General features: G+C 66.9%; 48 protein-coding genes (1 of these 48 cut by a window edge). 18 read left to right on the top strand and 30 right to left on the bottom strand.

Annotated features, from left to right (window positions below; translation table 11 throughout):
* A protein-coding gene (locus BLS42_RS16775) for a SulP family inorganic anion transporter (RefSeq protein WP_090583204.1) crosses the window boundary here: on the bottom strand, positions 1–1,130 show its 5' portion. Its footprint begins 604 nt before the window's first position; only the first 1,130 of its 1,734 coding nucleotides appear in the window; it begins with the start codon at positions 1,128–1,130; its stop codon lies beyond the left edge, outside the window.
* Between the two features lie 237 nt (positions 1,131–1,367).
* Between BLS42_RS16775 and BLS42_RS16770 the strand changes: the two genes are divergently transcribed.
* A complete protein-coding gene (locus BLS42_RS16770; protein WP_090583202.1) occupies positions 1,368–2,342 on the top strand; it encodes an aldo/keto reductase in 975 nt (324 codons plus the stop codon).
* Positions 2,343–2,450: 108 nt separating this feature from the next.
* Here BLS42_RS16770 and BLS42_RS16765 read toward each other — a convergent pair whose 3' ends face one another.
* Positions 2,451–3,512 carry an adenosine deaminase gene (locus tag BLS42_RS16765; RefSeq protein ID WP_090583200.1) on the bottom strand — a complete coding sequence of 354 codons (1,062 nt, stop codon included), beginning with the start codon at positions 3,510–3,512 and terminating at the stop codon, positions 2,451–2,453.
* Between the two features lie 48 nt (positions 3,513–3,560).
* On the opposite strand from BLS42_RS16765, the gene BLS42_RS16760 reads away from it, so the two are divergent.
* Positions 3,561–6,146, top strand: coding sequence for an excinuclease ABC subunit UvrA (locus tag BLS42_RS16760; RefSeq protein ID WP_256336523.1), 2,586 nt, complete (start codon positions 3,561–3,563; stop codon positions 6,144–6,146).
* A gap of 276 nt (positions 6,147–6,422) precedes the next feature.
* Positions 6,423–7,076 carry a LysM peptidoglycan-binding domain-containing protein gene (locus tag BLS42_RS16755; protein ID WP_090583198.1) on the top strand — a complete coding sequence of 218 codons (654 nt, stop codon included), beginning with the start codon at positions 6,423–6,425 and terminating at the stop codon, positions 7,074–7,076.
* A gap of 108 nt (positions 7,077–7,184) precedes the next feature.
* Here BLS42_RS16755 and BLS42_RS16750 read toward each other — a convergent pair whose 3' ends face one another.
* Entirely contained in the window at positions 7,185–7,757 is a 573-nt protein-coding gene (locus BLS42_RS16750; RefSeq protein ID WP_090583196.1) for a hypothetical protein, read from the bottom strand.
* Positions 7,758–7,902: 145 nt separating this feature from the next.
* Here BLS42_RS16750 and BLS42_RS16745 point away from each other — a divergent pair, with 145 nt between their 5' ends.
* Positions 7,903–8,799: an MSMEG_6728 family protein gene (locus BLS42_RS16745; RefSeq protein WP_090583194.1), complete on the top strand. Its 897-nt coding sequence runs from the start codon at positions 7,903–7,905 to the stop codon at positions 8,797–8,799.
* 16 nt (positions 8,800–8,815) lie between these two features.
* On the opposite strand, the gene BLS42_RS16740 is transcribed toward BLS42_RS16745, so the two are convergent.
* Positions 8,816–9,286, bottom strand: coding sequence for a hypothetical protein (locus BLS42_RS16740; RefSeq protein ID WP_090583191.1), 471 nt, complete (start codon positions 9,284–9,286; stop codon positions 8,816–8,818).
* 233 nt (positions 9,287–9,519) lie between these two features.
* On the opposite strand from BLS42_RS16740, the gene BLS42_RS16735 reads away from it, so the two are divergent.
* A complete protein-coding gene (locus tag BLS42_RS16735) occupies positions 9,520–10,548 on the top strand; it encodes a response regulator transcription factor (RefSeq protein ID WP_256336522.1) in 1,029 nt (342 codons plus the stop codon).
* Here the strand turns inward: BLS42_RS16735 and BLS42_RS16730 are convergent.
* Both BLS42_RS16730 and BLS42_RS16725 read right to left on the bottom strand, forming a co-directional pair.
* Positions 10,545–11,072, bottom strand: coding sequence for a signal peptidase I (locus tag BLS42_RS16730; RefSeq protein ID WP_256336521.1), 528 nt, complete (start codon positions 11,070–11,072; stop codon positions 10,545–10,547). The two genes, BLS42_RS16735 and BLS42_RS16730, sit on opposite strands and share 4 nt — an antisense overlap.
* 259 nt (positions 11,073–11,331) lie before the next feature.
* Positions 11,332–11,949 carry a TasA family protein gene (locus tag BLS42_RS16725; RefSeq protein ID WP_090583189.1) on the bottom strand — a complete coding sequence of 206 codons (618 nt, stop codon included), beginning with the start codon at positions 11,947–11,949 and terminating at the stop codon, positions 11,332–11,334.
* 188 nt (positions 11,950–12,137) lie between these two features.
* Here BLS42_RS16725 and BLS42_RS16720 point away from each other — a divergent pair, with 188 nt between their 5' ends.
* From BLS42_RS16720 to BLS42_RS16700, 5 genes are all read left to right on the top strand, one after another.
* Positions 12,138–13,010 (top strand): SDR family oxidoreductase, encoded by an 873-nt coding sequence (locus tag BLS42_RS16720; protein ID WP_090583187.1) that lies wholly within the window; start codon positions 12,138–12,140, stop codon positions 13,008–13,010.
* A gap of 35 nt (positions 13,011–13,045) precedes the next feature.
* Positions 13,046–13,435, top strand: coding sequence for a DUF1622 domain-containing protein (locus tag BLS42_RS16715; RefSeq protein WP_090583185.1), 390 nt, complete (start codon positions 13,046–13,048; stop codon positions 13,433–13,435).
* A gap of 39 nt (positions 13,436–13,474) precedes the next feature.
* Entirely contained in the window at positions 13,475–14,263 is a 789-nt protein-coding gene (locus tag BLS42_RS16710) for an isocitrate lyase/PEP mutase family protein (protein WP_090583183.1), read from the top strand.
* Positions 14,264–14,434: 171 nt separating this feature from the next.
* Positions 14,435–15,109, top strand: coding sequence for a YqjF family protein (locus BLS42_RS16705; protein ID WP_256336520.1), 675 nt, complete (start codon positions 14,435–14,437; stop codon positions 15,107–15,109).
* Positions 15,110–15,217: 108 nt separating this feature from the next.
* On the top strand, positions 15,218–16,990 hold the full coding sequence (locus tag BLS42_RS16700; protein ID WP_090583179.1) for an HNH endonuclease signature motif containing protein: 1,773 nt from the start codon (positions 15,218–15,220) through the stop codon (positions 16,988–16,990).
* 135 nt (positions 16,991–17,125) lie between these two features.
* On the opposite strand, the gene BLS42_RS16695 is transcribed toward BLS42_RS16700, so the two are convergent.
* From BLS42_RS16695 to BLS42_RS16680, 5 genes are all read right to left on the bottom strand, one after another.
* Entirely contained in the window at positions 17,126–18,880 is a 1,755-nt protein-coding gene (locus BLS42_RS16695; protein WP_256336532.1) for a gamma-glutamyltransferase family protein, read from the bottom strand.
* A gap of 106 nt (positions 18,881–18,986) precedes the next feature.
* Positions 18,987–19,115 carry an MFS transporter small subunit gene (locus tag BLS42_RS20655; RefSeq protein ID WP_256336518.1) on the bottom strand — a complete coding sequence of 43 codons (129 nt, stop codon included), beginning with the start codon at positions 19,113–19,115 and terminating at the stop codon, positions 18,987–18,989.
* A gap of 1 nt (position 19,116) precedes the next feature.
* Entirely contained in the window at positions 19,117–20,511 is a 1,395-nt protein-coding gene (locus BLS42_RS16690; RefSeq protein ID WP_090583323.1) for an OFA family MFS transporter, read from the bottom strand.
* 223 nt (positions 20,512–20,734) lie between these two features.
* The gene (locus BLS42_RS16685; RefSeq protein WP_090583177.1) at positions 20,735–23,257 is read right to left on the bottom strand and encodes a Tex family protein; all 2,523 of its coding nucleotides are present in this window, start codon (positions 23,255–23,257) and stop codon (positions 20,735–20,737) included.
* Positions 23,258–23,311: 54 nt separating this feature from the next.
* The gene (locus BLS42_RS16680; protein WP_090583175.1) at positions 23,312–24,367 is read right to left on the bottom strand and encodes a DNA polymerase IV; all 1,056 of its coding nucleotides are present in this window, start codon (positions 24,365–24,367) and stop codon (positions 23,312–23,314) included.
* 254 nt (positions 24,368–24,621) lie between these two features.
* Between BLS42_RS16680 and BLS42_RS16675 the strand changes: the two genes are divergently transcribed.
* The gene (locus BLS42_RS16675; RefSeq protein WP_090583174.1) at positions 24,622–28,278 is read left to right on the top strand and encodes a TM0106 family RecB-like putative nuclease; all 3,657 of its coding nucleotides are present in this window, start codon (positions 24,622–24,624) and stop codon (positions 28,276–28,278) included.
* Between the two features lie 250 nt (positions 28,279–28,528).
* Here BLS42_RS16675 and BLS42_RS16670 read toward each other — a convergent pair whose 3' ends face one another.
* The 3 genes from BLS42_RS16670 to BLS42_RS20325 all read right to left on the bottom strand — a co-directional run bounded on the left by BLS42_RS16670 (position 28,529) and on the right by BLS42_RS20325 (position 31,380).
* Entirely contained in the window at positions 28,529–29,599 is a 1,071-nt protein-coding gene (locus BLS42_RS16670) for an alkene reductase (protein WP_090583172.1), read from the bottom strand.
* A gap of 177 nt (positions 29,600–29,776) precedes the next feature.
* Positions 29,777–30,277: a PKD domain-containing protein gene (locus tag BLS42_RS16665; protein ID WP_090583170.1), complete on the bottom strand. Its 501-nt coding sequence runs from the start codon at positions 30,275–30,277 to the stop codon at positions 29,777–29,779.
* 440 nt (positions 30,278–30,717) lie between these two features.
* Positions 30,718–31,380 carry a DUF6318 family protein gene (locus BLS42_RS20325; protein WP_176803493.1) on the bottom strand — a complete coding sequence of 221 codons (663 nt, stop codon included), beginning with the start codon at positions 31,378–31,380 and terminating at the stop codon, positions 30,718–30,720.
* Between the two features lie 189 nt (positions 31,381–31,569).
* Here BLS42_RS20325 and BLS42_RS16655 point away from each other — a divergent pair, with 189 nt between their 5' ends.
* From BLS42_RS16655 to BLS42_RS20650, 3 genes are all read left to right on the top strand, one after another.
* Positions 31,570–32,004: a pyridoxamine 5'-phosphate oxidase family protein gene (locus tag BLS42_RS16655; RefSeq protein WP_090583166.1), complete on the top strand. Its 435-nt coding sequence runs from the start codon at positions 31,570–31,572 to the stop codon at positions 32,002–32,004.
* Positions 32,005–32,123: 119 nt separating this feature from the next.
* The gene (locus tag BLS42_RS16650) at positions 32,124–32,567 is read left to right on the top strand and encodes a very short patch repair endonuclease (protein WP_090583164.1); all 444 of its coding nucleotides are present in this window, start codon (positions 32,124–32,126) and stop codon (positions 32,565–32,567) included.
* A gap of 147 nt (positions 32,568–32,714) precedes the next feature.
* Positions 32,715–33,041 carry a hypothetical protein gene (locus BLS42_RS20650; RefSeq protein ID WP_256336517.1) on the top strand — a complete coding sequence of 109 codons (327 nt, stop codon included), beginning with the start codon at positions 32,715–32,717 and terminating at the stop codon, positions 33,039–33,041.
* Between the two features lie 13 nt (positions 33,042–33,054).
* Here BLS42_RS20650 and BLS42_RS16640 read toward each other — a convergent pair whose 3' ends face one another.
* The 12 genes from BLS42_RS16640 to BLS42_RS16585 form a co-directional block, all read right to left on the bottom strand.
* Positions 33,055–34,407 carry an McrC family protein gene (locus tag BLS42_RS16640; RefSeq protein WP_256336515.1) on the bottom strand — a complete coding sequence of 451 codons (1,353 nt, stop codon included), beginning with the start codon at positions 34,405–34,407 and terminating at the stop codon, positions 33,055–33,057.
* A complete protein-coding gene (locus BLS42_RS16635) occupies positions 34,400–36,631 on the bottom strand; it encodes an McrB family protein (RefSeq protein WP_090583162.1) in 2,232 nt (743 codons plus the stop codon). The genes BLS42_RS16640 and BLS42_RS16635 overlap by 8 nt, the downstream gene beginning before the upstream one ends.
* A 97-nt stretch (positions 36,632–36,728) precedes the next feature.
* The gene (locus BLS42_RS20845) at positions 36,729–37,049 is read right to left on the bottom strand and encodes a hypothetical protein (RefSeq protein WP_371129602.1); all 321 of its coding nucleotides are present in this window, start codon (positions 37,047–37,049) and stop codon (positions 36,729–36,731) included.
* Between the two features lie 59 nt (positions 37,050–37,108).
* Positions 37,109–37,540 carry an acyl-CoA thioesterase gene (locus tag BLS42_RS16625; protein ID WP_090583160.1) on the bottom strand — a complete coding sequence of 144 codons (432 nt, stop codon included), beginning with the start codon at positions 37,538–37,540 and terminating at the stop codon, positions 37,109–37,111.
* 122 nt (positions 37,541–37,662) lie between these two features.
* Entirely contained in the window at positions 37,663–39,729 is a 2,067-nt protein-coding gene (locus tag BLS42_RS16620; protein ID WP_090583158.1) for an ABC transporter ATP-binding protein, read from the bottom strand.
* Positions 39,726–41,459 (bottom strand): ABC transporter ATP-binding protein, encoded by a 1,734-nt coding sequence (locus BLS42_RS16615; RefSeq protein ID WP_090583156.1) that lies wholly within the window; start codon positions 41,457–41,459, stop codon positions 39,726–39,728. Before BLS42_RS16615 ends, BLS42_RS16620 begins: the two co-directional genes overlap by 4 nt.
* 367 nt (positions 41,460–41,826) lie before the next feature.
* The gene (locus BLS42_RS16610) at positions 41,827–44,061 is read right to left on the bottom strand and encodes an MDR family MFS transporter (protein WP_371129601.1); all 2,235 of its coding nucleotides are present in this window, start codon (positions 44,059–44,061) and stop codon (positions 41,827–41,829) included.
* A gap of 4 nt (positions 44,062–44,065) precedes the next feature.
* Positions 44,066–44,551: a MarR family winged helix-turn-helix transcriptional regulator gene (locus BLS42_RS16605; protein ID WP_090583154.1), complete on the bottom strand. Its 486-nt coding sequence runs from the start codon at positions 44,549–44,551 to the stop codon at positions 44,066–44,068.
* Positions 44,552–44,790: 239 nt separating this feature from the next.
* Positions 44,791–46,455, bottom strand: a complete 1,665-nt coding sequence (locus tag BLS42_RS16600; protein ID WP_090583152.1) for a thiamine pyrophosphate-binding protein — start codon at positions 46,453–46,455, stop codon at positions 44,791–44,793.
* Positions 46,452–47,531, bottom strand: coding sequence for an agmatinase (gene speB, locus BLS42_RS16595; RefSeq protein WP_090583150.1), 1,080 nt, complete (start codon positions 47,529–47,531; stop codon positions 46,452–46,454). The genes BLS42_RS16600 and speB overlap by 4 nt, the downstream gene beginning before the upstream one ends.
* 92 nt (positions 47,532–47,623) lie before the next feature.
* Entirely contained in the window at positions 47,624–47,965 is a 342-nt protein-coding gene (locus BLS42_RS16590) for a P-II family nitrogen regulator (protein ID WP_090583148.1), read from the bottom strand.
* A complete protein-coding gene (locus BLS42_RS16585; RefSeq protein WP_090583146.1) occupies positions 47,962–49,383 on the bottom strand; it encodes an ammonium transporter in 1,422 nt (473 codons plus the stop codon). The genes BLS42_RS16590 and BLS42_RS16585 overlap by 4 nt, the downstream gene beginning before the upstream one ends.
* Positions 49,384–49,870: 487 nt before the next feature.
* Between BLS42_RS16585 and BLS42_RS16580 the strand changes: the two genes are divergently transcribed.
* Positions 49,871–50,698 carry a DUF559 domain-containing protein gene (locus BLS42_RS16580; protein WP_090583144.1) on the top strand — a complete coding sequence of 276 codons (828 nt, stop codon included), beginning with the start codon at positions 49,871–49,873 and terminating at the stop codon, positions 50,696–50,698.
* A gap of 156 nt (positions 50,699–50,854) precedes the next feature.
* Here BLS42_RS16580 and BLS42_RS16575 read toward each other — a convergent pair whose 3' ends face one another.
* The gene (locus tag BLS42_RS16575) at positions 50,855–51,430 is read right to left on the bottom strand and encodes a helix-turn-helix domain-containing protein (RefSeq protein ID WP_090583142.1); all 576 of its coding nucleotides are present in this window, start codon (positions 51,428–51,430) and stop codon (positions 50,855–50,857) included.
* 280 nt (positions 51,431–51,710) lie between these two features.
* Here BLS42_RS16575 and BLS42_RS16570 point away from each other — a divergent pair, with 280 nt between their 5' ends.
* Positions 51,711–53,234 (top strand): sodium:solute symporter family protein, encoded by a 1,524-nt coding sequence (locus tag BLS42_RS16570; RefSeq protein ID WP_090583140.1) that lies wholly within the window; start codon positions 51,711–51,713, stop codon positions 53,232–53,234.
* 96 nt (positions 53,235–53,330) lie between these two features.
* On the opposite strand, the gene BLS42_RS16565 is transcribed toward BLS42_RS16570, so the two are convergent.
* Positions 53,331–53,567: a hypothetical protein gene (locus tag BLS42_RS16565; RefSeq protein WP_090583138.1), complete on the bottom strand. Its 237-nt coding sequence runs from the start codon at positions 53,565–53,567 to the stop codon at positions 53,331–53,333.
* Positions 53,568–53,828: 261 nt separating this feature from the next.
* Between BLS42_RS16565 and BLS42_RS16560 the strand changes: the two genes are divergently transcribed.
* Both BLS42_RS16560 and BLS42_RS16555 read left to right on the top strand, forming a co-directional pair.
* Positions 53,829–55,022 carry a VIT1/CCC1 transporter family protein gene (locus BLS42_RS16560; RefSeq protein WP_371129600.1) on the top strand — a complete coding sequence of 398 codons (1,194 nt, stop codon included), beginning with the start codon at positions 53,829–53,831 and terminating at the stop codon, positions 55,020–55,022.
* A complete protein-coding gene (locus tag BLS42_RS16555; RefSeq protein WP_256336514.1) occupies positions 55,022–55,981 on the top strand; it encodes a matrixin family metalloprotease in 960 nt (319 codons plus the stop codon). Before BLS42_RS16560 ends, BLS42_RS16555 begins: the two co-directional genes overlap by 1 nt.
* A gap of 4 nt (positions 55,982–55,985) precedes the next feature.
* Here BLS42_RS16555 and BLS42_RS16550 read toward each other — a convergent pair whose 3' ends face one another.
* Together BLS42_RS16550 and BLS42_RS16545 are read right to left on the bottom strand one after the other, a co-directional pair.
* Positions 55,986–57,119, bottom strand: coding sequence for an LOG family protein (locus tag BLS42_RS16550; protein WP_090583133.1), 1,134 nt, complete (start codon positions 57,117–57,119; stop codon positions 55,986–55,988).
* A gap of 108 nt (positions 57,120–57,227) precedes the next feature.
* The coding region (locus tag BLS42_RS16545; protein ID WP_143019223.1) for an IS30 family transposase at positions 57,228–57,526 on the bottom strand (299 nt) is incomplete at its 5' end.

The following is a 57,526-nucleotide window of genomic DNA, read 5'->3' as shown; positions in this document are numbered from 1 at the left end:
GAGATCGACGCCGTCATCACCACGGCCGCCAGGGCCGGCTGTGGCAGGTTCCGGAACAGCCCGGGCAACAGCACGAGCATGAGCAGGATCAGCACGGCGCCCGTCACGCCCGTGAGTTGCGTCTTCGACCCGGATCGTTCCGCGACGGCGGTCCGTGATCCGCTGGTGCTGACCGGGAAACCCTGGAAGAGGCCCGCGGCCAGGTTCGCGGCGCCGATCCCGATCATCTCTTGGTTCCCGCGGATTTCCTGCCCGGAGCGTGCGGCGAACGCCGTCGACGTCGAGATCGTGTCCGTCAACGACACCAACGCAATACCCAGGGCACCGGCGAACATCAGTCCGAGGTCCGCGAAGTCCACCTGCGGGATGGTGAACGGCGGGAAGCCCTGCGGAAGTTCCCCGACCAGTGAGACGCCCTTGGCTGCCAGGTCGAAGACCACCGCGGCCGCGATCGCGAGAACCACCATGACGAGCACCGCAGGGACCTTGGGCAGCCATCGCTGCAGGGCCAGAATCAGCACGATCCCGGAAATACCGACTGCCGCGGCGGCGACCACCGTCTCGCCGTTGGCCACTCCCTGGACGAAGCCGATGACGTCACCAATGAAGTTTTCGCTGTCCACCTTGAACCCGAAGAGCTTGGGCAACTGACCCACCAGGATGGTGATCGCGAGGCCGTTCATGTAGCCGATCATGGTCGGCTTGGAGATGAGATCGGCGATGAAGCCGAGCTTGGCCACGGATGCGAGGACCATGATGGCGCCGACCATGAGGGCAAGCATCGATGCGAGCGCAACCGCCTTCTTCGGGTCGCCATCGGACGCGACAAGGGGCAGAACCGTCGCGGCGATCATGGGTCCAAGAGCAGAGTCCGGCCCCAGGACAAGGATGCGGGAAGGGCCGAAGACCGCATAGGCGAGCAAGCAGAGGATGCTGGTGTACAGCCCGGTAATCGGGGGCAGCCCTGCCAGCTCGGCATAGGCCATGCCTTGGGGAACAAGCAACGTCGTCAGGACGATCCCGGAGATGATGTCCTTGCCGAACCAGTCCTTCCGGTACGCGGCGACGACGTCCAGCCCAGGCATCGCCTGGCGCAGCCAGCCCTTGCGCCGCTCGCGAGTCTTCGTCATATCTGCACTCTGCCGCGCGGCACCGCCCGGCGCATCCCCCGGCAAGGGTGAGCCGGGCCCGGCCGCCGGCGCGGTGCCGTGGACCCTGGCGCATACAGCAATACGCTCCCGTTGTGCCCCCGGCCCGATGGGCCTAGAGTTGCGGTCTGCCCACTGCGCGCCGTCCCGCCGCCCGAACTTGGGCCGGATCAGGTGCGGGATCGGGTGCCCCACTATTTGTCTTTGAGGAGATCATCCATGGAAACCCGTACACTCGGTTCGCTCACCGTCTCGGCCCTAGGTTTGGGCTGCATGGGCATGAGCGAGTTCTACGGCCAAGGCGAGGAAAACGAGTCCGTCGCCACCATCCAGGCCTTTCTCGACGCCGGCGGAAGCCTGCTCGACACCGCAGATATGTACGGCCCGTTCACGAACGAAGAGCTTGTGGGCCGGGCCATCGCAGGCCGGCGCGACGACGTCGTCCTGGCCACCAAATTCGGCAACGAACGCCGGGCCGACGGCTCCTGGGTGGGCATCAACGGCTCCCCCGACTACGTGCGCGCCGCTTGCGACGCAAGCCTGCAGCGGCTGGGCGTGGACCACATCGACCTGTACTACCAGCACCGGGTGGACAAAACAGTCCCGATCGAGGAAACCGTTGGAGCCATGGCTGAGCTGGTCCAGGCCGGCAAAGTCCGGCACCTTGGCCTGTCCGAGGCCAGCGCCGACACCGTGCGCCGGGCCCACGCCGTGCACCCCATCACCGCTCTGCAGACCGAATACTCGCTGTGGGAACGCGAGCCGGAAACCAAGGTCTTCCCGGTCCTCGCGGAACTGGGCATCGGTTTTGTCCCCTACAGCCCGCTGGGCCGCGGCTTCCTGACCGGCCAGTTCCGCAGCCCCGAGGACTTTGCCGCGGACGATTTCCGCCGGCACTCCCCACGCTTCCAGGGCGAGAACTTTTACCGAAACCTGCAACTCGTGGATCGGGTCAAGGATTTGTCGGACGCGAAGGGCTGCACGCCGGGGCAACTGGCTCTGGCCTGGCTGCTGGCCCAGGGCGAGCACATCGTTCCCATCCCTGGCACCAAGAAGCGCGACCGCCTGCGGGAGAACGTGGGCGCCACCGACGTCGAACTCTCCGCCGAAGACCTGACCCGCCTGGACGAACTGGCTCCGGCCGGGGCTGCCGCCGGAGCGCGGTACCCGCACATGGACTCGATCGACGACTAAGCCGGCCGTTCGACATCCAACGCGGGGTCACTTACGGCCCATCCGGGGCCTCCGGATGGGCCGTAAGTGACCCCGCGTTGCTTGGTGAGACCCCGCAATGCTTGGTGCCTAGTGTCCGGACGCGGCCAGTTCGGCCAGCAGCTCGGCCTTGCGTTCCTCGCTCGCGAAGGACGAACGGATCGAGTTCGCCGCCATCCGGACGCAGTCGAACTCGGACAGGCCGATCACCGATTTCAGCTGGGCGAAGTTGTCGTCCACGTAGCCGCCGAAATACGCCGGGTCGTCCGAGTTCACGCACACGTTCAGGCCCGCCGCGAGCATGGCCGGCAGCGGGTGCTCAGCCAGGGTGTCCACCGCCCGGAGCCGGACGTTGGACAGCGGGCACACGGTCAGCGGCATGAGCTCGTCCACGAGCCGTTCCAAAAGTTCCGGATCTTCCATGCACCGGATGCCGTGGTCAATCCGCTCCACCTCGAGGATGTCCAGCGCGTCGATGATGTACGACGGCGGGCCCTCCTCGCCGGCGTGCGCGATCCGGTGCAGCCCGGCGTCCTTGGCCCGGGCGAAGAGCCGCTCGAACTTGGCCGGCGGGTTGCCCACTTCGGCGGAATCGAGCCCGATTCCGGCGATCGGGGCGTCCATGGCAAGCAGCTTCTCCAGCACCTCGAGGGCGGATTCCTCGGTGAGGTCGCGCAGGAAGGCCGCAATCAAGAGGGTGGAGATGCCGAACTCCTCCCGGGATCCGGCCAGTACCGAGGCCACGCCGTTGACGCACGTCTCCAGCGATATCCCCCGGGACAGGTGGGCCTGCGGGTCCAGCATGATCTCGGCATGCCTGACACCGGCGAGCGCCGCCCGGGTCAGGTAGGCCCGGGTCATGTCAGCGAAGTCCTGCTCCGTCTGCAGCACGGCCATGTTGGCGTAGTAAAGGTCCAGGAAGGACTGCAGGTCCGTGAACTCGTAACGCGAGCGCAGCTCCTCGAGGTCCGCGTAGGGCAGTTTGATCCCGTTGCGTTCCGCCAGCGCGAAAATCAGCTCTGGTTCCAGCGTGCCTTCAATATGCAGGTGCAGTTCCGCGACCGGGAGCGCGAGGGGTTCGCCGGCCTCCGGTTCTTCCGGTTCTTCCGGCTCTTTCTCCGTAAACCGAGCCCCGTCGTCATTCGTTTCCATCCGGTAAGGATATGCCCGGCGCTCCCCGGAGCGGATAGAGTCGAATGAATGCACAATGATCAGCATGCTTTCGATCTGTCCGGCCCGACAATCCCTGGGCTGGACGCCAGCCACCCGACGGACGGTTTTGTCCGGGTGCGCGGCGCCCGCGAGAACAACTTGCGCAACGTGGACGTGGACGTGCCCCGCGACGCGATCGTCGCCTTCACCGGCGTCTCCGGCTCCGGCAAGTCCTCCCTCGCCTTCGGCACAATCTATGCCGAGGCGCAGCGCCGCTACTTCGAATCCGTGGCCCCCTACGCCCGCCGGCTCATCCAGCAGGGGCACAACCCCAAGGTGGAAATGATCACCGGGCTGCCGCCCGCCGTCGCGCTCCAGCAGCGCCGCGGGACGCCGAGCTCGCGGTCCACGGTGGGCACCCTCACCACGCTGTCCAACTCGCTGCGCATGCTCTTCTCCCGCGCCGGCAGCTACCCGGACGGCGCCAGCCCGCTGGACTCGGACGCGTTTTCCCCGAACACGGCCGCCGGCGCCTGCCCGGAGTGCCACGGCCTGGGGATCGCGCACACCGTCACCGAGTCCTCCCTGGTCCCGGACACCTCGCTGAGCATCCGCGACGGCGCCATCGCCGCCTGGCCCGGGGCCTGGCAGGGCAAGAACCTGCGCGACATCCTGACCCACCTTGGCCACGACGTCGACACCCCCTGGCGGAAGCTGCCCAAAAAGGACCGCGACTGGATCCTGTTCACGGAGGAACAGCCCGTGGTGGAAGTGACGCCCCAGCGCGACCGCGTCGCCAAGCCGTACAAGGGCCGGTTCTGGAGCGCCAAGAGCTACGTGCTGCATACGCTGGCCGATTCCAAGAGCACCACCATGCGCGACCGGGTGCTGCGCTTCATGGAAACCGGCCCGTGCCCGGTCTGTGGTGGCAGCGGCCTGACCCCTGCCGCGCTCGCCGTCACCTTCGCCGGGCGCACCATCGCCGAACTCAACGCCGTCCCCATGACCGAACTGGCGGGCATCATCCGGCCCACCACCGAACTCACGGAGGCCGGGACCGCCTCCCGCAAGCAGTCCTCCGGCGAGAGCAACGAGGTGGCCGTCGCCATCACCCGCGACCTCCTGCAGCGCGTCACCGTGCTGCTGGACCTCGGCCTGGGCTACCTCGCGCTCGGCCGGTCCACCCCCACGCTCTCCCCCGGCGAAATGCAACGGCTCCGGATCGCCACCCAGCTGCGCTCCGGACTGTTCGGCGTGATCTACGTGCTGGACGAGCCCTCCGCCGGCCTGCACCCCGCCGACGCCGAGCCGCTCCTCGCGGTCCTGGACCAGCTCAAGTCCTCCGGCAACTCGGTGTTCGTGGTGGAGCACAACATGGACATTGTCCGCCGCGCGGACTGGCTGGTGGATGTGGGTCCCCGCGCCGGTGAAGGCGGCGGCGAAGTGCTCTACAGCGGACCCGTGGCCGGCCTTGCCGAGGTGGATGCGTCCGTGACCCGGCCGTTCCTGTTCCCGAATGGTTCAGCCGGCTCTGCCGGACAGTCTGCCGGCAGGACGGACGACGACGGTGCTCGCCGGGAAGCTGCCGGCTGGCTGAACCTGCGGGACATCAGCCGCCACAACCTGCGCGAACTCGACGCCGACTTCCCCCTCGGCGTGCTGACCGCGGTCACCGGCGTCTCCGGCTCGGGCAAGTCGACCTTGGTCAGCCAGGTGCTGGCCGAGGTGGTCGGCGCCCGGTTGCACCCGGAGCCAGACGCCGCCGCGAAGGCCCCCGAGGACCTGGAGTCCCAGGCCGGTGAGTCCACCGGCCCGCTCAGTGTTGGACCCGTGTCCGGGTTGGACCAGCTGGACCGGCTCGTCAAGGTGGACCAGAAGCCGATCGGCCGCACGCCGCGCTCCAACCTCGCCACGTACACCGGCCTCTTCGACGCGGTCCGCAAGGAATTCGCGGCCACGGACCAGGCCAAGGCCCGGGGCTTCGGCGCCGGCCGCTTCTCCTTCAACGTTGCCGGCGGCCGCTGCGAGACCTGCCAGGGCGAGGGCTTCGTCGCCGTCGAACTGCTGTTCCTGCCCGGCAGCTACGGCCCCTGCCCCGAGTGCCATGGCTCGCGCTACAACCCGGAAACCCTGGAGGTGACATACCGCGGAAAGAACGTGGCAGAGGTGCTCGGCCTGACGGTCAATGCCGCCGCAGAGTTCCTTGAAGGGGTGCCGGCAGCAGCGCGCAGCCTGCAAACGCTGCGCGAGGTGGGCCTGGGCTATCTCCGCCTCGGCCAGCCGGCCACCGAGCTCTCCGGCGGCGAGGCCCAGCGCATCAAGCTCGCCACCGAACTGCAGCGTGCCCAGCGAGGCCATTCCCTCTACCTGCTGGACGAGCCCACCACCGGGCTGCATCCGGCCGACGTCCAGCTCCTCATGGCCCAACTGCACCGGCTCGTGGACGCGGGCAACACCGTCGTTGTGGTGGAACATGAGATGGATGTGGTGGCTGCCGCGGACTGGGTGATCGACCTCGGCCCGGCCGGGGGCGACGCCGGCGGCAAGATCGTCGCCGTCGGAACGCCCGACGCCGTCGCGCGTTCCAAGAACAGCCGGACAGCTCCGTACCTGGCGGCGATGCTCGGAAGCTGATTCAAGCGAACATGTTCGCGAGCGTCGGGGACGAGGCGAACTGCGGCGAGATGATAACGGCAAAAGCATCCAAAGTAACGTCTTGATAACGGGCCGGGCCTGGCTTAGCCTAGTTTGCATGCCCGACAGCCGGGCTTTGCATGCCCGGTGCTGCCACCACCAGATACTGCCCGACCGGTAGACACCGCAACGACCTCTAATGTCAGGGGCGGGCAGTAGTGCGACAACGTCCGGGGACGGACCGAGCACCGGTGGCCCTCAGGAGCATCTGAAATCATGAAGAAATCAACCTACAGCACTGTCGCGCGCCGCGGCGTCACTCTTGCGGCCGTCTCTATCGCAGGCGTCGCATTGTCCGCCTCGGCCGCTAATGCGGCTGTCCCGACCACAGCCCCCGCCTCCACCTGGGACTCGCTGGCCCAATGCGAAAGTGGCGGCAACTGGGGCATCAACACCGGAAACGGCTATTCGGGCGGGCTGCAATTCAGCGCCAGCACGTGGGCGGCCCACGGCGGCACGGGGTCCGCGGCGACCGCCAGCCGTGAGCAGCAGATCGCCGTCGCCGAGAGAGTGCAGGCCAGTCAGGGTTGGAGCGCGTGGCCAGCCTGCGCCGCGAAGCTGGGCCTACGCGGCGGCGCCGTGGCTCCGCAGAGCGCAACCACATCACGACAGCCAGCCGCGGTTTACACCCCGGCCAGGGTGTCTGCCCGGCAAGCCGCCCCCACGGCAGTCGTCCAGGCACCCCGCCACGTTGCACAGGTATCAGTGAGTGGCCAGACCTACACCATCCGGAGCGGCGAAACCCTGAGCAAGATCGCCGAGAAGCTCAACATTGCCGGAGGCTGGCACTCGCTGGCCGACGCCAACACGGCGACCATCAGCAACCCGAACCTGGTGTTCCCGGGCCAGGTGTTGCAGCTTCCCAGATAGGGCTACCCCGTTAAATCACGACCAAATCACGACGCCGGAGCGTTCCCCCGAGGGGTCGCTCCGGCGTCGTGCGGTAATCGGTGAGGCGTGCGGGCTCAGACGTGCGGCTCAGGCGGCCAGCGGTATCTCGCGAACAATCTGGAGTTTCCACGCGGCGTCGTCGCTCGTGTCCAGCAGGGCCACGGTGCCCATGGCCAAGTGCAGCGCCACCCGCTTCGCAGCGAGAAGCTCAAGGTAGAGGTTTTCATTGACCCGGGCAGGGGCGTCAATGACGTACTTCACGGCGTCGCGGACCTTGCGGTAATTGTCGCTCCGCTCACGGCGCAGATGCAGTTCCAGCATGCGGCGCTGCCGGATCTTCGGCTCGTGACGGTTCAGCAAGGACACCGCGGTGTGGACTGCAACCACCAGGATCAGTGAGACCGCGTAAATCCACCAGCCCGTGTTGAGCAGAAAGAGCGGCAGGTTGGCGATCGCCACAATGGCGATGCAGAGGCGCAGCGCCAGTATCCGCCGCATGGTCAGCGCGAACGATGCCATGGCTGAGCGGAACCCGTGCTGTTCCTTGAGGGCTGCCACTGGGTCAAGAATGACCTCCTCGAGCACCAAAATGCCGTTCGCTTCCGGGCCGAGCAGTTGTCCGTATTTGGGCACAAACGGCAAAACAGGGTCTGGGTTCATGGCGTGTCCTCCGGACGGCATTGTTGGGGTCCTGCTATATTACGCCCCACCGCAAGGAGCCGTCTGCTTCATTCCACAATGTGAAGATGCGCACGCGCGGTCCTGTGCAATTGGTGGTTTCGTCGTGTGGCCTCAAACTGGAGAGATGCAGACTTTCCTCCCCTTCCCCGATTTCCAGCAGAGCGCCGCGGTTTTGGACCGCGAGCGGCTCGGCAAGCAGCGCGTTGAGGCGCTGCAGATCCTGCGTGCGCTGGTGATCCCGGAGTACGGCTGGCAGTCGCACCCGGCGATCAGGATGTGGATGGGGTACGTTCCCGCGCTGACAATGTACGGCTTGGCCATGGTGGATGAATGGACTGCCCGCGGCGGTGAGGACACTACGCGCGAGAAGATCATGGAGTTCGCCCCGCAGGCCGCCCACCCCGACTACGCCGCCAAGATCCCGATGCCGCCGTGGCTGGGAAATCCGGATTTCCACCTCAGCCACCGGTCCCGGCTGATCGCCAAGGACCCGCGTTTCTACACGCAGGTCTTCCCGGGCACGGACCCGGACCTGGAGTACGTCTGGCCCGAACCGAAGCACGAGCTTGTGCCCGAGGATCCTGCCGGGGAGCGCATGTGGGTACTGCGCCTGCCGCTCGGCGACACCGAGCCCGAGCAGCTGAAGACTGTCAGCCTGCCGCCGGTTGGCCGCGGCAAGGCCCCCGCGGACGACGATTACCAGTTCGTCTACGCCGAATCAGGCTCCCGCCGTCCGGGCAAGGTGCGCAAGCTGCCCCCGAAGCAGCTCGTCAAGAAGCCCACCCGCAAGCGCCAGCAGCAGGAAGAGGCGTTCACCACGCTTCCCGGCAACTCCGTGGTCGCCATCCCGGTCAACGGCGGCAAGTCCTTCGCCGTCGGCAAGGTCCTGGGCCGTCCGATCACCGTTGACGGCCACTTCGCCCGCAACTTCCAGGTCGACGAGATCGTGGACCGCTCCGCCTTCGATTACCCCGCCCTGATGCAGGACCCGCGGGCGTTCTTCCCGATTCCGGCGAGGTAGCCGGACGGCACGCGGTTCAGCAGGTGACAGTCTGTTGCAGATCCGGCCCGATCCATGAGCCTACGCGGGCGGAGAAAGTGAACGTGTAGGTTCCCTTGCCGTTGCCCTTGCTGAGAATCTTGACCTCATGCGTGGTGTCCTCGGCTGCAATCGCGGTCACTTCTTGGGGCCCGGTGGGAGAGGTCAACGTCGCCGTGTACCCCGTGGCCCGGACCACAGGGGCAAAACCCGTGAAGCTGATGGCCGCCCCCTTTTTCCCCTGGACGGTGGTGCATACCAGTGTGCCGTTGATGGATGCCGGCGCAGGGACCTTATAGGTGCCAACGCTCAGGGCAGTTGCGGTCCGCGCCGTGAAGGTCGCGTATGCCAGCCCGGGCGCCCCCAGCAACAATGCCACCGCTACGGGCACAGCCAGCAACCCGCGGCGATGGGCCAGCCGTGCGGACGAGACCCGCGGGGCGGCCGCAGAGGGCTTGGCGAGGTTCACTGACAGCACTTTCTGTCTGAGCGGTGGATCGGGCACCTCCCACTCTGGCAGTCCAGTTTCAAACCAGGGCGGGGTAAAACTTCAATATTTGCTCAAGAAAACCGTGTTAGCCTGATCACCATTGTGACGCATGGGGTTTACGTCACATTCTGTGGCACAGGATGCCGCTGGGACGCAGATTCCTTTGAGAAGCTGGGGTTAATAGGTTGGATTCACCGAGTCAGCTCCGTGCTGTGGTTGTAGATCACGACGGTGATGTCCGCCTGCTCCTCCGCCGGACGCTGGAGATGCAGGGGTTCGTGGTCTTTGAGGCTGCCTCCGAGGTCGAAGCCCTCGTGAACATCCAGGAACACCGGCCGGACCTTGTCACTCTGGAACTCAACCTTCCCGATCTGGACGGCGTGGAAGTGTGCCGCCGGCTGCGCAAATTCTCCGACGCCTACGTCATCATGATCACGGCCCGGGTGGATGAGATCGACGAATTGATGGGACTGGAGATCGGCGCGGATGATTTCATCCGTAAACCGTTCAGCCCGCGCTCCGTCCAGGCCCGAGTGACCGCAGTGATGCGACGCCACCGGCCGACCCCGCAGCGCTCCACCCCGCGGCGCCGGGCCACGGATTTCATGCCGGCCGCGCCGGACGCAACCGAACCAGGGACGCACGGATCATCTGCCGAGACGCCGGGAACTCCTCGACGCCGGGCCAGCGACGTCGCACCGATAAGCTCCGACTCCCTCTCCCCGACGCACGCAACCCCGCGGCGCCGGGCGGGCGACGTCGCGCCCTTCGCCCCCGAAACTGCCAGCATTCCTGGAACCGCGGACACCCCGTCGCCTGAGGCCGCCGCAGCGACAGGTGCCGACACCCGGCGCCCCGACACCCGCCACCCCGACACCGCCGGCGTCGTCCGCCACGGCCCGCTGGTTGTCGAGGTCGAAGCCCGGGCGGCGTCCCTGGACGGCGTCGAGCTGGCGTTGACGCGTACGGAATTTGATCTTTTGGAGGCCTTGGCCGGAGCGCCGCGCCGGGTGTGGACGCGACGGGCCCTCCTGACGCAGGTGTGGGGCACCGAATGGCCCATGGACGAGCACCTCGTGGAGGTACACATCGGCAATCTGCGCAAGAAACTCGGCGACAAAGGCCGTGAACCGCGGTTCATCCGCACGGTACGCGGCGTTGGGTACCGGATGGCGCCGGTTGAAAGCTTGAGCAAGCCGGTCAATGTGGCCGGCATCCAGGATCACGCCGCCCTGGGTTAGCTCGTTCCGCCTGCCGGACCGGGGGCCGGCTCGGCGGGCTTCCGCCAGATCGCCGTCAGCACGACGACGACCAGCAGGGCAGACGCGCCGTAGAGGAGGACGGGCTGGACGAGGGGCTGGCGCAAGGTCCTGATGACGTCGCCAAGATACGGAACGACGCCCGCTTGCGTGTAGACGTAGTCCTCGGACAGCACGGCAATCCACGGGTCAGCCCCGGGGTTGGCGTCACCCTTGGTGGTCACGGTGGTCGCGCCGGCGTCGTCGCGTTTGATGCTGGCCACGCGGTGGGTTTCAATTCGGTGATCGTCAATGGGGATGCTGTACGTAATGACGTCCCCAACCTTCAGCTCGGAGACCGGCGTTCTCACGCTGACCACGACGTCGCCCGGGTTGATCCCGGGCGACATGCTCCCGGTGAGCATGGTGGACGTCTGGTAGTTCAGGAAGCGTGGTCCGACGGCGAGAAAGAGGAACACTAGGGCGGCGACGATGAGGAGGATCGTGAAGGCCGCTCGTCCGGCCACGCTGGCAGCCCTGGACAACATGCGGCCGCGAGTGCGCGGCGGCGGTTCGGTTCGGCGTCGTGCGCGGATTGATACGACACGGACTTGGACGGCACTATCCTGCACGACGCCGTCTGCTGACGGGTGATCGCCCGGATCCCTGGAGTCTGCGGTGATTGCTGCAGTCACGGGATCGTCCCTCCTGCCGGTGTGGATCGTAAAGGTAAAGCCGGGTGCTCAGTCCGGCCGAGACCTGGCCGGACTGAGCACCCGAGACTGGCTACTTGGCGCCGCCGGTCCGCTGGGCGGCGTCGAAGACAAAGTTGATCGTGCTGGTCAGGCCCTGGAACGTGTTGTCCGCAGTGGCCGGAACAGTCAGGCTGACCCGGAGGTTATCGCTCTTCGAGGCGGTCACGGAGGCCAGGCCGGACAGCGGGACTTTGTTGCCCACCACTGCACGGGACGCCAGGACCGTGGTGGTAGTTCCGGAGCAGGTGTAGGTGAACGACGGGGACGTGCCGGCTTCTGCCCAGGGGATCGAGCAGGAGTCCACCTGCATCTGCAGGCCGTTGGTGGCGTCGGAGTCCAGCTTGGAGGACGGCGCGGCGGTGGTCGTGAGAGTGACTGCGGCCAGGTTCTGGTCACCGCTGTTCGTCAAGGTGACCGCGCGCTGGACGCTGTCACCTGGAACCGCGCCCGAAGCGGCAACGCTGAGCCGGTTGGCCGCACCGGAAGTGCCGATCTCGAAGTGCACCGTGCCCGAGCTGACGGCGGCGGAGGCCGACGTGCTGGCGGTGAAGCCACCGTAGGTACCCATCCCGGCCACGCCGGCAGCTGCGGCGAGGAGCGCGGCGGAGGCGAGGACCTTGCTGGACGTGGACTTGAGGTTGAGACCCATTGGATTTCCGTTTCGTGGAGCCGGCCGGGGCTGGCCGGGCTACGTAGGTTGTGTCCGCCAGCCCCCAGGCTGACCCTTACAACGATGCCCGGCCTCCTTCAAGGCAATGCTTCAGTGCACGACAAGATCACTTCAAGATTTGCTCAAGCCTGTCCGTGCGGCTTCCCGAAGGCTGGCAGACTGGCCTCATGACTGTTCTGCTGGCCGGTTGCGGCGATCTGGGCACCGAGGCCGGGCTGCGTTTCGCGACTGTTGGCCACCGTGTGGTGGGGTGGCGCCGGTCGCCGGAGAAACTTCCGGCTGCCATCGAGGGGGTCGCCGCTGACCTGAGCTCCGGCGAGCTGCCGCCCGTCCCGGCGGACACCACCGCCGTCGTCGTCGCGATTGCCGCGGATTCCCCGACGGAGGAGGCCTACCGGACCGCCTACGTGGACGGGCTGTCGAACGTGCTGGACGCGGTCCTGGCGTCCGGGGCAAGCGTCCGCCGGATCCTGTTTGTTTCCTCGACCGCCGTTTACGGCGACGCCGGCGGCGGCTGGATTGATGAGCGCACGACGCCGGAACCCGGCGGGTTCTCGGGCCGCATCATTCGCGAGGCAGAGGAACTCCTCGACAGCCGCCTGCGCGGCACCGGCATCACCCCGGTGGTGCTGCGGCTCGGCGGGATCTACGGCCCCGGCCGGACCCGACTGATCGACCAGGTGCGCGGCGGAACCGCGGTTATTCCGGCCGCGTCGCGCTTCACCAACCGTATCCACCGCGACGACGCCGCCGCGGCAATCGTCCATCTGTGCACCATGGACGTGGTTCCCGCGACTGTCTATCTGGGCGTGGACAACGAACCGGCCGAACTGGGCGAGGTGCTGGGCTTCCTGGCGGCCGAGCTGGGACTCCCCCGGCCGGCGTCGGAGTCCATTGACTCCGGCGCTGAACCGTCGCGGGGCGGAAATAAGCGAGCTAGCAACGGACTGCTCCGCAGCACCGGATTCGAGTTGCAGTACCCAAGTTTCCGGGAAGGCTACCGGGCAATTCTGGCCGGCGTGGGCGTCCGGCACCCGTAAAGTTTGATTCTCACTGCACTTCTCTGAGGGGAACCATGGATCTTCAGCACATTATCGAGACGGCCGGCCGCTTCATGGACTTCGCCGGCGTGGCCGTCATGGTAGTCGGCGCCCTCGTGTCCATCCCCATGGCGCTGCGCGGATTCCAGCCGGAACGCCGGCCGGCGGGCGCCGCGCCGCTCTCCGTCTACCGCTCCTACCGCCAACTGCTGGGCCGCTCCATCCTCCTCGGGCTTGAGCTGCTCGTCGCGGCCGACATCATCCGTTCGGTCGCCGTCACACCGACCTTCGAGGGCGTCGGCGTGCTGGCCATTATTGTGCTCATCCGGACCTTCCTGAGCTTCTCGCTCGAGCTGGAAATCACCGGACGCTGGCCCTGGCAGAGTCAGCGCGAGGGTGCCCCTGACTCTTCCGCGGCTGGCTGAACCCTTCCACGGTGCACGGTGCCCGGCTAGGCTCGCGGCATGACTGACTACGCGCGTTCCCGTGCCTCCAAAGCCACCGAGCTGCTCCGACTCCACCAAGCCCCGGAGATCCTCCAGGTCATCAATGTCTGGGACGCGATCACCGCGAAAGTGGTCGGCGACGTTCCGGGCACCAAGGCGTTGGCCACGGCCAGCCACTCCATCGCAGCGTCCCGCGGCTACGAAGACGGCGAGAACATCCCGGTGGACGAAATGATCGCCGCCGTCGGGCTGATTGTCGCCGCTACGTCGCTGCCCGTCAGCGCTGACCTCGAAGCGGGCTACGGGAACCCCGGGGAAACGGTGCGCAAGGCGATCGGGGCTGGCGCTGTCGGAGCCAACATCGAAGATCAGATGCGCCCGCTCGCCGATGCCGTTGCGCAGATGAGCGCTGCCGTCAGCGCTGCCAAGGCTGAGGGCATCGACTTCGTTCTCAATGCCCGCACCGACGCCTTTTTGAAGGGCAAGGACCGGCACCCTTCTGCGGTGCTCGCCGATGCTATTGAGCGCGGCAGTGCCTTCCTCGACGTAGGCGCGACCACGGTGTTTGTCCCGGGCCTGTTGAACGAGGCGACCGTCAGCGCGCTGGTGGAGGGAATCGGGTGGAACAAGGTGTCCGTCATCAATGTGCCTGGTTCCCTGGCTCCGGCCAAATTGCAGGAACTTGGCGTGGCCCGCATTTCCTATGGCCCGTGGACCCAGCGCGTGGCGCTGACGGCGTTGGCCGATGCGACCGCGGAGCTGCTGGCCGGCGGGGCGCTTCCGGAAGATACCCGGGCACTGAACTGACGAGTCCTGAACCATTTCCCTGTGCCGTCCTCACTGTGCCGACCTTCTCACCATGCCGAAGAGAGCTGACCTTCCCACCATGCCGACCGAAGAGAGCTGATCCAATTGGGCACAGATCCTTGGCCTGATGCACCCGAGCTTCCGGCGCCGATCGTCATGGGCCAGCGGTGGATGGACGCCGTCTTCCTGCACTGGCGCATCCCTGAATCCGTGGCGGCGTCGTTCATGCCACCGGGCGTCGCGCCGGACGTCTTCGACGGATCCGCCTGGGTGGGGCTGATCGGATTCCGCATGCGGGGTGCCGGACTTGGCCGCGGTCCAGGCATTCCCTATTTCGGAAGCTTCAACGAGATCAACGTGCGCCTCTACTCCCGGGAGCCCGACGGCACGCGGGGTGTAGTCTTCCGCAGCCTGGATGCTTCACGCTTGGCGGCGGTGCTGGCCGCGCGGGCGGCCGGGATTCCCTATGTGTGGTCGCGGGCGAGCTACGTGGGTGCCGAGGGGTATGCAGGATCGGCGTCGGCTGGGTATTCCGTGCGGCGCTTTCGAGGCGGCACCCGGAGCGATTTCTCGGTCGTCCCAGAGCCCGACGTCGCAGCCACCGACGCGCTGTCGATCCACCTCACGGCCCGGTTCGGTCTGCATTCACGGTTCAGGGGCAGGACCATCTATGTGCCCAACACGCACAGTGCATGGCCGCTGTACCGCGCGCGGCTGATCGGTCTTGAGGACCAACTGGTGCGCGCTGCGGGAATCGAAGTGGCCGGGCAACCCGAATCCGTACTCTTCTCGCCCGGAGTTCACACGCAGTTTGGCCGGCCACGGGTCTTGCACAGCACGACGTGAAACCTGCCTGATCGCCCGTCGATCCGTGGGCAAGTGGCGCCGCGGTGTCAGAGTGATCACGCACGGTGCCCTCCTAAAATTGTCGGACCCCTTTAATAGACTCGAGCCATGGAAGCCGTCAGGGATTTCACCGCTTGCGAGGACGAGCAGCGGGGCACGGACCGGGGCGCAGCCCCGGTTCGGCAACCCGGTATGGACGCCGCCCTGGCCGCGCTGCGGGCAGTGAGTTCGACGGCGGTGGAGGATTCGGGGTCGTGGGGCTTCCGGACCGCGTCGGACTTCGCCGGCAGCGTGGAGGAAATCTCCCGCACGATGGAGTATCTCCAGCTCGTCGCGGCCGCCGCCGTGGACCGGACCAGGAAGCAGTCCGCCGCCGCGGCCTCCGGGGTTGCGGCGGGGGCGGTCACCACGTGGACCACCGGCTGGCGTGAGAGCCCCGCCGGGTGGCAAACCGGCACACCCGGAACCGCGGAACCTGCCGGCGCCTCCCTGTCCCCGGCCCCCTCCGGCACGTCCGTTGCGGCGGCTCCCTCAGGGAGGTCTGTTGCGGCGGCGCCCGCCGGGACCCCCGGAACGGTGGAGCCCGCCGTGCCGGAATCGGTGCTGGATGACGGTTACCGGAACACGGTGGAGTTCCTGCGGGCCCGGCTGCGGATCGGCGCCGCGGAGGCCAAACGCCGGCTCTGCCTGGCCGACACCGTGCTGCCCCGGCAGGGACTCGACGGCCGGCCCATGCCGCCCGCACACCCGGAACTCGGAGCCGCCGTCGCGGCCGGCGAGGTCGCGTCCCGGGCCGCGACCGTCATCACGCTCGCCCTGGACCGGGTCCGGCACAGCTGCCTCCCGGAGGCCGCGGCGGCGATGGAGCACGCCCTGACCCGCGCCGCCGCCGAGACCGACGCCGACTTCCTGGCCCGGGTCAGCCGCAGCTGGGCCGAGGCGCTGTACCAGGACGGCGCCGAACCCTCCGAGGAACTGCTCCGCCAGCTCCAGGGCGCCTTCCTCCGCAAACCCCGGCACGGCCTGCAGCACCTGGAAATCTTCGCCACCACGGACCAGTTCGAACACCTGACCACCGTGATGAACACCGCCACCAACCCCCGCACCAGCTCCACGGCACAGGCCGGACCGGGCGACGCAGAGTTCACGGATCCTGATGCCGGCACGGGAGGGGGCACGGCCGCGGATTCGGCCGCCGGCGTGGGCGCCGAAACCGTCGCAACGGCAAGTCTCGACCTCCGCTCCCGGCCGCAGAAGCTCCTCGACGGTCTGGTCGGCGCGTGCAAGGCGGCGCTGGCAACCGGCGGGCTGCCCGCCGCCGGCGGACTCAGGCCGCAGGTCATGGCCACCATCGACTACCGCGACCTGCTCACCCGACTCGGCGAGACCGCCGGCGCCACAGCAACCACCGGAAAGCCCGGGACGGGCACCGGGACGCTGCTGTTCACCGGGCCCGTCACCGCCGACACCATCCGCAAGATCGCCTGCGACGCCGACATCATCCCCGTGGTGCTGGGTGGGGATGGGCAGGTTTTGGATATCGGACGGGCCTCCCGTGTCTTTCCGCCCCATGTCCGCAAAGCACTCACCGCCCGGGACCGGGGCTGCGCCTTCCCGCAATGCACGATTCCCGCGCCGTGGTGCGAGGCCCACCACATCACCTACTGGTCCCAGGGCGGCAGCACTGGCACGGACAACGGGACGCTGTTGTGCAGCCATCACCACCATCTGATCCACAAGGAACAGTGGACCGTCCAACTCCGGACCGGGATCCCGTGGTTCATCCCGCCACCGCACGTCGACCCCGCCCAGACGCCCCGCCGAAACAGCTACTTCCGGCCCGTTGATCCCGTGGCCGCCGCGCGGCAGGGCGCCGCATGATCCGTCAAAACTGCGACCGGATCTGCCACGATCCAACTACCCGCCGACGCATTGCGAACGAGGACGCTGGACATGCTCAACCGTTTCTAAGTCAATCCGATCCTGCCTGCACTGGTGACGACCGCGCCTGGACCTTTACCGGCCCGCAGCGTACCCCTGCGCACCGCGCGGATTCGCGGCAGCCTGCAGGACCCCGGTCTCAGGATCCCGCACAACCGCGGACAGCCGCCCCAGCGTCCAGTCACCAGCCCGGGTGACAACATGCCCGCGGCGCTCCAGCCCCGCGATGACGTCCTCACCGAGCCGGTCCTCGACGACGGCGCCGCCGGGCTCCCAGGTGCGCGGCCAGAATGACCCAGGCATCGACGTCGTATGGAACGTTGGTGCATCGACGGCCTGCTGCGGCGAGTACCCGCCCACGATGGTGCGCAGCAAATACGGCAGCTGCCATTGGTCCTGCTGGTCGCCGCCGGGCGAACCCAGCGCGGCCACGGCGTGGCCGTCCCGCAGCACGAGAGTGGGGGTCAAAGTGGTGCGCGGGCGTTTGCCGGGCGTCAGTGTGGACGGCGTGCCGGGCTCCAGCCAGGTCATCTGCAGCCGAGTGCCCAGGCAGAAGCCCAGTTCCGGGATCGCCGGGGAGGACTGCAGCCAACCGCCGGACGGAGTGGCGGACACCATGTTGCCCCAGCGGTCCACGACGTCGATATGGCACGTATCGCCGCGGGTCTCCCCCGCAGGTGTCACGGTGGGCTCGCCGACGCCGAGTCCGGCCGCGGAGGCAATCCCCGCGAGCGCCGGCGGCGTGTAATCGGTGCGCAACGGCGGCCCGTAGGGCTCCCGCCCGGGCACGGTGCCGGGCCGGAAATCGTGGGACGCCCGGTCCGTGATCAAAGCCCGGCGGCTGGCGCAATAGTCAGCAGAGAGCAGGTAGTCCAGCGGCACATCCGTGTCGCCGTAGTACGCCTCCCGGTCCGCGAGTGCGAGCTTCTGCGCCTCCAGGATGGTGTGCGCTCCCAATTCAGTGGACGGATCAAGGTAACGGTCCTCGAAGCCCGCCAGGATGGCCAGGGTCTGCAGCAGCGCAGGCCCCTGGCCCCACGGCCCGGTCTTGGCGATCGTATGGCCCCGGAACTCCACGGTGGCGGCCGCCTCGTAGCCGGCCTCAAACCCCGCCAGATCCGCCAAGGCGAGCACCCCGCGGTGATCCGTGCCCGAGGAGTGCCGGTGCGGAGCCTGAACCGAATCCACCATCGCGCGGGCCACGAAACCCTCGCGCCACTCGCGCCGGGCCGCATCAATCCCCGCCTCGCGGGACGGCGCCGCAACTCCGGCTTCGACGAGGCGCTGCAGCGTGCGGGCATACGCCGGATTCCACACCAGTTCACCTTCGGCCGGGATTCTTCCGCCGGGCATCCACAGCTCGGCTGACGTGGGCCAGTGCGTCCGGAACAGCGCGGACACCGCGGCGATGGTGGTTCCGACCCGGCCAAGCATCGGGTGGCCGTCCCGCGCGTAGCCGATCGCGAAGTCCAGCACCGCGTCCAGCTCCCACGTTCCGTGGTCACGCAGCAACAACAACCAGGCGTCGACGGCGGCGGGCACCGCGGCTGCCAGGGCCCCGGAGCCCGGAACGAGCTCCAGGCCTTCGGCCAGGTAATACTCCACGCTGGCCGCGGCAGGCGCCGGGCCCTGGCCCATCAGCACTACAGGTTTGTCCGGTTCCTCAGCTGTGACGAAGATACCGGTCATGTCGCCGCCGGGCCCGTTGAGGTGCGGCTCCACCACATGGAGCACGAACGCTCCGGCCACTGCGGCGTCGAAGGCGTTGCCGCCGAGCTCCAGCACTGCCTGGGCAGTCGCCGTCGAAAGCCAGTGCGTGGACGCGCTCATCCCGAAGGTGCCTTGCAGCGTGGGGCGGGTAGTGAACGGCTCCGGGCTGGTGAACGGCACCCGAGCCGCGAGCGGGCGGTCAGCGGAGACCTCTGTAACGACGGTGTCAGCCAAACAGTGCCGCCACGCGGGTGAGCGTCTCGTACACGCCATACGCGAGCGGCACGCCGACGAGCGCCCACGCGATGACCAATTTACCGGTGGACGGTGCCACCGGACTCTGTGCAGTACTCATTTCAGCCCTCCAAGGCAGGTTCTTCGGACCGGACGCGGCCGGCGTGGGGCTCGTGGAAGCGCGCCTCCACCGGCGAGACCAGCAGGTTCGCCACGAAACCGATCACCAGCAGCCCCACCATGGTCAGCAAGGCCGGCTGGTAGGACGCGGCATTGAGCGCGCCGGGTTTGCCCTGCGCGTCCAGGAACGCATTGACGATCAACGGACCCGCGACACCGGCCGCGGACCAGGCTGTCAGGAGACGGCCGTGGATGGCGCCGACCTGGAACGTGCCGAAGAGGTCGCGCAGGTAGGCGGGGGCGGTCGCGAACCCGCCGCCGTAGAAGGAGATGATGACGAACGCGAGGGCCACGTAAAGGACGGTCGACGTCGAGCCAGCCAGCGCCAGCACGGTGTAGAGCAGCGCTCCGACGCCGAGGAAGACCATGTAGATGCGCTTGCGGCCGGTGACATCGGAGGTCGCGGACCAGGCAAAGCGGCCCGACATGTTGCCGATCGACAGGAGCCCCACGAAGCCGGCGGCCACAGCGGCGCTGGCCAGGGAGGTGCCGTCGGGCTGGCGGAAGAAGTCCTGAATCATCGGGGCGGCCTGTTCAAGGATACCGATGCCTGCAGTGACATTGCAGAATAGGGCGATCCACACGAGCCAGAACTGTCTGGTCTTGACCGCGTTCCTGGCGGAGACGTTCTCCGTGGTGACCAGTGAAGCAGCCCTGACCTTGGTCGGGTCGAAGCCTGCCGGCTTCCACCCTTCGGCCGGGACTTTGATGGTGAAGGCGCCGAACATCATGTACGCCAGATAGACGACGGCGAGGGTGAGGAAGAGCTTGCCCACCGACTCGCCGCTGGCCACCCAGCCCTTGGCGCCGGAATTGGGATCGTACATCTTGAGCAGCGCCGTGGAGACTGGGCTGGCGATCAGGGCGCCGCCGCCGAACCCCATGATCGCCATGCCTGTGGCCAGTCCGGGCCGGTCCGGGAACCATTTAATCAGGGTGGAGACCGGGGAGATGTAGCCGATCCCCAGGCCAATGCCGCCGACCACGCCGTAGCCGAGGTAGACGAGCCAGAGCTGGTGGCTGAAGATGCCGAGCGAACCGATCAGGAAGCCGCTGGCCCAGAACACGGCGGAGGTGAACATCGCCTTCCGGGGCCCGTTCTTATCCACCCAGGTGCCCATGATGGCGGCCGAGAGGCCCAGCATCACGATCGCGATGGAGAAGATCACGCCGACCTCGGTCAGGCTCGCACCGAAGTGCTTCACCAGCGCCGTCTTGTAGACGCTCGTCGCGTAAGCCTGGCCGATGCACAGGTGCACGGCGAGCGCTGCCGGGGGTACGAGCCACCGGTTGAACCCCGGCGGGGCGATGGTTCGTTCGCGGTCCAGCCAGCCCATGAATGCTCCCTGCTCGTCAACGACGTTGGTGTCCAGCACATTGCGGCGACGGCCCTCTGCCAGGGCCTCTGACCGAGCTTCCGGCAGAGCTTCCGACAGAGGACCGTTGCCTCCCGGCAATCATGGTGCAGATCGTCAGCAAACGTACTAGTTATGCGCCAAGCGGTAGGAAATCCGCGATGAACGGTAGGGATGCCACCTAGCAGCCGCGTCCCGGGGAGCGCTACTTGCCCAGACCGGCCTTCCGGAGAGCCTCGGCCATCGCAGTGTTGACGGGCGACGGCGTGGGCGTCGACTTCTGCGGTTGCCTCGCCGGCGTCCGCCGGTCGGGCGCCGGCTTCCCGGCCAGCTGCTTCGACGGCGTCTGCGACCCCGATTGCCGCGGCCGTTCCGGCCGCGAGTCTGCGCGACCGTCAGCCCCACGATCGCCGGCAGCACGTCCGCTGGCTCCACGTTCCGCGGAAGCTCCCGGTTCGTCGTCGAGCCTTAACGTCAGCGAGATGCGCTTCCGCTCCGGGTCCGCTTCCAGCACCTTGACCCGGACCACCTGCCCGGACTTGACCACCTCGCGGGGATCCGAGACGAACCGGTTGGCCAGCGCGGACACGTGCACGAGCCCGTCCTGGTGCACCCCGACGTCGACGAATGCGCCAAACGCCGCCACGTTGGTCACGGTTCCCTCCAGCACCATGCCCGGCCTCAGGTCCGAGATCTTCTCGATGCCCTCCGAGAACGCTGCTGCCGCGAAGGCCGGACGCGGGTCACGGCCCGGCTTCTCGAGTTCGGCGATGATGTCCTGCACGGTGGGCAGGCCGAAGGAGCCGTCCACGAAGTCCTGCGGGTTCAGCGCCGCATAGCTTCCCGCGGCCGGCGCCTTCCCCGCGGCCGCCTTGATTTTCCGGGCCACCGGGTACGCCTCCGGGTGCACGCTGGAGGCATCCAGCGGCTCCGCTCCCCCGGTGATCCGCAGGAAGCCGGCACACTGCTCAAACGCCTTGGCGCCGAGCCGCGGGACCTTCTTCAACTCGCTGCGCTTGTTGAAGGGTCCGTGCTCGTTCCGGTACGCCACGATGTTCTCGCTCAGCAGCGGCCCGACGCCGGCCACCCGGCTCAGCAGTGCGGGCGAGGCGGTGTTGACGTCCACGCCCACCGCGTTCACGCAGTCCTCGACGACGGCGTCCAGGCTGCGGTCCAGCTTCGCGGCCGTGACGTCGTGCTGGTACTGCCCGACGCCGATCGACTTTGGCTCGATCTTCACCAGCTCCGCAAGCGGGTCCTGTAGCCGCCGGGCGATCGAGACGGCACCGCGCAGGGATACGTCCATGCCGGGCAGCTCGGCCGCGGCGAGCGCCGACGCCGAATACACCGACGCTCCGGCCTCGGACACCACGATCTTTTGCGGTTTGGCGTCTGACCCGGGCGAGAGTTGCTTGAGCAGTTCGGCGGCGAGCTTGTCCGTCTCCCGTGACGCTGTGCCGTTGCCGATCGCGACGAGTTCCACGCCGTGTTTCTTGGCCAGGCCCACGAGGGTCCGCAGCGCCTCGTCCCATTTCCGGGCCGGGGCGTGCGGGTAGACGGTGTCCGTCGCGACCACCTTGCCGGTGCCATCCACCACCGCGACCTTGACGCCGGTGCGCAGTCCCGGGTCCAGGCCCAGGGTGGCGCGGTTCCCGGCCGGTGCGGCCAGCAGCACATCGCGCAGGTTCGCGGCGAAGACGCGCACGGCCTCATCCTCCGCGGCGGCGAACATCCGGCTCCGCAGATCCGCCGTCAGCCGGGCCAGCACGCGTGAGCGCCACGCCAGTTGGGCGGTCTGCAGCAGCCAGGCGTCGGCGGGCCGGCCACGGTCGGCAACCCCGAGGAACCTGGCCACAGCGGCTTCGTACCGGCCGCGCGCGGCGGTGAGGGCGGCGTCGTCGTTCGGGTCAGCCTCGGCGAGATCCAGCTCCAGCGCCCCGTCCTTTTCGCCGCGCAGCAGAGCCAGGACGCGGTGCGAGGGCATGCCGGCCGGCTGCTGGGAGAACTCGAAGTAGTCCTTGAACTTCTGGCCCTCGGCTTCCTTGCCCTTCTTCACGCGGGACACCATCCGGCCCTGGGTCCAGAGCCGTTCCCGGAGTGTGGCGGCCAGGTCGGCATCCTGCGCGACGCGTTCCACCAAGATGGAGCGGGCGCCGGCGAGCGCCGCGGCGGGGTCCCCGATCGCGTGTTCGGCGTTGAGGTACTTGGCGGCTTCGCGTTCCGGGTTCAGGTCGGGGCGCTTGAGCAGGGCGTCGGCGAGCGGCTCCAGTCCGGCTTCGCGGGCGATCTGCGCCTTGGTGCGCCGCTTCGTTTTGAACGGGAGGTAGATGTCCTCGAGCCGCGATTTGGTGTCGGCGCCGACGACGGCGGCCTGCAGTTCGGGGTTCAGGGCACCCTGGGCGGCGATCGCTTCGAGGATGCTCTTGCGGCGGTCCTCGAGCTCGCGCAGGTAGCGCAGCCGCTCCTCCAGCTCGCGGAGCTGGGTATCGTCCAGCGTTCCGGTCGCTTCCTTCCGGTACCGGGCGATGAACGGCACGGTGGACCCGGCGTCGAGCAGGTCCGCGGCGGCCTTGACCTGCCAGGCCTGGACGCCGAGTTCGTCGGCGATCTGGGCGGCGATGCCGGTCTCCTGGGTGTGCGGAGTGCCAGTCTTTGGGGAGCCGGTCTTTGGGGAGGGGCCGGAGGCTGACGGGGAAGGGCGCTGCGGGAGTTGGGTCACCCAAACCATTTTGCCTTACGGCGCGAATGAGGGGCGGTCCGAAATGTCGGGTTAGCGACGCCGTCACCAACCGCCGCGCGTCGGCGTATGTCCCTTTCGGGCATCGTCGGGCATTGTCATTTCGGCCCGCAGGCCTAGGAGTCGGATCGGACGGCCCGCTTCGATTCCGGCGGCGAGGTCCAGGGCCCGCGCGAGGATTTCGTTGCTGTCGAATGTCTCGGGAATCTTCCTTGCGTGGGTCTTGGTGACGAACGGTGCGTACCGAACCTTGAGGGTCAGCCCAATCACGGGCCGTCCTTCGGCCACAACATCCTCAAGGACACGCGCGGTCAGATCTCTCACGGCGTCGTCCACCTGGGCGGGCTCGGTCAGGTCGCGCTGGAAGGTGGTCTCCCGGCTGTGCCCGCGGGCAACCCACGGGGTGTCGTCCACAACGCTGGCGCCGTCCCCTCGTCCGAGCTCCGCGTACCAAGGACCCATCCTGGGGCCGAACTCCGGGATAAGGTCCTGGGGGTCGGACGCGGCGAGCTCGGCGACTGTGTTGATGCCGAGTTTGGCCAGCCGGCCCGACACTTTGGTTCCGACGCCCCACAGGTCCTTGGTGGGCCGACTGCCCATGACGTCTAGCCAGTTACCGGCAGTGAGACGGAAGACGCCGGCCGGCTTGCCGAATCCGGTGGCGACCTTGGCTCGGACCAGGGTGTCGCCGACGCCCACGCTGCAGTGCAGCTGCGTTCGCTGCAGGACAGCGGCCTGCACCTGCCGGGCGTAGGCTTCCGGATTCTCTGTCTCAGTGCCGACAAAGGCTTCATCCCACCCCAGCACCTGCACGGTGGCGCCGGGCTGCGCGCGCAGGGTGGCCATCACCGTTTCAGACGCCGCGAGGTAAGCCTCGTGATCGACGGGGAGGATCACGGCGTCGGGCACTTTCCGGGCCGCAATGCGTAAGGGCATTCCGGAACCCACGCCGAACGCCCTGGCTTCGTAGGATGCGGTCGCCACCACAGCTCGTTCCGTGGGGTCGCCGCGACCGCCGACAATGATCGGCTTGCCCGCAAGCTCCGGCCGCCGGAGCACTTCGACCGCCGCGATGAACTGGTCGAGATCGACATGCAGCACCCACCGGATTCCGCTCACGCCACCAGTGTGCCCTAAACATCCCTCGCAAGCATCGGCTCTCCACCGAGCTTGGCCGCGCAGCCTTCGGCCTCCTGACTTTGCCGGGGCCAAAGTCGTACCGCACAGGGTTCCTCGACTTCACATGTCGGTGGCCTTTGGTAGCTTGGCAATAGGACCATCAACGACAGCGGATCTAGTTCAAGCGGATCTGGTCAACCGGATCTGGTCAAACAGGGTCAACCAACGGGGGCGCAGTGTTTTTTCTTGAACCGGAAGTAGCCGGGACAGCGCAGGACCTGGTCTTCTCCGCGAGCGACCTCGTCACGGCCGCCAGTTGCGAGTACCAGCTGCTCCGGAAGCTCGACGAAAAGCTGGGCCGCTCCCCCAAGGCTGCCTTCGAAGACGATGAGATGCTCAAGCATGCGGCCGTGTTGGGTGACCTGCACGAGCACCGGGTGCTGGGCTCCTTCGTCGAGGAGTTCGGCCACTGGGATCCAGCCACCGGACACGGCGTGTACGACGTCGTCCCGGCCGAGGCCATGGACCGCGCCACCCTTGAGGCTAAGCATCGGGAATCCATCGACGCCCTGCGCTCCGGCGCCGATGTTGTCTTCCAGGCTGCCTTCTTCGACGGCCAGTTCCATGGCCGCTCCGATTTCCTGGTCCGGCAGGCCGACGGCAGCTACGCCGTGTTCGACACCAAGCTCGCCCGCCACGCGAAGGTGACAGCCCTACTCCAACTGGCCGCCTACGGGGACCAGTTGCTGAAGGCCGGGATTGCGCCGGACCTGGCTGTGACCCTGGTCCTTGGCGCCACCGTCCAGCTCCCGGACGGAGGATTCGACTACGTCCGCAGCCACCACAAACTCTCGGAGATCCTGCCGGTCTTCCGCGAGCGGCGGGACCGCTTCCTTGCTTTGACCTCCTCTCATCTGGCCCAGCCCGGCGCAGTGCAGTGGGGAGCAGTTCAGTGGGGCGCAATTCAGTGGGGAGCCGCGGGAATCACCGCCTGCGGCCGCTGCGACTACTGCCAGGAGCAGGTCACGGCCACCGACGACCTCCTGCTCGTCGCCCGAATGAATTCGGCACAGCGCAAGAAACTCCGTGCTGACGGCATTCGCACGGTCACTGAGCTCGCGGAAGCCACTTTGGTCAGCCCCTCCGCCTCGTTGCAGCGCCTGCAGGCCCAGGCCCGGATGCAGAGCGGCATCGGTGCCGCGGATGGTGAGGTCCGGTTCCCCAAGGACGGCCAAGAGCACACCATCCGCTTTGGGGTCATTCCGGAAAACACACTGGCCGAACTTCCCCCGCCCAGCGACGGCGACATTTTCTTCGACTTCGAGGGCGATCCGCTGTGGCAGGAAAAGGCCACCGGAGTCTGGGGATTGGAGTACCTGTTCGGCGTCATCGAAGCACCGATGGGACCCGGCGTTCCCGGGGTTTTCCGGCCGTTCTGGGCGCATAGCCGGGAGGCGGAGAAACAGGCCTTCCTCGACTTCCTCGACTATGTGGAAAAACGGCGGCGGGACTACCCGGACATGCACGTCTACCACTACGCCGCCTATGAGAAAACGGCGCTCCGGAAACTCTCCGTCATGCACGTGGCCGGCGAAGACACCGTGGACCGCTGGCTGCGCGACGGGCTCTTGGTGGATCTGTACCAGACCGTCCGCAACAGCATCCGGATCTCGGAGAATTCCTACAGCATTAAGAAACTTGAGCCCCTCTACATGGGGACGACTCTGCGCTCCGGGGACGTGAAGGACGCCGGCGCCTCGGTGGTTGCCTATGCCCACTACTGCGACGCACGTGACAATGAGCGGCCCGATGAAGCGGCCACAATCCTCGCAGGGATCTCCGACTACAACGAATACGACTGCCTCTCTACGCTGGAGCTCCGGAACTGGCTCCTGGGCCTGGCGCAGGAGCGCGGGATCAAGCCGGGAGGCGGCGTCGCGTCCTCGGCCGCGTTCGAGGCCGTAGACATCAGCGCGGACTCCGGGCCGGCTTCCGCTGCACTGGAACCGCTCGAACTGGACCCGCTGGAAGTGGCGCTGGCCGAACTGGCGGGTCCCGGCGTCGGACTGTCCGAGGACGACCGGAAGGCGGTCTCGATGCTGGCGGCGGCGGTCAGCTATCACCGGCGGGAGCGCAAGGCGTTCTGGTGGGCGCACTTCGACCGCTGCGAGAACGGCCCCGACACCCATCACCAGCAGGACCGCAACGTCTTCCTCGTCGAGGACGCCGAGGTTCTTGAGGACTGGTGGAAAGACGGCGCCAAGCTGCCGGAACGCCGGGTGAAGCTGATCGGCACCGTAAGCCCCGGGTCCGACCTCCGTGAAGGCAGCACGTGGTTCCGCATGTATGAGCCGCCGCTTCCGGCCGGGCTCGAGGGCACAGGTGTCAACGGGACCGGACGCAACGGCTGGTTCGGCACCGAGGTTCTGGAGCTGGGCCACGAGGATGGCAAGGACACCGTCATCATCCGGGACAAGCTCCGCAAAAACATCGAACCCTACAACCAGGTCCCTGTAGCGCTGACCGAAGACCAACCCATCCAGACCAAGAGCCTTGAGGAGGCGCTGGCGGCCCTGGCTGCCCACGTCACCTCGGCATTGCAGGGGAGGCCGTCCGCGTTCCCGCATCATCCTGCCCTGGACCTCGTCCGGCGGGTCCCGCCGCGGCTTGCCTCCGGGGCACCGCTGCCCACGCCCGGCGACGGACCGGACCGCTACATAGACGCCATCACCGAGGCCGTAGCGGCCCTGGACCACTCCTATGTTGCGGTCCAGGGTCCTCCCGGGACCGGCAAAACGCATGTGGGCTCACACGTGATTGCCCGGCTCGTGGCCCGCGGCTGGAAAATCGGGGTCGTCGGCCAATCCCATGCGGTGGTGGAGAACCTGCTGAAGACCGCCGTTACCAAGGCCGGCGTGGATCCCTCCGTGGTCGCCAAGGACGTGAAACACGCGGAGCCCCTCCCCTGGCAGCAGCGTTCGGCGCAGGATGTGGCGCGCCTGCTGAGCTCGCCCGGCGGGGCGCTCGTCGGAGGTACGGCGTGGACCATGACGGGAGCAAATGTCCCGGCCGGGTCGCTGGATCTGCTGGTGATCGACGAGGCCGGGCAGTTCTCCTTGGCTAACACCCTTGCCGTGGCCCAGGCCAGCAGCCGGCTGCTGTTGCTCGGTGATCCCCAGCAGCTGCCACAGGTCAGCCAGGGCGCACACCCCGAACCCGTGGACGAGTCAGCGCTGGGCTGGGTTTCCGCCGGTCATGCCACGCTTCCGCCGGAACTTGGCTACTTCCTGGCCGACTCGTGGCGGATGACGTCGGAGCTTTGCCGGGCCGTCTCCGAACTCTCCTATGAGGGCAAGTTGCGCTCCGCCCCGGCTGCTGACCTCCGGCGGCTCGATGGAGTTCCTGCCGGAATCGAGACCGTCATGGTGGAGCACAGCGGCAACATCACGTCGTCGGCCGAGGAAGCCGCCGAAGTGGTCCGTCAGGTGAAACGGCATCAGGGGCTCAGCTGGCATTCGGAGGCGGGCAAACGCCCACTCGACGCCGCCGACATCCTGGTGGTGGCGGCCTACAACGCCCAGGTCAACGTGATCCGCGACGCTCTGGACACCGCGGACCTCTCTGGAGTGCGGGTAGGGACTGTGGACAAGTTCCAAGGCCAGGAAGCGGCCGTCGTGATCGTGTCCATGGCATGTTCAGCGGTGGCCGAGGCTCCGCGGGGCATGGAGTTCCTGCTCTCGCGGAACCGGATCAATGTGGCGGTCTCCCGCGGGCAGTGGCGGGCAGTGATCGTCCGCGCGCCGGAACTGACAAACTACCTGCCCACGCATCCGGAGGGCATGGAACAGCTGGGCGGCTTCATCGGCCTGTGCCAGCGGTCTGTGTCCTCCTGAGCTTCGCCCGCCAGCTCGCGGGACATGCCCATTCTTAGAATCCCCCAGTGGGTACAAGGGCATCCTGCTCACTGTTCATGACCAAGGCTGGACATGTCCCGCGGTGGTTCTTCATCCGCCCCGCGGTTATTCATGGCCGTCCCTGGGACATGTCCATTCTTTAACCCAAAGAGTGGGCAGAACGGTGCTCTGCCCACTCTTTGTCGCCACGGCTGGACATGTCCAGCGGCGGAGGTGCTGCCGCGCTGCCTTAGTTCTGGTAGGCCGGGTAGTCGGTGTAGCCCTCGGCGCCGTCGCCGTAGAATGTGGCCGGATCCGCCTCGTTGACCGGCAGGCCTTCACGCCAGCGGCGGACCAGGTCCGGGTTGGCGATGGCGGGGCGTCCGACCACGACGGCGTCAGCGTGGCCGTCTGCGACCAGCGCCGTTGCCTCGTCGCGCGTGGTGACGACACCGAAGCCGGTATTGACCAGGAACGTTCCGTTGAAGCGTGCGCGCAGGTCCTGGACGAGCTCGCCGGTGGGGTCCTTATGCAGGATGCTGAGGTAGGCCAGCTTCAGCGGAGCCAGAGCGTCCACGAGGTATGCGTAGGTGGCCCGGACGTCTGCTGCGTCGAGTTCGAGGGCACCCTGGACATTGTGCTCCGGAGAAATGCGGATGCCGACGCGGTCCGCGCCGATGGCGTCCACCACGGCCTGGGTAACTTCAATCACGAAGCGCGCCCGGTTCTCCGGGGAGCCGCCGTAGACGTCGTCGCGCTGGTTGGCGGCCGGAGTGAGGAACTCGTGCAGAAGGTAACCGTTGGCCGAGTGAAGTTCGACGCCGTCGAATCCTGCCTCTACTGCCTTGCGGGATGCCGTCACGAATTCCTGGACGATGCCCGGCAGTTCCTCGGTGGTCAGGGCGTGCGGTACGGGGAACGCCTTCTTGCCCTCGTACGTGCGGGTCTCGCCGTCGATGGCAATGGCACTGGGTGCGACCACCTCGTAGCCACCGGTGGTGTCCTGGTGGGTAACCCGGCCGGCGTGCATGACCTGGGCGAAGATGCGGCCGCCTTCGGCATGCACGGCCGCTGTGACGTTGGCCCAGCCCGCGAGCTGCTCGTCGGTCACGAGCCCCGGCTGACCCGGGAAGCCTCGGCCTGCGTGGCTGGGGTACGTGCCTTCACTAACGATCAGGCCGAGCGAGGCGCGCTGACGGTAGTGTTCGACCACCAGCGGGCCGGGGATTCCTTCGTTGCCCGAGCGTACGCGGGTAAGCGGCGCCATCACGAGTCGGTTGGGTAGTTCCAGCTCGCCGAGGGTCATCGGGGAAAACAGCATGCGCAGTTCCTTTCACAAGGGATTGGTTCGTTGGCGATAACTGCACAGCGTTGGCAACTATTCCGAGTGAGACTCGGATCACCCGTGTAGCCGCCCGTCACGGAGACGCGTCGACGGCGGGGACCCCACCGGCGAGGGCGTGAGGAGGGTTCGCCGCCGGGACGTCCGCCGCGGTGGTCATGGCGCCGGTGGTGCGACGCCGGGGCAGCCTTGGCCTTGGGGGTTCTGCAGGCACGTGTCTGCGTAGTTCCTTGTGATCGACCGCCAGACGCTAACGGTCTGCGGCGGCGATCTGAAGGAGCCTTGGCCCGGGATGGGAAGGGGCGGGCCGCCATTGACGGAGTAGGTGCCTTGGAAATGCGTTGTCAGAACCACGGGGAAGTCGCCGGTCTGGGCGTAGACGTGGCTCGTCAAGGTCTTCTCCCCCCAGCGGTCCTGCGGAAGCGGTCCACCGGCCGCCGTTTGCGGCCCCAGCGAAGTGCCGTCGCCATAGCTCCACGTGTACTCCACGGGCTTGGCAATGACGTGGACTGCCTGGGCCAGGATTGTGATGTCGAACTGCTGATCTGCGGCGCTGGCATAGAAGTTGGTCTCTGCTCCCCGCAGCGTGTTGGGGCTAGGTTGGGCCGAAGACGTGCCAGCCGATATCGGCAGCCGCTGGAATTCGCGTTGGATCATCGCGGCAATTCTGGGGAGCAAGTCCGCGGGCCTGGGGTCGAAGAGACACGTTGGGCCGGAGTGGAACGACCACGAGGGGTTCGCGATCCCAGCTGGTGCCTTTAGCCAAACGACCGGAATACCTTCTTTGCCGTCTGGCCCGTTCTTGCAATCGACTAGGACTGCGAGACAAGCCGCATCAAAGTCGCCTCCGCCTAGGTGGCACTGGAGTTCGTACTTGTACTGGAAAGGGTCGGGAGATACAGATCCGGGCTGAGTCCGAACGAAGTCATTCAATGCTTGGTCCCAAGCCCACCCTCCTACATGCGCGTCCTTGGGCCCCCAGCCACCGGAAATAGAAGGGTCCGCCGCTCCGTCTGCTGAGGCTGGGGGAGCCGATACGCACACCAAGAGGAGCACCGTTAGGAGTGCCCGCCCAAGATCGTGAGGTCGAAGGGTCCTCATTTCTTACCGACAATGCTTCCGACATCTTCAACGTGCCAAGCCTTATTGCGGAAAGCAATGAGGAGAAGGTTTCCGGTATCGTCTTTTTGCTCCCCTTTCTGGGCGACGCTCCCGTCGGCTCTGACGTAGGTCAGCGGGACTTGGTGAACCTGGACAGCAACCTTGTAAATGCCGTCGGCTCCAGCTGAAAATGTCGTTTCCACAGCAGGAGTCGTGATTTGACCGCCTATGAGCCAGCGCCCGTCTTGGTGCCAAGGGATGATGTCGCGCTTGGCCGTTCCGCATGGAGAGCATGCCGGCGAGGTGACGCTTTCCAGGGGTCCTGTATCGCCAGTCTCGTATCCGTAGCTGAGCAAACTGAACCAATGCCTTGCAAAGGCAATAGCACCTTCCTTCGTCTCCGCCTTCGCAGCCTCGGGCAGCACCGGGACCGGGACGTTCTGCGCCTTTCCGGTCGCGTCGGCGGGCTTGTAGCTGGCGGTGGGCGTCGGAGTTGCACTCGGCGTGGACGATGCTGACGGACTTGGCGAATCAGCAGGTGAAGATCCGGGAGGCGGGGTAGCACCCCCGCTGCACGCTGCCACCGACATCAGGGAGATCGACACCAAAGCGGCCGCACAGGCTCGCCAGGGACCGGAAAGCGAAGTGCGAGATGTCATGGTCAGCTACTCCCCCGATAGAAAATCAAGACGCCTGAAGCCGAATAGTGGCTTAAGGGTAACCGAGATCACATTTTGCTGGTCAAGATTATCCACAGGCGGAATGCGCCGGCCCGCAAACCGGCAGCCCACCCGTCTGAGTCCTTTAGCCTCTAGCGATTTCCCTACCGCGGACAGAACAATGAACACATGATGTTCGATCACGAAAACGGCAACCCCATTCTCAACCTGGACGATGAGCAGGCCTGGAAACTGGTGGAGGGCACTAAACACGGCAGGCTCGTGGTCACTGTGGCCGGAGAGCCCGACATCTTCCCGGTCAACTACGTAGTCGGCGGACGGAAATTGTTCCTCCGCACGGCCCCGGGCAACAAGCTGGCCGAGCTGACCATTAACTCGAAGGTGCTCTTCGAAACAGACGGCGTCCTGTCCGAGGAAGCCTGGTCCGTGGTCCTGCGCGGAACGGCGCGCGTTCTCGATCAGTCGGCAGACATCGCCGCCGCGGAGGCCCTCGGGCTCAAGTCCTGGGTTCCAACGTTGAAGGACTTCTACGTCGAAATTACGCCGACGTCGGTCAGCGGCCGCCACTTCCTCCTCGGCGACCAGCCGGAACGGGAGATCTAACGCCCGACGGCGACTACCGGCCCGCCGTCGTCGGCCGGGCCCGCCGCCACCCGCTGCCCGCTGCCCGCCGTCTCACGGTTGGCAGCCACCAAGCCATAGCAGCCGCCTAGACTTAACTGATGGCGGACAAGCTGACCCCGGAGCGGCGCAGCTGGAACATGTCCCGAATCCGGGGCAAGAACACCAAACCGGAAATGCTGGTCCGCAGACTGCTGCACGCGAAGGGATACCGCTATCGCCTGCACGGCAGAGCGGGCGGTGGCAAACTCCCGGGCAACCCCGATCTCGTCTTCGCCGGCCGCCACAAGGTCATCTTCGTCAACGGCTGCTTCTGGCATTTCCACGACTGCCGGGTGGGGCAGCACGCACCGCAAGCCAATGCCGAATTCTGGGAAACCAAACGCACTCGAACCCGGAATCGCGACGCCGCCCAGCGGCTTCAGCTCGAACATGAGGGCTGGGAGGTGCTCACCGTGTGGGAGTGCGAGCTGAAGGATCGATCGGCGTTGGAGCTCCGGCTGGACGCATTCCTCCGGGATCTGCCACCGGACGAACCCTCCTGAGGACGTCCGATAACCAGCAGAAATCCTGCGTGTCGCGCTGCCCGCTTCCGGTGCAGGCTGAACGGCCTCAGCTAATATTCGATTCCGGGGGCCTTAGGCTTTATTCGGTCAGTACCGCTGCGTACTGCAAACACGGGAGAGCGCACGATGCCGCACTTGCTGATGTCCAACGACGAGCCCGACACGGCTGCTACGCCAGCAGATTCCAGTCCCACAGTTCTTCAGTTCCCTCGCCTCGGCCACACCAGACACCGCGCCGTCCGGCCCCGCCAGTTCCGCGGAGCGGACCCGGGTCTGGAGCCGCTGCGCCGGCAGGCCACCTCGATCATCGACGAGGTCCTCGCTGACACCAACCCGGGAGATGAGCCAGTGCGGGAGAAACTTCGGTGGCATGTCGCGAACAACCCGGGCCAGCCGGAAAAGGCGCTCCTGGAACATTTGCGGACAGTGGCCGACCAGCAAGAATCCGCCTAGCTGTCTGAACGGTTTATCTGGTTGACCTGTCGATACTGGCCTGCCGGAGCACTTCGCCCCAGGACTGTTGCGCAAGATCGGCCACGGAGGCCAGGATTTCCGACGGCGGCAGGGACAGATCCAGCGGGAACTCGACAATGTCGATGTCGGTATTCAGAATCCGACGAAGCTTGATTTCCCCCGCACCCGGGTAAATAATCCACGCCGTCGGCACCCGCAAGGATGTGCAGTAGGCGAGCATCCGGTAGTGGTCGCCCGAGAGTGACGCGCCGGCGTCAGCGGCGGCCTTGTACTTGGCGTCGTACACCATCACGGGCCGGCCGCCGAGGAGGTGGACGGCCCCTGGCTGGACCACAATCCGGTCCGAGTCGTGGACGGCCTCGTTCAGCAGTGCGTTGTAGCGCAACCGCATTTCGCCGGGGTAGGCGGCCATGGCTTCGCGCAGGGCCGTCCCCACGAAGTCCTCGAACACCTTTGCCATGTCCACTACGAACGACGCCGACTGTTGCTTACCGTCGCCGGCCTCCGCCGAGGCGTTCCGCAGGATCAGTTCGGCGAGCCGGAGGGCCGCGTGGTAGCGGGTGTTCATCCGGCTGGGCCGCCACTGCGGCAGCGGCGCGCCGGACTGAAGGCGCGTCACGGCGTCGAGCTTTCCCTTCAGCTGGCGCAGCCGGCTAAGGACTTCCGGCCGCACGCGCGGCACCTGGGACATCCGTTCCAGCGCGGCTCGCAGAATCCGGTTCTCCGCGATGTCCTCGGTGAACTCGTCATAGGAGACTTCCAGCGGGACCAACATCCCCGGGCGGCGGGAAATCTGGTCCGACATTCGAATTCGGCCCTTGACGGTCCGGAGGGACTCTTCCACCATGAGGTACCCCTGCAGCACGCCGCGGCTCAGCGCCCGGTCCGCGAGCTGCGCCAGGGATTCGGCCAGGGCACTCCAAAGGTCGGCATGCTCCACCGCGGCGACCGAATCGTCCCGAAACCCTTGGTCCCCCGCGTAGCCGAGTAGGAACAGCAGCCGGCTCAGCCCGAGCCTTCCCTTCGGCCGCACCTCCAGCTGCACGGAGGGGGTCCGCACCGAGCCCACGCTCCCCACGGGTTCGATCCGGTACAGTCCCATGCCCATCGGCGAGGCTTTCGCCAGGCCGCTGGCGTTGACGTAGGCCGCAGTATCCGGATCAAGCCGCTCCACGACGCCGGCGGAGAGTTCGTCGAGAACGATGTGGCGGCAGGGCTCCGCCGCGCCGCCGCGTCCAGATAGACCCCGCCCAGATACACCGGGTCCGGATCGGCCTCGCCCTGCAGAACTGCGGTCCGACGAACTGCGCTCCAGCGCTACGGCATCGCCGGCCAGCCTAGGCATTCGCCAGGCGGGCCAGGAGTTGTTCCAGCCCGAATCGTTCCTCGAGCTGGGCACGGTTGAGCTGGCCGTGATAGTGCTCCTCCAGCAGCGGCATGAGCTCGAACTTCCAGATTCTGCGGAGGCCCTTGGGCGTCTGCGCGGCCTTCTTCATGAAGTAGGAAGGCCCGATCATGAGGTCGCGGTCCCATTCGTCGATCGCGTCGTTCAAGGCGTCAAGCAGCAAGGCCGGCGTCGTGTCCAGGTCGCGGGCCTGAAGGAAACGCAGCAGCGAGCCCTTCACGGGTTCCGTCTTCGGATGGAGCTCGATGAAGGAGAACCGGCGCCGGATGGCCGCGTCCATCATCGCGATGGAGCGGTCCGCCGTGTTCATGGTGCCGATGATGTAGAGGTTGTCCGGCAGGGTGAACGGCTCGTTGGGGCTGTACTGGAGGTAGATGCGGTCATCGCGGTATTCGAGCAGGAAGTACAGTTCGCCGAACACCTTGGCCAGGTTGGCCCGGTTCATCTCGTCGATGATCAGGAAGTACGGCTTGCTCTCGTTTCCGGGCTTGGCCGCTTCCTCGGCGAGCCGGCGCAGCGGCCCTGCCACGAGCTTGAAGGACACCTGGCCCTCGTCCGTCTTGTCCGGACGGAAGCCCTCGAAGAAGTCCTCATAGGCGTACGACGGGTGGAACTGGACCAGCTTGACCCGCTCGTCCGTGGTGTCGCCGGCGAGCTCGGCGGCGAGGTGTTTGGCAAGGTACGTCTTGCCCGTTCCTGGCGGACCGTAGAGCACCAGCTGCCGGTTCTCCTCGAGCAGTTCGGCGATTTCCTGCAGCGGGTCCAGGTCCATGTGCAGGGACGCGGCGAACTCCGGCGTCAGCGGCCGGAACCCGTCACAGGCAGGTTCGACGGCGGCATCCGGCTCGGCGCCGTCGCCGTCCTCGGCTTCCGCTTCTGCCGGCAGGAGCGCCTCGAGCGCCTGGATCACGCGGGTGATGTCCACGATGTTGCCGGGCGTGGTCAGCTGGCGCTGCACGTGCCGGGGCAGCCCCGTGGCGTCGTGCTCCTCATCGAACCAGCGGACCTTGCGGCGGAGCTGGCGGTTGTCCTTGCCATACTCCGGTTCGCCGAGCACCACGCCCATCCGGACCTTGCCCGAGCTCGGGTAGAGCGCGAGGTCACCTGGCTTCATCACGGTCAGGAAGGCGAAGACGGCGGTCTTGGTGTCCTCACGCTCCACGTAGCCGAGGTGCTTGTAGTCCTCGTCAACCGCATTCTGCACCAGCCCGGCGGTAACGCCGGGGTCCAGCAGGCGGAGATGTTCGACGTCGAGCGTCACTGCTTCTTCGTCCAGCCACTCCCCCAGCAGCTCGGCGTTGTCGTAGTGCGTGCGCAGGAGCCAGGCGCGGCGGCCCGGGTCGCCGACCTTCCGCCACTGGCTCACCAACTGGCGGGAGTACCAGTCGATCCGCTGCCCGGCTTGCTGGTCCAGGTGCAGGCGGATCCTGTGGATGTCTGCCGAAATGTCCTCGTCGCTGTCCCCCTTGGCCCCGCCCACCAGGGAAGCGAAGGCGTCGCGGATCTCCTGCCGTTCGACATCGGCCACAACGGGTTCGAAGTAGCTGGGCCAGACCAGGAACTCAATGCTGCGGCGGATGGCCGGCTGGTCATCCGGGGTTCCGGCGACCAGCCGGTGGAAGGCCAGCGGATCCTTGACCGCCGCCTGGACGACGTTGCCCGGCCGCTGCGCGACGTGCTGCACGAACCGGCAAAGCCATTTCAGGTGGTCCCAGATGGTCCAGTTGAATTCCGCTGTGCGGTCCCGGATTACGCCGTGGTCCGTCATGCCGGCGTAGAGCTCGTCGGGGAGCTCCAGCGGAGGCTCCAGCCAGGACGCGGCCTCGGCGACGCGGGCCCGCTTGACCTTCAGCGACTTGACCTCGTGGGCCAGCGGCAGGGACTGGAGGAAGAGTAACTCCACGGCCAGTTGCTTCGCCCCGCGGGTGGCACCTTCCAGGTTCTGGCGCAGATTGGTCATCATCGGCGCTTTGGGATCTGAGACGCCGCGTTCGAGGCGTTCCAGCAACTCCGCGGCAGCCTGGACGGACCATGTCCTGGTGCGGCCGTCCAGCGGGGACGCCTTGCCAAGCAGCCCCGGGCCCAGCACAAACCACGCCGCGTCTTCTATCTCCTTGGAGATACCGAGGGCACGGTGCAGGGCAGGCTTCTTGGATGGGGTCATGCGTTCAATTTACAGGCTTAAACTGAACGCGCGCATTTAACGCCACACCTAAGCTACCGCCCAGTAGTAACTGGCGGCCGGTCTGCTACTGCTACTTCTACTTCGCGACAGGCCGGTGCTTCACACCGAACGTGAAATAGGTTGCCGGCCCGATGAAGTTCACCAAAGTGGCAAGGCGCCACATGGCCTTGCTGCCGCGGATCTGCGCAGACGGGCGCCGGGTGATGTCCGTCTGGGCCGCGACGAGCAGCGAGAGTTGGACGATGCCGGCCGCGACGGTGCCGAACCGCGCCATCGGCGAAAGCTCGTTCCACTTCTTCTTGCGGGAGTGCTGCTTGTGGATGTTCTGGTGCAAGGTGTTGCCTAAGTTGTGATGCCTGTTCCTGTGCATGTTTTTGCCCATGTTCACGGCGACCACGCCTCCTTATGCGTCGGGAATGTTCATTCTAGGAGCCGTGCCGAGAACCGGTATAGAGGCTATGGAACCGGATGGGCGCGGGTGTACGGGGCCAGCCGCTCCTTCTGCTCCGGCGTCAGCCGCAGCACCCGGCCGGTTGCCTCGTCGACGAATGCGAGGTGGCTCGTGGCCCGGACGCAGTCCTCCCGGGTGACGGGATCCTGCACCAGGTAGTGGATGTCGAAGCTGGCGCCCTTGATCGCCCCGATCCACAGCTGGACGACGGCGGGCACGTTCCGGTACTCCAGCGTCCTGACATACCTGATCTTGTGCTCGACCACGAGCGCCAGCGTCCCCTCCGGGATTTCGTTGAAGAGCGACACGCGGGGTTCGGTTCCGGGCAACCCGGCCCCCTGGGGCGGGCCGAACGCCGCGATCCGTGCCTCCTCCAGGATCCGGACAATCTGGACGTTGTTGATGTGCCCGTAGGCATCCATGTCGCTCCAGCGCATCGGCACCTCCACCTCGAGGTGCCGGGGCTCCGTGCCTGTACTCTCTGTGCCCTCCCCGACTGTGCCCTCCCCGACAGACGACCCGCCGGCAGAGGGCACCGCGGAAGAGTGGTCCGCGGCGCTCAGCTGTGCACCGCCGTCGCGTCTTCCGCGGAATCCGCCAAGGCCGCGTCTGCGTCCTCGCCGGCGAACTGGGACATGTACAGCCGGTAGTACGCCCCCTGCATTGCCAGCAGTTGGGCGTGCCGGCCCTGCTCGACGATCTGCCCGTCCTCCATGACAAGGATGGTGTCCGCGTCCCGGATGGTGGACAGACGGTGGGCGATGACGAAGCTGGTGCGCTCCGTGCGCAACGCGGCCATGGCCTTCTGGACCAGGGCCTCGGTGCGGGTATCCACGGAACTCGTGGCCTCGTCCAGGATGAGCAGCGACGGGTTCGCCACGAAGGCCCGGGCGATGGTGATCAGCTGTTTCTCGCCGGCGCTGACGTTGTTGCCTTCTTCATCAATGACCGTGTTGTAGCCGTCCGGGAGCGCGCGGACGAAGCGGTCCACGAACGTGGCCTTGGCCGCCGCCATGATCTGCTCTTCCGTGGCGTCCAGCTTGCCGTAGCGGATGTTCTCGTAGATGGTTCCGCCGAACAGCCAGGCGTCCTGCAGCACCATGCCCACCTTGGCGCGCAGCTCCGAACGGCTCAGCCGGGTGATGTCCACCCCGTCCAGGGTGATGCTGCCGGCATTGAGTTCGTAGAACCGCATCACGAGGTTGACCAGGGTGGTCTTTCCCGCCCCGGTCGGTCCCACGATCGCCACCGTGTGTCCCGGCTCGGCCGTGAAGGACAGGTCCTCGATCAGCGGCCTGTCCGGCGTGTAGCTGAAGGTGACGTGCTGGAACTCGACGTGTCCGTCCGTCTTCGCCGGGAGGTGCTCGGTGGCGGTCTCGGCGTCCTGTTCCTCGGCGTCGAGGAATTCGAAGACCCGCTCGGCGGAGGCGACGCCGGACTGCAGCATGTTGGCCATGCCAGCCATCTGCCCCAGCGGCTGGGTGAACTCGCGCGAGTACTGGATGAACGCGGTGGCGTCGCCCAGGCTCATGGCGCCCGAGGCCACACGCAGCCCGCCGACGACGGCGATTCCGACGTAGCTGAGGTACGAGACAAACTGCATGACCGGCATGATCATGCCGGAGACGAACTGGGCACCGAAGCTGGCCTTGTAAAGTTCCTCGTTGCGCTCGTCGAAGCGGGCCAGCATGTCGGCGTCGCGGCCGAACACGCGGACCAGGTCGTGGCCGGAAAAGGATTCCTCGATCTGGCCGTTGAGCTCGCCGGTGTTCTTCCACTGGGCGGCGAAGAGCTTCTGGCTGCGGGCGCCGATGATGCCGGCGGCCACCCCGGAGAGCGGCAGGGCCACGAGCGCGATCAGGGCCAGCTGCCAGGACACGATGAACATCATGATGACGATCCCGATGACCGTCAGGGCCGAGTTCACGAGCTGCGCGAAGGCCTGCTGGAGCGCCTGCTGGATGTTGTCGACGTCGTTCGTGACGCGGGAGAGGATGTCGCCGCGCTGGCGGGTATCGAAGTAGTTCAGCGGCAGCTTGTTGAGTTTCTTCTCGGTGTCATCGCGCAGAGTGCGGACCACGCGCATGACCAGCACGTTGAGGACATAGCCTTGGAGCCACAGGAAGATGTTGGCGACGAAGTACATCACCAGCACCACGCTGATGAGGAATGCGAGCTTCTGGAAATCGATGCCGGCGCCCGGCACTACGTCCATCTTGGCCAGCATGTCGGCGAAGTTGTCCTGGCCCTGGGAGCGCAGTCCTTCGATGAACTGCTCCTTGGTGGCACCGGCCGGGAGCTGCTTGCCCACCACCCCGGCGAAGATCACGTCCATCGCCTGGCCCAGGATTCTCGGGGCAATGACGTTGAGGACGACGGCGACCGTCACCATACCGAGGACCGCGATGATGCCGGCGCGCTCGGGCTTCAGCAGCCCCATGAGCCGTTTGGCCGAGGGCCAGAAGTGCTGGGCCTTCTTGGCCGGCACGCCGAACATGCCGCCGTCGGCCTCGCCGGGCGTGTACTCCTCCTCGATGAAATCATCGTCGGTCACGTCGGTGGCGGCGGCCGCGGTGGTGTCGGTTGCCTTGGCGGGCGGGGTGGAGACTTTCTCGTTGGTGCTCATGCCACTGCCTCCGCGCTCAGCTGGGATTCGACGATTTCCTGGTATGTGCTGGAGCTTTCCAACAGTTCCTCATGTGTTCCGCGGTCCACGATCCTGCCGTTGTCGAGCACGAGGATCTGGTCCGCATCGGCGATGGTGGACACGCGCTGGCCGACGATGATGACCGTGGCATCGGCCGTCTTGGCCTTGAGCGCCCGGCGGAGTCTGGCGTCGGTGGCGACGTCAAGGGCGGAGAACGAGTCATCGAACAAGAAAACCTTGGGTTCGGTGACGAGGGCGCGGGCGATGCACAGCCGCTGCCGTTGGCCGCCGGAGACGTTGGTGCCGCCCTGGGCGATCCGCGCGCCGAGGCCGCCCTTCTTTTCGCGCACGAATTCCGCGGCTTGGGCGACCTTCAGGGCATCCCACAGGTCCTGGTCCGTGGCCTCGGGCTTGCCGAAGCGCAGGTTGTGCTCAATGGTTCCGGAGAACAGGTAGGGCCGTTGCGGCACCATGGCCACCCGCTGGGTGATCTCGGCCCGGTCCAGCGCGGTGACGGGGACCCCGTCGAGCAGGACCTCGCCCGATTCGGCGTCGTAGAGCCGCGGCAGCAGGGCCAGCAGGCTCGATTTGCCGGCGCCCGTGGAGCCGATAATCGCCACGGTCTGGCCGGGCTCTGCCGTAAAGCTGATGTTGCTCAGCACAGGCGCCTCTGCGCCGGGGTAGGCGAAGGTCACGTTCCGGAATTCAACGCGCCCAGCTTTTGCGGCCGGCGCCACCGGGGCGAGCGGTTCGTGGATGGAGGGTTCGACGTCGAGCACCTCACCGATGCGGTCTGCACAGACCGAGGCGCGGGGAATCATCATGGCCATGAAGGTGCCCATCATGACGGCCATGAGGATCTGCAAGAGGTACTGGAGGAAGGCCGTCAGCGAGCCGACCTGCATCTCGCCGGCATCGACGCGCTGGCCGCCGAACCAGAGCACGGCGGCGGTGGAGACGTGCAGGATCATGCCGATGGCGGGGAACATCAGCACGAACAAGGAGCCGATCTTCAGCGAGACGTCGGTGAGGTCCTTGTTGGCGGCGCCGAAGCGCTCAGCCTCGTGGGGTTCGCGGACGAAGGCCCGGACCACGCGGATGCCAATGATCTGCTCGCGCAGGACACCGTTGAGCCGGTCGATCTTCTCCTGCATGGAACGGAAGAGCGGCATGAGGCGGACCACAAGGTAGCCCACCACAACCACGAGCAGGGGCACAGAAACCCAGACGAGCCAGGACAGGTTGAGGTCCTCGCGCACGGCCATTAAGATCCCGCCAATGCACATGATGGGCGTGGCCACCATGAAGTTCAGCGCCATGAGCATGAGCATCTGGACCTGCTGCACATCGTTGGTGCCGCGCGTGATCAACGTGGGGGCGCCGAAGACGTTGACGTCCCGCGCCGAGAAGCTGCTCACCTTGCGGAAGACGCCGCGGCGCAGGTCCCGGCCGAACGCCATCGCAGCCTTCGAGCCGAAGTAGACGCCGGCGATCGCGGTGGCCACCTGGATCAGGGCGACGCCGAGCATGACGCCGCCGGTGCGCCAGATGTAGTCCGTGTCGCCGCGGGAGACGCCCTCGTCGATGATCTGGGCATTGAGGCTGGGGAGGTACAGAGCCGCGATGGTGGACGCCAGCTGGAAGATGACCACAGCCGCGATATATGGCAGATACGGCTTGGAATAGCGCCGCATGAGGGTAACGAGCATGCCCACGAGTCCTTTGGGGAGGCCGGACGATACGAAGACCGGATTATGAAGTGAGTTGAAAAGCTGATTGAAGACTATCCGTTGGGGCCGACAGCCTTAGCCATCCAACCCTACGAAATCCCCCGCCGGCGTGGAACACGGGACACTGAATATCATCCAAACGGTGTACTTTTGCGCCTGCCTGCAGCGCTGCCGCGGCCCTGCCGCGGACCTACTGCGCAAGCGCAGGCAGCGCAGAGGCCCCGCGGCTCCGCAGAAGCCCCGCGGCTGCGCAGAGACCCCGCAGCTGCACAGAGGCCCGCGGCTGCGCTTGGGCGGCCGCGGGGCCTCTGGGTTCCGCTAGACGGTCCGACGACGTGAGCCGGCGCTAGTCGGTGCGGTGCCGGCCGTGGGTTGCGATGTAGTCGGCAGCCGCGCGCTGCATCTTGCGCTGTTTGGCAAGCTGCCGGCGCAGGGCCGTGAGCTCTTCGGCAACACGGGCCTGCTCCGCGGCGACCGCACGCTGCTCCGAAGCCTGCTCGTGCACAGCGCGCAGCGCGTCCGCCAGCAGCAACTGCTGCTCGGCCAGTAGCTGCTGGGTCTGCAGCAGCACGGGTACGACGTCGGCTGCCTCGGGCCGGTTCTCGGCCACCAAGGTCCGGGACCGCTGGCGGCCGCCCTCCCTCCCGGCCGCCCGGTCCGCACCGAACTCCGCGGCACCGGACTCGGGGCCGAACTCCCCCGGACCGGAATCTTGGCCGGAGCCAACGCTGGCCCTGAAGCCGAGGTCGGCATCCCGGCGGGCGGCATCGGGGAAGCGGGATTCGGCGCGCTCCCGGCTGAGCACCTCGATGAATTCCCGGTCCAGGTCCACGATGCCGGTTTCGCCGGCGGAAGAAACTGCCTTGACGACGTCGTTCCGGTTGTTTCCTAAAGCCGTCGCGGTGGCGCCACCGGCGGCGGCCACAGCGGCGTCGGTGACGGCGTCCCCGGCCTCCCCGGCGGTCTCCGGCCGGACATCGACGGTGCGACGCAGCGGGCGTTCCTTGATGAACAGGATGGCAACCAGCGCCACGAGGCCGATGATGGCGGAGATCAGGAAGACCTCAGCGATCGCGTCACCGTAGGCGGCCCGCATGATGTTGCGGATCGGTGCGGGCATGTCTTTGAGGTCCATGCTGGCACCGGCAGATCCGGCCGGGACGTGGATTCCGGCGGACGCGAGCCCCTCCACGACGAGCTCCTTGACCCGGTTGCCCAGCACGGCGCCAAGGACCGAGACGCCGATTGCTCCGCCGACGGACCGGAAGAAGGCAACTGAGGCGCTGGCCGTGCCGATGTCCTTGGCCTGGACCGTGTTCTGGACGGCGAGCACGAGGTTCTGCATCAGCAGGCCCAGGCCGACGCCGAGGATGGCCGTGTAGATACCGGTCAGCCACAGGTCAGTGGTGTGGTCCATGGTGCCGGCCAGGCCGAGGCCACCGATCAGCAGGATGGCGCCGGCCACCAGGTAGCGCTTCCACTTGCCGGTGCGGCTGATGAGCATGCCCGAGGCGACCGAACCGAGCAGGTTGCCCGCGATCATGGGCAGCGTGAGCAGGCCGGCCTCAGTGGGGGTGGCACCGCGTGCCACCTGGAAGTACTGGCCAAGGAACGTCGAAGAGCCGAACATGCCCACGCCGACGGCCACCGAGGCGAGGATCGCGAGGGCGGTGGTCCGCTCCGAGATGATCTTGAGCGGGATGATGGGCTGGGCTACCCGGGATTCCACCAGCACCAGCAGGCCCAGGAGCAGGACGCCCCCGCCCACCATGGCGACTGACTGCCACGACCACCAGTCGTAGTAGTCCGGGTTGCCAGCGAAGGAAACCCAGATGAGCAGCAGGCTCACGCCGGAGGTCAACAGGATGGAGCCGAGCCAGTCGATCTTCGCGGGGCGCTTGACGTGCTTGATCTTCAAGGTGACCTGCAGCAGGATGAGCGCGACCACCGCGAGCGGGACGCAGACGAAGAAGGTCCAGCGCCAGCCCAGCGGGCTGTCAACAATGAAGCCGCCGAGCAGCGGACCGCCGGCGGTGCCCACGGCCATGACGCCGCCCATGTAGCCGGAGTATTTACCGCGGTCGCGCGGCGGGATCATGGAGCCGATGATGGCCTGGGCCAAGGCGGTGAGGCCGCCCATGGCGATGCCCTGGATGACGCGGGCGGTCAGCAGCAGCGGGATGGTCTCGGACAGGCCGGCCATGACGGAGCCGGCCACGAAGATCACGATGCTCAACTGGACGAGGATCTTCTTGTTGAAGAGGTCCGCCAGCTTGCCCCAGATCGGCGTGGTGGCCGCGTTGGCCAGGAGCGCGGCCGTGATCACCCAGGCGAAGTCCGTCTGGGTGCCATTGAGATCGGACATGATGGTGGGCAGCGCGTTGGCAACGATCGTGCTGCTCAGGATGGCGGTGAAGAACGCCGCCAGCAGCCCGGTGAGGGCCTCCATGATCTGGCGGTGGGTCATCGCCGCAGGTTCTGCGGCGGGCTGGGATGCGCGGGGCGCCCTCGGCGGAAGGTCCGACGGGGCCGTGTTCAACGGCGCAGTGTCCGGTCCCGTGGCGGCGGCGTGGCTAGCCATATATCTACTCCTTAACAATTTCGGTCGTATTCGTGGATCCGGCCGTCGTTGCCCGGGCTGAGGTCCTGAGGGACTCAGCAAGTTTTTCGAGGGTGCGCGCCGTCAGTTCGACGTCGTCCTGGCTCCAGTCCTGCAGCAGGCCCTGGATGGTGGCCGTGCGCTGGTCCTCGATGACGCGCAGTTTCTCCGCGCCGGAGGCAGACAGGGCGATCAGCTGGGCGCGGCCGTCCTCGGGGTCCGGCCGGCGCACCACATAACCGTGCTCTTCGAGATCGGCGATGTGCCGGCTAAGGACAGGTGCGCTGACGCCGAGCCGCTCCGCAAGATGCGTGGCCCGGGACTCGCCCTCCCCCACAAAGCGAAGAACGCCCTGAAGCGCCACTCCGGTGTCCTGGCCGCGCAGGCTGGCGGCAGCAACGCAGCGGACCGCGCGCTGGAGGTCGAAGATCTGGTAGACGAGTTTGGCTGCAGCGTTGGATTCAACTGACATGTCGGAGACCCCTCTTTATGTTTGCCCTAGGCAACTATATACTAAATTGGTTACTTCGGGAAACTAACTCTCTCGTGGGGGGGTGCCCCGCGGCCCCAGAAGGGCGCTCAAAGGGCGCTTAAGTACAGGCGCTTAAATAAAAACGCGGACCGGCCGGGTCCGCCCCTCACGGTGAGGGGCAGACCCGGCCGGTCCGCTGTGTTGTGCTTTGCTGTTTTGGGCGGTGTCGCCCGGGCCGGCTACGTGGCCAGGTGGGTGGGGCCGAACATCTGGAGCAGCGTTTCGACGACGACGACGTTGGGTCCGTCCGCCGCGAAGCCGGCCTTCAGGGCGTCCCCGACGTCCTCGGGGGCCACCCGGACGGCCGGGACGCCGAAGGATTCGGCCAGCTTGACGAAGTCGGGCCGGGCGAGCTCAGTGGCCGTGGCCTTGCCGAAGGCGCCCACCATATATTCGCGCAGGATGCCGTAGCCGCCGTCGTCCACGATCAGCCAGGTGACCGGGACGTTGTGCTGCTTGGCGGTGGCGAGCTCGGAGATGGAGTACATGGCCGAGCCGTCGCCGGAAACGGCCAGCACCCGGGCCGAACCGCCGGGCGTGCCGGTGGTTTCGAGCCCGACGGCGCCGCCGATCGCCGCGGGGAAGCCGTAGCCCAGTCCGCCGGCGCCCTGCGCGGAGTGGAACTGGCCCTCGCGGGCGTCCCAGCAGCTCCAGCCCCAGTAGGCAGAGATGGTCATGTCCCAGAACGTCTGCATCGCCGCGGGAACGGCCTCGCGGATGTCGGCCATGAACTTCAGTTCCTTGCCGAGGTCCTGGGACTCGAGCCGGGCCGTGACCTTGGCCAGGGTGTCCTTGACCAGGGCTTCGGGAGAGGTGCCGTGCCAGTCGGCGCGTTCGCCGTGCGGCTCGGTCAGGGCCTCGTCGAGGGCGGCGAGGGCCTGGCCGGCGTCGGCGCGGATGCCCAGACCGGGACGGTTGGACTCCAGGACCCGGGGCTCGGCGTCGATCTGGATGATCCGGCCGCGCGGTTCAAAGGTGAAGTAGTTCGAGGTGACCTCGCCCAGGGAGGAGCCGATGACGATCAGCACGTCGGCGTCCTCGAGCACCTCCGTCATGTACTGGTCCTCGATCCAGGACTGCAGCGAGAGCTCATGGTTCCACGGGAACGCGCCATTGCCGCCCGGCGTGCAGATCACCGGCGCGCGCAGCTTCTCGGCAATCGAGAGCAGCGACTTCTCGGCCCGGCCGCGGCGGGTGCCGCCGCCGGCGATGATGGCAGGACGTTCCGCCGTCGAGAGCCACTTGACGGCTTCGCGGACCAGCTCCACGCGGGGCGGGTTGTCCGCGGCCTCGGCCAGGGCGTCCTCCACGGGAGGCACCATGATGGGGTCCAGCAGCACGTTCTGCGGAATTTCCAGCCAGACCGGACCCTGCGGCGAGGAGATCGCCTCGGTCCAGGCGTCCTGGATGGCAGAGGGGATGCCGGAGGCGTGCTGGATCAGCCGCTGGGACTTGGTGACGTTCGCGGCCGAGGCCTTCTGGTCATCGAGCTGGTGGAGCATTCCCTTGCGGCGCGCGCCGAGGCCATCGAGCGGGATCTGGCTCGCCACGACCACCATGGGCACGCCGGTGGCGTAGGCCTCCTGCAGCCCGGCCAGGGACGTGAGCGCGCCCGGGCCGGTGGACAGGAACAGCACGCCGACCTCGCCGGTGGCGCGGGAGTAGCCGTCCGCGGCGAAGGCCGAGTTGTTCTCGACCCGGGAGGAGACAAAGTGCAGGTTTCCGCGGCCCATCGCGTCGAACAGGCCCAGGGCGTGCTGGCCCGGGATGCCAAAGACCGTCTTGGCACCGAGCGCCTCAAGGGTCTCGACGACGAGGTCTCCGCCGTTGCGCACGCCGGTCATCGCGAAGCCACCGGCGAAGCCACAGGGGAGCCGAAGCCGGCCGGGCGGCGGGATTCCTGGCCGAGGGCCTGGGCCGCGTAGCCGTTCGGGGCGCCGAAGCGATCGCCTTCGACGGCGCGGTCCGCCATCAGGGTCACGAGCTCGTAGGCGACATGGCTTGCCGCCACGCCGGTGATCTCGGCGTGGTCGTACGCCGGGGCAACCTCGACGACGTCGGCCCCGACGAGGTTCATGCCGCGGAAACCGCGGATGATTTCCAGCAGTTCGCGGCTCGTGATGCCGCCGGCTTCCGGCGTGCCGGTACCCGGCGCGTGCGCGGGGTCAAGGACGTCGATGTCCACCGAAATGTAGAGCGGGCGGTTCCCGATCCGGTCCCGGACCTTGGCCACCGTCTCCAGGACGCCCTGGTAGTAGACATCCGCCGACGTGACAATGCCGAAGCCGAAGCGGTGGTCGTCGTCGAGGTCCTTCTTGCCGTAGAGCGGACCGCGGGTGCCGATGTGGCTGATGGCCTCGGTGTCCAGGATGCCTTCCTCGACGGCGCGGCGGAAGGGTGTGCCGTGGGTGTACTCGGCGCCGAAGTAGGTGTCCCAGGTGTCCAGGTGCGCATCGAAGTGCAGCATGGCAATGGGGCCGCCGGCGCGCTCGGCGGCGGCGCGCAGCAGCGGCAGGGCGATGGTGTGGTCGCCGCCGAGGGTCAGCAGCTTGCTGCCGGAGGCCGTCAGGTCCAGGGCGTTCTGCTGGATGGTTTCGATGGCGTCGTTGATGTTGAACGGGTTGACGGCCATGTCGCCGGCGTCGGCAACCTGGATGTTCTCGAAGGGGCTGACGTCCCACGCCGGGTTGTACGGCCGCAGCAGGCGGCTGGCCTCGCGGATGTGGTTGGCCCCGAAGCGGGCGCCGGGGCGGTAGGAGACGCCGGAGTCGAACGGCACGCCGACCACCGTGACGTCTGCCTTGGCCACCTGATCCAGGCGCGGCAGGCGGGCATACGTGGCGGCCCCGGCGTAGCGTGGGAAGCGGGATGAATCGATGGGGCCAAGGTTGCCATTGGCCTCGATGCGCAGCTCTTCCAAAAGAAGCCTCTCCTTCGAGGATTGACCGACGGTTGTGACAGCCATCATACACTCGGAGTTTCGCATTGCGCATCATTTGTTTACCAAGCACCTCACGCGATGGCCGAGGCGCCCCGCTCCCCCGTCCGGACGCGGACGGCGTCGCGCACGTCAATAATCCAGATCTTGCCGTCACCGAAGTGGCCCGTGCGTCCGCCCTCTTCAATAGCGGCCATGACGGCGCCGAGGGCGTCCTCGTTGACTAGGACTTCCAGCCGCACCTTGGGCAGCAGGTCCGAGCTGTACTCGGCACCCCGGTACACCTCGGTGTGGCCCCGCTGCCGGCCGTAGCCGCTGGCCTGGCTCACGGTCAGGCCGTTGACTCCGGACCGCTCCAAGGCCGCACTGACGGCGTCAACCCGCTCCGGCCGCACAATGGCCGTGACGAGCTTCATGACGACACCCTGCCGCGGGCGGCCTCACCTTCAGGCTGGGCGTGGGCTTCGGCCTGAGCTTCGGCTCCGGCCTGGGCGGCATCGGCCCTGGCATGCGGGTCGCCGGGGTGGAAGCTGCCGCCGACCATGAGGAGTTCGTACGCTGTTTCGGCGTGCTCCGTCACGTCGATGCCCGAGAGCTCGTCGGCCTCGGAAACGCGCATGCCGATGCTCTTGTGGATCGCGAAGCCGATCAGCAAGGTCATGGCGGCGCTCCATGCCGTGACAATGAGCGCAGTGAGGATCTGTGGCCAGAACTGTGACAGGCCGCCGCCGTAGAAGAGGCCGCCGGCGGTCTTGGCGGACGGAAGTGCGAAGAATCCGAGGGCCAGGGTCCCCCACAGGCCGCCAACGAAGTGCACAGCCACGACGTCCAGGGAGTCGTCGAGTCCGATCTTGAACTTCAGCCCGACGGCGAGCGCGCAGACGACTCCGGCGATCGTGCCGATCAGGATTGCCCCGACGGGATCGATGAATCCGCAGGCCGGGGTGACTGCCACCAGTCCCGCGACGGCACCCGAGGCGGCCCCGAGCGAGGTGGCATGCCCGTCGCGCAGCCGCTCCACGAGCAGCCAGCCCAGCAGGGCCGCGCTGGTGGCAAGCAGCGTGTTGGTCCAGGCCAGGGCGGCCGTGGCGTCAGCGGCGAGTTCCGAGCCGGCGTTGAAGCCGAACCAGCCGAACCAGAGCAGCCCTGCGCCGAGCATGACGAACGGCAGGTTGTGCGGGCGGATGTTGGGGTCTTTCATGAAGCCGAGCCGCTTGCCCAGAACCACCGCCAGCATGAGCCCGGCTATTCCGGCGTTCATGTGTACGACCGTACCGCCGGCGAAATCGAGGGCCGAGATCTTGCTGCCGATGATGCCGGTGGGCCCGAAGAGGCCGCCGCCCCAGACCCAGTGCGCGATCGGCGCGTAGACGAGTGTGACCCAGAGGGCGGCAAAGAGCAGCCAGGGCCCGAACCTGACGCGTTCGGCCACCGCCCCGCTGATCAGTGCGACCGTGATGATGGCGAACGTGGCCTGGAAGCCGACGAATATCATGTCCGGCAGGCCTGGCGCCTTGGTGCCGATGCTGGTGGTCAGCCCGCTCAGGCCGAAATTAGTGAAGGGATCCCCGACGAATCCGCCCAACGCATCCGGGCCGAAGGCCAGTCCGTAGCCCCACAGGGCCCAGACGACGGCCACCACGCCCATGGCGCCGAAGCTCATCATCATGATGTTGAGGACGGACTTCATCCTTACGAGCCCGCCGTAGAAGAACGCAAGCCCGGGGGTCATCAGGAGAACGAGGGCGGACGCCGTGAGCATCCACGCGGTCGATCCGGGGTCAAGGACCTGCGGATCTACTGCCATTCCTACTGCAAGCACAGAGAATTTCATAGCGGGAGCCTTCCTCGAGTGCCGGCGCTCCGAGGCGCCGATTCGGCGAGACCACGTTGGTTTTGGGACTGTTGTACGTCCCCCCGCAGATGACGCTACCCACGGCGTGTTTCGGGAAGGCCTTCCGATTCTTGCCGGCACGTTACGCGACGGCCCCGGGCATTAATTTGCCGTTTCCGGCAGATTTCCGGCATGTGACGTAAACCTCACCGTCCACACCTCCCTGGTAAGCGGCCGGCCGATGTTCCTTCCCAGTTGCTTCCACGCCCACCCCAGGCCCGCCCCGGGATTCAGTGTTTTTGCCGGCCACGGAGCCGCCCCCGCGGTAGGCAACCGGGAAGGAACGCAGCCAGCGCCCGCCGATGGGTGCGCAAACAGCCGACCCAAACAGCCGATTTGCCAGCACAGATCAATCCAGCACAGCCCAATGCCCACATAGCCCCATTGCCGCCTTCCGCGGTCCAGGCCGACCCTGTGGACTGGCGACATGGACGCCATCAACTACCTTGCACAACTCGGCGGAGTCGCCCGTACCGGCCAGTTTTTGGCCGCGGGATACTCCCGGACGGACATCGCCGGGCTGACGAGGGCGGGGGCGGGCCAACCCAGGCGAGGAGTGTTCATGCTCCCCGAGTGCCAGCCGGAGCTCGCGGCGGCCATTCGGCACAATGCCCGCGTCACTTGCGCCAGTGCGGCCGCGCACTACGGCCTCTGGCTTAGAGAAGTCCCGGCCCAGCATCATTTGGCCTGCAACCACGGCCACGGAACCGGCTTCATCCGGCACCGGACCATCAGGTTCGATGGCCCTGCCCAGCTGCCAGTGGCCGCGGTCGAGGACGTTACGCTGCATGCCCTGTCGTGTTTGAGGCCGCCCGCTTCAACAGCCCTGGCGACATCGGCCATGCGCTTGCATGGCATTCCCCTCGAATTGCTGAAGGCCCAGCTCATCGGCGACCGGTCGGGTCCGGCACTCCAGGCCCTGCGGCAGCTGGATTTACGCGCCGAGTCAATCGTGGAGGTCGATGCCCAGCATCTCTTCAAGGCAAACCGAATCGGCTTCGACAGCCAAGTCCAACTCCCGGGAATCGGCCGGGTCGACTTCCTGATTGAGGGATTCCTCATCGTGGAAGTGGACGGCTACGCATTCCACTCCAACCGCGAGGCCATGCGCCGGGATCTGGGACGCAACAACGCCTCCACCGTCAACGGGTTTGCCGTGCTGAGGTACATGCCGGAGCACATCTGGTTTGAGCCGGAGCGTGTCATTGCTGAAATTCGAGCCGTGCTGGGCCGGACCCCGCGCAGCGCTCCGTGACGTTCCCGCCCACTTGCCTCCGGGCACACGCCGGATCGCCCGCTAGATTCCGGGACTGGGCACCAGCCCGCAGCCCTCGTCTGCTTAGCAACCGGGAAGGAGCGCAGCGGCAGGCAGCCTGGCAGCGGAAGGCAGGCGGGCCGGCCCCGCGGGAGGCTAGCGGCTGGCGGCGGGAACCAGCACCCACAGCACCTCGACGGCGTCGTCCGTGGGATTGACCCAGGTGTGGGGTTCCCGGCCGGGGAACGTCACGGTGTCCCCAGTGCTGAGCTCGAATTGCTCATTGGTGAGGATCAGCCGGATGCTCCCCTTGACCACATGCAGGACGTCGACATCGCAGTCCACGGCATAGAGTTCGGACTCGCCGCGCCCGCGCGGCTCGATCACAGCCTGGATGATCTGGACGCGGCGCTCGGAGCGCGCGGTCAGCAGCCGCTCGACGATCCCCTCGCCGCCAAGGGAGATCCGGGGTCCTTCGTTCCGCTTCGTGAGGTGCGTTTCAGGGGCGGCAAAGAGGTCGCCGATCGAGATGGACAGCACCTGGCACAGCGTCACCAGGGAGGCGACCGAGGGCGAGGTGAGGTCCCGCTCAACCCGGCTGAGGAATCCCTTGGTGAGCCCGGTGGCGTCTGCGACCTGTTCAATGGTGAGCCGCTGGGACTGCCGGGCGGCGCGGATCCGGGAACCGATGGCAACGGGTACATTGCTCGGTTCAACTGGTAGAGCCTTCATTTAGGAACCTTTCACGGCCGGCCGCTCGGCCCCATCATTGGAGCAATCCTAGCGGGAGCGGGCCTTCGTGACGCGGATGCGCGGCGGTACGTACCGCGCCTTGACTGTTACCGGGGTCACAACATATTCTTCTTGGCAACATGTGTTGCCTATTAGGCAATACCGGAGGTTCCGACGGACATCCTCCTCCAACCACTTCACGCAGCAGCAGACTTGTCGAACGCACTGTTGGGTCCCGGCAATGCCCGCATCCGCTGCCAATCAGCTCCAAGGAGCCCTAATGGAAGCAAATTTCGTCAACATCGCCATTGTGGTGGTGTACCTGGCCGCCATGTTGGCGTTCGGTTGGTGGGGCAAGTCCCGCACCAAGAACAATAGCGACTTCCTGGTCGCCGGCCGCCGTCTGGGGCCGTTCCTCTACACAGGCACGATGGCCGCCGTCGTGCTCGGCGGCGCCTCGACCGTCGGCGGCGTCGGCCTCGGCTACAAGTTCGGCATCTCCGGCATGTGGCTCGTGGTCGCGATCGGCGCCGGTGTGCTGCTGCTGAGCCTGCTCTTCGCCCCCACTATTCAGAAACTGAAGATCTACACGGTCTCGCAGATGCTGACCCTGCGCTACGGCAGCAAGTCCACGCAGACCTCCGGCATCGTCATGCTTGCCTACACGCTGATGTTGTGCGCCACCTCCACCAGCGCCTACGCCACCATTTTCGTGGTGCTCTTCGGCTGGGACCGTGCTCTCGCCATCGCCGTCGGCGGTTCGATCGTGCTGGTCTACTCGACCATCGGCGGTATGTGGTCCATCACCCTGGCCGACCAGGTCCAGTTCGTCATCAAGACCGTCGGCATCTTCGTGCTGATGCTGCCGTTCACGCTCAACGCCGCCGGCGGCCTCGACGGGATCCGAGCCCGCGTGGACGCCAGCTTCTTCCAGATTGACGGCATCGGGATCCAGACCATCATCACCTACTTCGTGGTCTACACCCTCGGCCTGCTGATCGGCCAGGACATCTGGCAGCGCGTCTTCACCGCCAAGACGCCAACTGTTGCCCGCTGGGGCGGCGCCACCGCAGGTGTCTACTGCATCCTCTACGGCGCTGCGGGCGCCCTGATCGGCCTCGGCGCCCGCGTCGCGCTGCCGAACATCGACGTCAAGGCCTTGGGCAAGGACGTTGTCTACGCCGAGGTCGCCACCCACCTGCTGCCCATCGGCATCGGCGGCCTCGTGCTCGCCGCCGCCGTCGCCGCCATGATGTCCACCGCCTCCGGCGCCTTGATCGCGGCCGCCACCGTGGCCCGCGCCGATGTGGTTCCGTTCGTCGCCGGCTGGTTCGGCAAGATCATCAACACCGATGACACTGACAATCCCGAGCACGACGTCAAGGCCAACCGCATGTGGGTCCTAGGCCTTGGCATCGTGGCGATCGTCATCGCCATCATCACCAAGGACGTCGTCGCCGCCCTGACCATTGCCTACGACATCCTTGTCGGCGGCCTGCTCGTGGCCATCCTCGGCGGCCTGGTCTGGAAGCGCGGCACCGGTGTGGCCGCCGCCGCCTCCATGGCGGTCGGCACGGTCATCACGCTCGGCACCATGATCGTCCTGGAAATCAACGCCGAGGTACCGCTGGACGGCATTTACGCCAACGAGCCGATCTACTACGGCCTCGCGGCCTCCGCGGTCGTCTACATCGTCGTGTCCCTGCTGACCAAGCCGACGGATTCCGCCGTCATGAAGAATTGGCAGCGGCGGGTTGCCGGCGAGGCAGCCGAGGGCGAACACATTTCCGTTCCGGCGCACTAGGTCCTGCTGGTTTAGTTTCCGCGGGTTAAGTTCGACGGCGGTGCCTCCCCTTCGCGGGGGGAGGCACCGCCGTCGGACTTTAAGGCCTTTGGCGAATCACTCATTCTCTTCAGGCTCAAGGAATTCTTCCGCTTCCAGAGGTACTACCGGCTTCTCGTCGCCCAGGAAGTCGTCCGCGTCCAGGGGCACGAGCCGGTCTGCCTCTTCGAGAAGCTCCTCGTCCTCGCTCTCCGCGGCATCACTGACGGGGGCGTCCTCGGCGTAGTCGTAAGCGGGATCGGACTCGAGTGACTCCCGGGCCGGCTGGATGGGATGTGATGCTGTGCTATCCATGGCGCAACCTCCGTGCGGCTTCGGTGGCGGCAAGCCCCGGGGAGCCCGCCCTTGGGTTTCATTCGAACACCGTGCACACGGACGGTCAAGGGCTCACAATTGCTGCCGGAAAGTAGCTTGGGACGGCTCCGCCACGGCAGGGCAGTTACGGCCTCCCTAAACTTTCCGCTGAGGATCGCCAGCCTGAAAAGCGCGGAATTACGGGGTACTCTGGAGTCGCAATGGGGCCGGACCATGCCCGACCAAACCCAGGAGTTTTTCGTGTCTCAGCACACCGAATCGGACCGCGACGATTCTTCGCAGCAACACCCGGCACACGCCTCCACTGCCCCCGACGCGACTCCCGCCACCGCACCAACCTCGGCACCCAGCTCAGATCCCACCGCCGCTGACATCAAGCGCTGGCGCCAGTATCTCGCCGATGAGCGTGCCGAGGCGGCCGTCTACCGGGACCTGGCGCAGAACCGTTCAGGCGAGGAGCGCGCCATCTTGCTGGCGCTGGCCGAGGCCGAGGGACGCCATGAGGCGCACTGGCTCCAGTTACTCGGCGAGCACGCCGGCAAGAACCGGCATGCCTCACTGCGGAGCCGGTTCCTGGGTTTCCTGGCCCGGCACTTCGGCTCGGTCTTCGTCCTGGCCCTGGCCCAGCGGGCGGAGAGCCGCTCCCCCTATGCCACTGAAACCTTCGCCACGCCCGCCATGGTCGCCGATGAGCAGATCCATGAAGAAGTGGTCCGCGGACTGGCCACCCGGGGCCGCAACCGCCTGGCGGGAACGTTCCGGGCCGCCGTCTTCGGCGCCAACGACGGGCTGGTCAGCAACCTGTCCCTCGTCATGGGCATGGCGGCCTCGGGCGTGGGAAGCCAGGTGGTACTCCTCAGCGGCGTCGCAGGGCTGCTGGCCGGTGCACTGTCCATGGGGGCCGGCGAATTCATTTCCGTGCGCTCACAGCGGGAACTCCTCGCAGCGACCCGTCCCACCCAGATCACGTTGGCGGTGGCGCCGCTGCTGGATATCGAGCACAACGAACTCCTGCTCGTCTACCTGGCCCGCGGCATGTCCCGGGAGGCCGCGGAACACCGCGTCGCGGAGCGGATGGGCCTGCTGGACTGCGACTGCGACCCCAGCCTGTCGCTGCGGCCCGAGCTGCCCGAAAGTGAGGACCAGCACGAGGCGGTCGGCACCGCCTGGGGCGCGGCGGCGTCGAGCTTCTGTTTCTTTGCCTCCGGCGCGATCGTGCCCATCATCCCGTTCCTGCTGGGCATGACCGGCATCGCGGCCCTGGGGGCCTCGGCCGTCCTCGTGGGCCTGGCGCTCCTGGTCACCGGCGGCGTCGTGGGCCTGCTCTCCGGCACGTCGCCCGCCACCCGCGGCCTCCGCCAACTGGCCATCGGCATGGGCGCCGCCGGCGTGACTTACTTGCTGGGCATGGCCTTTGGCGCCGTGGTTGGCTAGTGGCCGGCCCTGTTTTTCGGGACCGCGGGCCGCGGCACAGCCGTTCCCGCAGCGCCCTGCGGATTGTCAGGAACCTTGCCGCCGCCGCAGTGATCGCCGGCGGAGCCTTCCTCACGGCCGGACTCGTCTACGGCGATCCCCGGTTCACGGGCCTCTTCGAGGTCTCCCGCGGAACAGGGCACAACGCAGCGAACAACGCAGGCCGTGCCCTGCCGGCGGCGCCACAGTCCGGGCAGGCATCCGGCCAGGAGTCCGGCCAGCCCGCGGTGCCGGCGGGAGGGGACCGGACGGACACTCCCCCGCCCGGGCTCGAGGAGCAGGACCACCCTCTCGGCACGCCGCGGAAACCGGAGGCCGCCAGCACCTCCTACAAGTTCCTCGCAACGAACGACGACGGCACTCCGGTCGGCTACTCGCCGTGCCGGCCGCTGCACTACGTCATCAATGCAACCCTGGCCCCGAAAGGTGCCGAGCGGCTCGTGGAGGACTCCATCCGGACGATCTCTGAGGCCACCGGGATCACATTCATCAACGACGGCCCCACGTCCGAGGAGTCCTCGCCAACACGTGCGCCCTACCAGAAGAATCTTTACGGGGACCGGTGGGCGCCGCTGCTGATCGCCTGGACCACGCCGGAGCAGGCCCCGCAGCTCAAAGGCCCGGTGATCGGCACCGGCGGCAGCACCCACTTCAGTTTCGACGACGGTCCGAAGAGCTTCGTCACCGGCAGCCTGGAACTGGATGCCCCGCAAATCGCGGAAGACCTGGACCGGGCCGAGGGTGCGGCCTATGCCACGGCCGTGATCCTGCACGAACTCGGCCATGTGATGGGTCTGGAGCATGTCGATGACCGAGCCCAGCTGATGTACCCGGAGATCGGGGCCCCGGACGGGCTTGCCGACGGCGACCTGAACGGGCTCTACGAGCTCGGCCACGCCCAGTGCCGCACGGATCTCTGACCGGCTAGCGTTCTAGCGCTTCGAGGGCTTCTTCCACGGTATCGACCAGGAAAATCCGTCCCTCCATCCGGCGGCCGGACGCCAGGCTCTGCAGCAGGGGCCATGCCGGGAATCGCCGCAGCCAGTGCTCGCGTCCCATCAGGACCATGGGAGTCACGGTTTCCGGAGCGCCGTAGTAGTTCTCGCAGGCGTCCTGGAAGATCTCCTGGATCGTGCCGCCGGATCCCGGCAGAAAGACAATTCCGCCGTTGCACAGTTCGAGCAGGATGGCTTCCCGGATGGCATTCGCGAAGTACTTGGCCACGTGGGTGGCGAAGAAGTTGGGCGGCTCATGACCGTAGAACCACGTGGGAATCCCCAGCGACGGCGTACCCTCCGGGTGGCGTTGGGCGACTGCCGCGGCCGCCCGCGCCCAGGCGGACACCGAGGGGCGGAAGGACGGCACCACCGCGAGGTGGGCCAGGGCCCGCCGGAAATCGGGTTCGGGGACCTCGCTGAGAAAAGCGCCGAGGTTGGCGGCCTCCATCGCCCCGGGTCCGCCGCCGGTCGCAACCACCCGGTTGCTCCGGGCCAGCAGCCGGCCCAGCTGGGCAGCTTCTTCAAAGACGGCCGTGCCGCGGGGGGCAATATGGCCGCCCATGACCCCCACCATCGTGCGGCCGGCGCGGAGAAAGGTGCCGGTCAGCTCGTCGAGGGCCACGCCGATCGAGTGGTCATGCAGGGCGGCGGCCAGTGTCGCATCGAGGCGGTGGCGCTGGCCCGGCCGGATGCTCCACTGGTACACCTGCGCGTCGAGCGTCTCTTCGTAGGGCGACGTGGCGATCCCGGCATAGAGTTCCTGCGGCGTGTACAGCTGGCCGCGGTAGGGGTTGAACGGTACGGCCGTGAGCCGGGGAAAGATCAGGGCCCCCCGGCTGCGCAGCGAATCCTCCACGCCGTGGTCAAACGTGCAGCCCAGGAAGACCGCGCCTTGGACCTCCAGTGCCTCCAGCTGTGCCCGGCGGTCCCGCAGGTCCAACGACTGGACATGCCAGCCGTGCATGCTGCGCGCCCCGGCTGCGAGCAGCCGGTCGAAACCGGCAAGGCTCTCGACCTCCAACGTGCGGGGGCTGGGGTGAAGACTGCGGGCGGCACTCATGGAGCCAGCCTAGACCGTGCCCGGGGCGCGATCCCTTAACCCCGTTGCGCTATCACTTTTGGCGGCCATTCCGGGGGCAAAGTCAAGGAGTCGGAGCAACGCCGGGGTTTAAGCCGCCGCTTGCAGCAGCTGGTTCAGCCGGTTGGCCGGGGTTTCCAGGTTGAGGGTGGGCCGGGGCCGGCGGTTGAGTTTCGCGGCGATCTGGCGGAGGTCCTCCGTGGTGTGGACGGAGAGGTCGGAGCCTTTCTCGAACCAGAACCTCAGGAGCCGGTTGGTGTTCTCGTTGGACCCGCGCTGCCAGGGCGAGTGCGGGTCGCAGAAGTAGAGCGTGGTGTCGAGCGCGGTCTGGATCCGGTCATACTCGGCGAGTTCGGTTCCGCGGTCCCAGGTGATCGAGCGGCGCAGGT

This window comes from Arthrobacter sp. ov407 (genome assembly GCF_900102895.1).
In the GTDB taxonomy this organism is placed as follows: Bacteria; Actinomycetota; Actinomycetes; order Actinomycetales; family Micrococcaceae; genus Arthrobacter.
This window is presented reverse-complemented; position numbering and strand designations above follow the sequence as displayed.

Bases quoted from the DNA above. Each gene is read 5' to 3' on its own strand.
- BLS42_RS16770 (WP_090583202.1), top strand. From the start codon at position 1,368: ATGGAAACCCGTACACTCGGTTCGCTCACCGTCTCGGCCCTAGGTTTG.
- BLS42_RS16550 (WP_090583133.1), bottom strand. From the start codon at position 57,119: ATGAGTGCCGCCCGCAGTCTTCACCCCAGCCCCCGCACGTTGGAGGTC.
- BLS42_RS16700 (WP_090583179.1), top strand. From the start codon at position 15,218: ATGGAAGCCGTCAGGGATTTCACCGCTTGCGAGGACGAGCAGCGGGGC.
- BLS42_RS16590 (WP_090583148.1), bottom strand. From the start codon at position 47,965: ATGAAGCTCGTCACGGCCATTGTGCGGCCGGAGCGGGTTGACGCCGTC.
- BLS42_RS16580 (WP_090583144.1), top strand. From the start codon at position 49,871: ATGGACGCCATCAACTACCTTGCACAACTCGGCGGAGTCGCCCGTACC.
- BLS42_RS16635 (WP_090583162.1), bottom strand. From the start codon at position 36,631: ATGACCCCATCCAAGAAGCCTGCCCTGCACCGTGCCCTCGGTATCTCC.
- BLS42_RS16760 (WP_256336523.1), top strand. From the start codon at position 3,561: ATGCACAATGATCAGCATGCTTTCGATCTGTCCGGCCCGACAATCCCT.
- BLS42_RS16745 (WP_090583194.1), top strand. From the start codon at position 7,903: ATGCAGACTTTCCTCCCCTTCCCCGATTTCCAGCAGAGCGCCGCGGTT.
- BLS42_RS16765 (WP_090583200.1), bottom strand. From the start codon at position 3,512: ATGGAAACGAATGACGACGGGGCTCGGTTTACGGAGAAAGAGCCGGAA.
- BLS42_RS16610 (WP_371129601.1), bottom strand. From the start codon at position 44,061: ATGGCTAGCCACGCCGCCGCCACGGGACCGGACACTGCGCCGTTGAAC.
- BLS42_RS20655 (WP_256336518.1), bottom strand. From the start codon at position 19,115: ATGAGTACTGCACAGAGTCCGGTGGCACCGTCCACCGGTAAATTGGTC.
- BLS42_RS16640 (WP_256336515.1), bottom strand. From the start codon at position 34,407: ATGCCTAGGCTGGCCGGCGATGCCGTAGCGCTGGAGCGCAGTTCGTCG.
- BLS42_RS16685 (WP_090583177.1), bottom strand. From the start codon at position 23,257: ATGGTTTGGGTGACCCAACTCCCGCAGCGCCCTTCCCCGTCAGCCTCC.
- BLS42_RS20650 (WP_256336517.1), top strand. From the start codon at position 32,715: ATGCCGCACTTGCTGATGTCCAACGACGAGCCCGACACGGCTGCTACG.
- BLS42_RS16670 (WP_090583172.1), bottom strand. From the start codon at position 29,599: ATGCTGTTTTCCCCGATGACCCTCGGCGAGCTGGAACTACCCAACCGA.
- BLS42_RS16720 (WP_090583187.1), top strand. From the start codon at position 12,138: ATGACTGTTCTGCTGGCCGGTTGCGGCGATCTGGGCACCGAGGCCGGG.
- BLS42_RS16575 (WP_090583142.1), bottom strand. From the start codon at position 51,430: ATGAAGGCTCTACCAGTTGAACCGAGCAATGTACCCGTTGCCATCGGT.
- BLS42_RS16600 (WP_090583152.1), bottom strand. From the start codon at position 46,455: ATGACCGGCGTGCGCAACGGCGGAGACCTCGTCGTCGAGACCCTTGAG.
- BLS42_RS16750 (WP_090583196.1), bottom strand. From the start codon at position 7,757: ATGAACCCAGACCCTGTTTTGCCGTTTGTGCCCAAATACGGACAACTG.
- BLS42_RS16615 (WP_090583156.1), bottom strand. From the start codon at position 41,459: ATGCTCGTTACCCTCATGCGGCGCTATTCCAAGCCGTATCTGCCATAT.
- BLS42_RS16620 (WP_090583158.1), bottom strand. From the start codon at position 39,729: ATGAGCACCAACGAGAAAGTCTCCACCCCGCCCGCCAAGGCAACCGAC.
- BLS42_RS16705 (WP_256336520.1), top strand. From the start codon at position 14,435: ATGGACGCCGTCTTCCTGCACTGGCGCATCCCTGAATCCGTGGCGGCG.
- BLS42_RS16695 (WP_256336532.1), bottom strand. From the start codon at position 18,880: ATGAGCGCGTCCACGCACTGGCTTTCGACGGCGACTGCCCAGGCAGTG.
- BLS42_RS16710 (WP_090583183.1), top strand. From the start codon at position 13,475: ATGACTGACTACGCGCGTTCCCGTGCCTCCAAAGCCACCGAGCTGCTC.
- BLS42_RS16715 (WP_090583185.1), top strand. From the start codon at position 13,046: ATGGATCTTCAGCACATTATCGAGACGGCCGGCCGCTTCATGGACTTC.
- BLS42_RS16755 (WP_090583198.1), top strand. From the start codon at position 6,423: ATGAAGAAATCAACCTACAGCACTGTCGCGCGCCGCGGCGTCACTCTT.
- BLS42_RS16605 (WP_090583154.1), bottom strand. From the start codon at position 44,551: ATGTCAGTTGAATCCAACGCTGCAGCCAAACTCGTCTACCAGATCTTC.
- BLS42_RS16665 (WP_090583170.1), bottom strand. From the start codon at position 30,277: ATGATCCAACGCGAATTCCAGCGGCTGCCGATATCGGCTGGCACGTCT.
- BLS42_RS16625 (WP_090583160.1), bottom strand. From the start codon at position 37,540: ATGCGCTGGAGCGACATGGATGCCTACGGGCACATCAACAACGTCCAG.
- BLS42_RS16565 (WP_090583138.1), bottom strand. From the start codon at position 53,567: ATGGATAGCACAGCATCACATCCCATCCAGCCGGCCCGGGAGTCACTC.
- BLS42_RS16650 (WP_090583164.1), top strand. From the start codon at position 32,124: ATGGCGGACAAGCTGACCCCGGAGCGGCGCAGCTGGAACATGTCCCGA.
- BLS42_RS20325 (WP_176803493.1), bottom strand. From the start codon at position 31,380: ATGACATCTCGCACTTCGCTTTCCGGTCCCTGGCGAGCCTGTGCGGCC.
- BLS42_RS16585 (WP_090583146.1), bottom strand. From the start codon at position 49,383: ATGAAATTCTCTGTGCTTGCAGTAGGAATGGCAGTAGATCCGCAGGTC.
- BLS42_RS16655 (WP_090583166.1), top strand. From the start codon at position 31,570: ATGATGTTCGATCACGAAAACGGCAACCCCATTCTCAACCTGGACGAT.
- BLS42_RS16570 (WP_090583140.1), top strand. From the start codon at position 51,711: ATGGAAGCAAATTTCGTCAACATCGCCATTGTGGTGGTGTACCTGGCC.
- BLS42_RS16690 (WP_090583323.1), bottom strand. From the start codon at position 20,511: ATGGGCTGGCTGGACCGCGAACGAACCATCGCCCCGCCGGGGTTCAAC.
- BLS42_RS16725 (WP_090583189.1), bottom strand. From the start codon at position 11,949: ATGGGTCTCAACCTCAAGTCCACGTCCAGCAAGGTCCTCGCCTCCGCC.